54 protein-coding genes and 1 riboswitch (1 of these 55 running past the window's edge) are annotated in these 57,671 nt (G+C 74.3%); of the genes, 35 read left to right on the forward strand and 19 right to left on the reverse strand.

Annotation, left to right across the window (positions count from 1 at the left end; genetic code table 11):
• Window positions 1–97: 97 nt before the first annotated feature.
• The gene (locus tag ACI789_RS19130) at window positions 98–973 is read left to right on the forward strand and encodes a DeoR/GlpR family DNA-binding transcription regulator (protein ID WP_457010954.1); all 876 of its coding nucleotides are present in this window, start codon (window positions 98–100) and stop codon (window positions 971–973) included.
• Between the two features lie 126 nt (window positions 974–1,099).
• Here ACI789_RS19130 and ACI789_RS19135 read toward each other — a convergent pair whose 3' ends face one another.
• A complete protein-coding gene (locus ACI789_RS19135; protein WP_457010955.1) occupies window positions 1,100–1,768 on the reverse strand; it encodes an MBL fold metallo-hydrolase in 669 nt (222 codons plus the stop codon).
• 48 nt (window positions 1,769–1,816) lie between these two features.
• Here ACI789_RS19135 and ACI789_RS19140 point away from each other — a divergent pair, with 48 nt between their 5' ends.
• From ACI789_RS19140 to ACI789_RS19180, 9 genes are all read left to right on the forward strand, one after another.
• Window positions 1,817–3,313 carry an amidase gene (locus ACI789_RS19140; RefSeq protein WP_457010956.1) on the forward strand — a complete coding sequence of 499 codons (1,497 nt, stop codon included), beginning with the start codon at window positions 1,817–1,819 and terminating at the stop codon, window positions 3,311–3,313.
• Window positions 3,314–3,448: 135 nt separating this feature from the next.
• On the forward strand, window positions 3,449–6,340 hold the full coding sequence (gene uvrA, locus ACI789_RS19145) for an excinuclease ABC subunit UvrA (protein ID WP_456917254.1): 2,892 nt from the start codon (window positions 3,449–3,451) through the stop codon (window positions 6,338–6,340).
• A 133-nt stretch (window positions 6,341–6,473) separates the two neighbouring features.
• Window positions 6,474–7,310, forward strand: a complete 837-nt coding sequence (locus tag ACI789_RS19150) for a VOC family protein (RefSeq protein WP_457010957.1) — start codon at window positions 6,474–6,476, stop codon at window positions 7,308–7,310.
• 170 nt (window positions 7,311–7,480) lie between these two features.
• On the forward strand, window positions 7,481–7,801 hold the full coding sequence (locus ACI789_RS19155; RefSeq protein ID WP_456917255.1) for a hypothetical protein: 321 nt from the start codon (window positions 7,481–7,483) through the stop codon (window positions 7,799–7,801).
• A 175-nt stretch (window positions 7,802–7,976) separates the two neighbouring features.
• A complete protein-coding gene (locus ACI789_RS19160) occupies window positions 7,977–8,966 on the forward strand; it encodes a Bug family tripartite tricarboxylate transporter substrate binding protein (protein WP_457010958.1) in 990 nt (329 codons plus the stop codon).
• The gene (locus ACI789_RS19165; protein WP_457010959.1) at window positions 8,963–9,508 is read left to right on the forward strand and encodes a tripartite tricarboxylate transporter TctB family protein; all 546 of its coding nucleotides are present in this window, start codon (window positions 8,963–8,965) and stop codon (window positions 9,506–9,508) included. The genes ACI789_RS19160 and ACI789_RS19165 overlap by 4 nt, the downstream gene beginning before the upstream one ends.
• The gene (locus ACI789_RS19170; RefSeq protein ID WP_456917258.1) at window positions 9,509–11,074 is read left to right on the forward strand and encodes a tripartite tricarboxylate transporter permease; all 1,566 of its coding nucleotides are present in this window, start codon (window positions 9,509–9,511) and stop codon (window positions 11,072–11,074) included.
• Window positions 11,075–11,485, forward strand: a complete 411-nt coding sequence (locus tag ACI789_RS19175) for a universal stress protein (protein ID WP_457010960.1) — start codon at window positions 11,075–11,077, stop codon at window positions 11,483–11,485. It begins immediately after the preceding gene.
• Between the two features lie 13 nt (window positions 11,486–11,498).
• Window positions 11,499–12,419, forward strand: coding sequence for an alpha/beta fold hydrolase (locus ACI789_RS19180; RefSeq protein ID WP_457010961.1), 921 nt, complete (start codon window positions 11,499–11,501; stop codon window positions 12,417–12,419).
• A gap of 3 nt (window positions 12,420–12,422) precedes the next feature.
• Here ACI789_RS19180 and ACI789_RS19185 read toward each other — a convergent pair whose 3' ends face one another.
• Window positions 12,423–13,328 carry an alpha/beta fold hydrolase gene (locus tag ACI789_RS19185; protein ID WP_457010962.1) on the reverse strand — a complete coding sequence of 302 codons (906 nt, stop codon included), beginning with the start codon at window positions 13,326–13,328 and terminating at the stop codon, window positions 12,423–12,425.
• Between the two features lie 26 nt (window positions 13,329–13,354).
• Complete coding sequence (locus ACI789_RS19190; RefSeq protein WP_457010963.1) at window positions 13,355–14,230, reverse strand: alpha/beta fold hydrolase; 876 nt, start codon at window positions 14,228–14,230, stop codon at window positions 13,355–13,357.
• A 277-nt stretch (window positions 14,231–14,507) separates the two neighbouring features.
• On the opposite strand from ACI789_RS19190, the gene uvrC reads away from it, so the two are divergent.
• From uvrC to ACI789_RS19240, 10 genes are all read left to right on the forward strand, one after another.
• Window positions 14,508–16,541, forward strand: coding sequence for an excinuclease ABC subunit UvrC (gene uvrC, locus ACI789_RS19195; RefSeq protein WP_457010964.1), 2,034 nt, complete (start codon window positions 14,508–14,510; stop codon window positions 16,539–16,541).
• Entirely contained in the window at window positions 16,538–17,533 is a 996-nt protein-coding gene (gene rapZ / locus ACI789_RS19200) for an RNase adapter RapZ (RefSeq protein ID WP_457010965.1), read from the forward strand. The genes uvrC and rapZ overlap by 4 nt, the downstream gene beginning before the upstream one ends.
• 8 nt (window positions 17,534–17,541) lie before the next feature.
• Entirely contained in the window at window positions 17,542–18,519 is a 978-nt protein-coding gene (locus ACI789_RS19205; RefSeq protein WP_457010966.1) for a gluconeogenesis factor YvcK family protein, read from the forward strand.
• A 128-nt stretch (window positions 18,520–18,647) separates the two neighbouring features.
• A complete protein-coding gene (gene whiA, locus ACI789_RS19210; RefSeq protein ID WP_457010967.1) occupies window positions 18,648–19,628 on the forward strand; it encodes a DNA-binding protein WhiA in 981 nt (326 codons plus the stop codon).
• Between the two features lie 279 nt (window positions 19,629–19,907).
• Entirely contained in the window at window positions 19,908–20,915 is a 1,008-nt protein-coding gene (gap, locus tag ACI789_RS19215; protein ID WP_456917266.1) for a type I glyceraldehyde-3-phosphate dehydrogenase, read from the forward strand.
• A gap of 8 nt (window positions 20,916–20,923) precedes the next feature.
• Complete coding sequence (locus ACI789_RS19220; protein ID WP_457010968.1) at window positions 20,924–22,129, forward strand: phosphoglycerate kinase; 1,206 nt, start codon at window positions 20,924–20,926, stop codon at window positions 22,127–22,129.
• Window positions 22,129–22,938: a triose-phosphate isomerase gene (gene tpiA / locus ACI789_RS19225; RefSeq protein WP_457010969.1), complete on the forward strand. Its 810-nt coding sequence runs from the start codon at window positions 22,129–22,131 to the stop codon at window positions 22,936–22,938. Before ACI789_RS19220 ends, tpiA begins: the two co-directional genes overlap by 1 nt.
• A gap of 30 nt (window positions 22,939–22,968) precedes the next feature.
• Entirely contained in the window at window positions 22,969–24,765 is a 1,797-nt protein-coding gene (locus ACI789_RS19230; RefSeq protein ID WP_457010970.1) for an ABC transporter substrate-binding protein, read from the forward strand.
• 84 nt (window positions 24,766–24,849) lie between these two features.
• Window positions 24,850–25,083, forward strand: coding sequence for a preprotein translocase subunit SecG (secG, locus tag ACI789_RS19235; protein WP_457010971.1), 234 nt, complete (start codon window positions 24,850–24,852; stop codon window positions 25,081–25,083).
• A gap of 115 nt (window positions 25,084–25,198) precedes the next feature.
• On the forward strand, window positions 25,199–25,540 hold the full coding sequence (locus ACI789_RS19240) for an RNA polymerase-binding protein RbpA (protein ID WP_456917271.1): 342 nt from the start codon (window positions 25,199–25,201) through the stop codon (window positions 25,538–25,540).
• Window positions 25,541–25,652: 112 nt separating this feature from the next.
• Here the strand turns inward: ACI789_RS19240 and ACI789_RS19245 are convergent, their stop codons facing one another.
• From ACI789_RS19245 to tkt, 7 genes are all read right to left on the reverse strand, one after another.
• Window positions 25,653–25,832, reverse strand: coding sequence for a hypothetical protein (locus tag ACI789_RS19245; protein WP_457010972.1), 180 nt, complete (start codon window positions 25,830–25,832; stop codon window positions 25,653–25,655).
• A gap of 262 nt (window positions 25,833–26,094) precedes the next feature.
• A complete protein-coding gene (gene pgl / locus ACI789_RS19250) occupies window positions 26,095–26,913 on the reverse strand; it encodes a 6-phosphogluconolactonase (protein WP_457010973.1) in 819 nt (272 codons plus the stop codon).
• Between the two features lie 49 nt (window positions 26,914–26,962).
• Complete coding sequence (locus tag ACI789_RS19255; RefSeq protein ID WP_457010974.1) at window positions 26,963–28,060, reverse strand: glucose-6-phosphate dehydrogenase assembly protein OpcA; 1,098 nt, start codon at window positions 28,058–28,060, stop codon at window positions 26,963–26,965.
• A 31-nt stretch (window positions 28,061–28,091) separates the two neighbouring features.
• Window positions 28,092–29,609 (reverse strand): glucose-6-phosphate dehydrogenase, encoded by a 1,518-nt coding sequence (zwf, locus tag ACI789_RS19260; protein WP_457010975.1) that lies wholly within the window; start codon window positions 29,607–29,609, stop codon window positions 28,092–28,094.
• A 73-nt stretch (window positions 29,610–29,682) separates the two neighbouring features.
• Entirely contained in the window at window positions 29,683–29,817 is a 135-nt protein-coding gene (locus tag ACI789_RS19265) for a hypothetical protein (RefSeq protein ID WP_457010976.1), read from the reverse strand.
• Window positions 29,814–30,914, reverse strand: coding sequence for a transaldolase (gene tal / locus ACI789_RS19270; RefSeq protein ID WP_457010977.1), 1,101 nt, complete (start codon window positions 30,912–30,914; stop codon window positions 29,814–29,816). Before tal ends, ACI789_RS19265 begins: the two co-directional genes overlap by 4 nt.
• 34 nt (window positions 30,915–30,948) lie before the next feature.
• The gene (gene tkt / locus ACI789_RS19275) at window positions 30,949–33,162 is read right to left on the reverse strand and encodes a transketolase (protein ID WP_457010978.1); all 2,214 of its coding nucleotides are present in this window, start codon (window positions 33,160–33,162) and stop codon (window positions 30,949–30,951) included.
• A gap of 362 nt (window positions 33,163–33,524) precedes the next feature.
• On the opposite strand from tkt, the gene ACI789_RS19280 reads away from it, so the two are divergent.
• On the forward strand, window positions 33,525–34,445 hold the full coding sequence (locus ACI789_RS19280; protein WP_457010979.1) for a heme o synthase: 921 nt from the start codon (window positions 33,525–33,527) through the stop codon (window positions 34,443–34,445).
• A 129-nt stretch (window positions 34,446–34,574) separates the two neighbouring features.
• Here the strand turns inward: ACI789_RS19280 and ACI789_RS19285 are convergent, their stop codons facing one another.
• Window positions 34,575–35,486 carry a COX15/CtaA family protein gene (locus ACI789_RS19285; RefSeq protein ID WP_457010980.1) on the reverse strand — a complete coding sequence of 304 codons (912 nt, stop codon included), beginning with the start codon at window positions 35,484–35,486 and terminating at the stop codon, window positions 34,575–34,577.
• A gap of 247 nt (window positions 35,487–35,733) precedes the next feature.
• Here ACI789_RS19285 and ACI789_RS19290 point away from each other — a divergent pair, with 247 nt between their 5' ends.
• The 8 genes from ACI789_RS19290 to ACI789_RS19325 are packed head-to-tail and all read left to right on the forward strand — an operon-like array spanning window position 35,734 to window position 42,672.
• A complete protein-coding gene (locus ACI789_RS19290; protein ID WP_457010981.1) occupies window positions 35,734–36,585 on the forward strand; it encodes a helix-turn-helix transcriptional regulator in 852 nt (283 codons plus the stop codon).
• Window positions 36,582–38,024 (forward strand): Fe-S cluster assembly protein SufB, encoded by a 1,443-nt coding sequence (sufB, locus tag ACI789_RS19295; RefSeq protein ID WP_457010982.1) that lies wholly within the window; start codon window positions 36,582–36,584, stop codon window positions 38,022–38,024. The genes ACI789_RS19290 and sufB overlap by 4 nt, the downstream gene beginning before the upstream one ends.
• The gene (sufD, locus tag ACI789_RS19300) at window positions 38,024–39,349 is read left to right on the forward strand and encodes a Fe-S cluster assembly protein SufD (protein ID WP_457010983.1); all 1,326 of its coding nucleotides are present in this window, start codon (window positions 38,024–38,026) and stop codon (window positions 39,347–39,349) included. The genes sufB and sufD overlap by 1 nt, the downstream gene beginning before the upstream one ends.
• The gene (locus ACI789_RS19305; protein ID WP_456917283.1) at window positions 39,346–39,690 is read left to right on the forward strand and encodes a non-heme iron oxygenase ferredoxin subunit; all 345 of its coding nucleotides are present in this window, start codon (window positions 39,346–39,348) and stop codon (window positions 39,688–39,690) included. The genes sufD and ACI789_RS19305 overlap by 4 nt, the downstream gene beginning before the upstream one ends.
• Before the next feature lie 15 nt (window positions 39,691–39,705).
• Window positions 39,706–40,479, forward strand: coding sequence for a Fe-S cluster assembly ATPase SufC (gene sufC / locus ACI789_RS19310; RefSeq protein ID WP_456917284.1), 774 nt, complete (start codon window positions 39,706–39,708; stop codon window positions 40,477–40,479).
• A complete protein-coding gene (locus ACI789_RS19315) occupies window positions 40,476–41,804 on the forward strand; it encodes a cysteine desulfurase (RefSeq protein WP_457010984.1) in 1,329 nt (442 codons plus the stop codon). The genes sufC and ACI789_RS19315 overlap by 4 nt, the downstream gene beginning before the upstream one ends.
• 2 nt (window positions 41,805–41,806) lie before the next feature.
• Window positions 41,807–42,286: a Fe-S cluster assembly sulfur transfer protein SufU gene (sufU, locus tag ACI789_RS19320; RefSeq protein ID WP_457010985.1), complete on the forward strand. Its 480-nt coding sequence runs from the start codon at window positions 41,807–41,809 to the stop codon at window positions 42,284–42,286.
• Complete coding sequence (locus tag ACI789_RS19325) at window positions 42,283–42,672, forward strand: metal-sulfur cluster assembly factor (RefSeq protein WP_457010986.1); 390 nt, start codon at window positions 42,283–42,285, stop codon at window positions 42,670–42,672. The genes sufU and ACI789_RS19325 overlap by 4 nt, the downstream gene beginning before the upstream one ends.
• Window positions 42,673–42,832: 160 nt before the next feature.
• Here the strand turns inward: ACI789_RS19325 and ACI789_RS19330 are convergent, their stop codons facing one another.
• Entirely contained in the window at window positions 42,833–44,632 is a 1,800-nt protein-coding gene (locus ACI789_RS19330) for an SCO7613 C-terminal domain-containing membrane protein (protein WP_457010987.1), read from the reverse strand.
• 72 nt (window positions 44,633–44,704) lie between these two features.
• Window positions 44,705–46,828, reverse strand: coding sequence for a DUF2157 domain-containing protein (locus ACI789_RS19335; protein WP_457010988.1), 2,124 nt, complete (start codon window positions 46,826–46,828; stop codon window positions 44,705–44,707).
• 115 nt (window positions 46,829–46,943) lie between these two features.
• Between ACI789_RS19335 and ACI789_RS19340 the strand changes: the two genes are divergently transcribed.
• From ACI789_RS19340 to ACI789_RS19365, 6 genes are all read left to right on the forward strand, one after another.
• Window positions 46,944–48,545 (forward strand): ABC-F family ATP-binding cassette domain-containing protein, encoded by a 1,602-nt coding sequence (locus ACI789_RS19340; protein ID WP_457010989.1) that lies wholly within the window; start codon window positions 46,944–46,946, stop codon window positions 48,543–48,545.
• Window positions 48,546–48,684: 139 nt separating this feature from the next.
• Window positions 48,685–48,912, forward strand: a complete 228-nt coding sequence (locus ACI789_RS19345; protein WP_456917291.1) for a helix-turn-helix domain-containing protein — start codon at window positions 48,685–48,687, stop codon at window positions 48,910–48,912.
• A 73-nt stretch (window positions 48,913–48,985) separates the two neighbouring features.
• Window positions 48,986–49,762 carry an enoyl-CoA hydratase/isomerase family protein gene (locus tag ACI789_RS19350; protein ID WP_457010990.1) on the forward strand — a complete coding sequence of 259 codons (777 nt, stop codon included), beginning with the start codon at window positions 48,986–48,988 and terminating at the stop codon, window positions 49,760–49,762.
• A gap of 86 nt (window positions 49,763–49,848) precedes the next feature.
• Window positions 49,849–51,741, forward strand: a complete 1,893-nt coding sequence (locus ACI789_RS19355; RefSeq protein ID WP_456917293.1) for an ABC transporter ATP-binding protein — start codon at window positions 49,849–49,851, stop codon at window positions 51,739–51,741.
• A gap of 43 nt (window positions 51,742–51,784) precedes the next feature.
• Window positions 51,785–52,249 carry an SgcJ/EcaC family oxidoreductase gene (locus ACI789_RS19360; protein WP_456917294.1) on the forward strand — a complete coding sequence of 155 codons (465 nt, stop codon included), beginning with the start codon at window positions 51,785–51,787 and terminating at the stop codon, window positions 52,247–52,249.
• The gene (locus ACI789_RS19365; protein WP_457010991.1) at window positions 52,246–53,094 is read left to right on the forward strand and encodes a sulfurtransferase; all 849 of its coding nucleotides are present in this window, start codon (window positions 52,246–52,248) and stop codon (window positions 53,092–53,094) included. Before ACI789_RS19360 ends, ACI789_RS19365 begins: the two co-directional genes overlap by 4 nt.
• Window positions 53,095–53,156: 62 nt before the next feature.
• Here the strand turns inward: ACI789_RS19365 and ACI789_RS19370 are convergent, their stop codons facing one another.
• The 6 genes from ACI789_RS19370 to ACI789_RS19395 form a co-directional block, all read right to left on the reverse strand.
• Window positions 53,157–54,779 carry a multicopper oxidase family protein gene (locus tag ACI789_RS19370; RefSeq protein WP_457010992.1) on the reverse strand — a complete coding sequence of 541 codons (1,623 nt, stop codon included), beginning with the start codon at window positions 54,777–54,779 and terminating at the stop codon, window positions 53,157–53,159.
• Window positions 54,780–54,907: 128 nt separating this feature from the next.
• Window positions 54,908–55,222, reverse strand: coding sequence for a DMT family transporter (locus ACI789_RS19375; protein ID WP_456917297.1), 315 nt, complete (start codon window positions 55,220–55,222; stop codon window positions 54,908–54,910).
• Between the two features lie 9 nt (window positions 55,223–55,231).
• Window positions 55,232–55,297: riboswitch (guanidine-III (ykkC-III) riboswitch) on the reverse strand.
• A 10-nt stretch (window positions 55,298–55,307) separates the two neighbouring features.
• A complete protein-coding gene (locus ACI789_RS19380) occupies window positions 55,308–56,024 on the reverse strand; it encodes a hypothetical protein (protein ID WP_457010993.1) in 717 nt (238 codons plus the stop codon).
• A gap of 48 nt (window positions 56,025–56,072) precedes the next feature.
• A complete protein-coding gene (locus ACI789_RS19385; RefSeq protein ID WP_457010994.1) occupies window positions 56,073–56,789 on the reverse strand; it encodes a sirohydrochlorin chelatase in 717 nt (238 codons plus the stop codon).
• Window positions 56,790–56,800: 11 nt separating this feature from the next.
• On the reverse strand, window positions 56,801–57,562 hold the full coding sequence (locus tag ACI789_RS19390; RefSeq protein ID WP_457010995.1) for an SDR family oxidoreductase: 762 nt from the start codon (window positions 57,560–57,562) through the stop codon (window positions 56,801–56,803).
• A 14-nt stretch (window positions 57,563–57,576) separates the two neighbouring features.
• Window positions 57,577–57,671, reverse strand: the end of a protein-coding gene (locus ACI789_RS19395; protein WP_457010996.1) for an aconitate hydratase. The gene runs 2,740 nt beyond the window's last position; only the last 95 of its 2,835 coding nucleotides appear in the window; the start codon falls outside the window, past its right edge — the gene reads right to left on this strand; the stop codon is at window positions 57,577–57,579.

Below are 57,671 nucleotides of genomic sequence, written 5' to 3' on the forward strand. Positions count from 1 at the left end.
GTGGTGGGGGCCTGCATCCCGGCCCCCACCACTCCCGTCTGACGCAGAGCGGTCGCTCGTGCCGACGTCCATCGCGTGGTAGGGAGTGGAGGCCCGCATGTCCAACCCTGTCCGGAGGAACTCGGTGTCAGCAGGCTCGGAGAGCAGCGATCGGAGCCGCGCCCCACATCACCTGCGCCCCAGCGAACGGCACGACGCGATCACCGAGCTGGTGCTCAGCGCGGGATCGATGCGCATCGAGGAGCTCGCCGAGCGCTTCGGTGTGAGCACCATGACCGTCCACCGCGACCTCGACACCCTCGAAGCCCGTGGCATCCTGCGCAAGTCGCGGGGTGTGGTGACCGCAGTGGCCACCAGCCTGTTCGAGTCGAGCCCGGAGTACAGGGACCGGGAGAACCGGCAGGAGAAGCAGGCGCTGGCGGGGGTGGCCTTCAGCCTCGTGGAACCCGGCCAGGCGGTCATCCTGGACGACTCGACGACCGGGTTGCACTTGGCCCACATGCTGCCGCAGCGCCAGCCGCTGACGGTCATCACGAACTTCCAGCGCGCCATCACGGAGCTCGTCGGGCACCCGGGGATCGCCCTGATCGCACTGGGCGGCCAGCACTATCAGTGGTGCGACGCGTACATGGGCAGCGTCACGCTCGACGCCCTGCGCTCGCTGCGCGCCGACATCCTCTTCATGTCCACGCCGGCGATCACCGACGACATCTGCTTCCACCAGCACCACGACGCGGCACTCGTCAAACGGGCCATGTTCGAGTCAGCTGCCAAGCGCGTCCTCATGGTGGACCACTCCAAGTTCACCAAGCGGGCTCTGCACGCGCACATCGCCGTCCCCGACTTCGACGTGGTCGTCGTCGACGCGGCCACGTCACCCGATGACGTCTCACGACTGCGGGACAAGGGCGTCACGGTCCTGGTCGCGGAGGCCGATGCCGCCGAGCAGATGCCCCCCGCCGTCGCGTTCTGACCGGTCGCCGAACGGGGGCATCCGAGCGGGACGGGGTTTGGCCACCTCACGCCCGAACGCCACGAGCCGGCCGGCGACGGATCCCGGCCGAGGGAAGCCGGCGCCCTCGGAGTCGACCCCGACCGGCTACCAGCCGCGCGCCCGCCACTCGCCCAGGTGCGGGCGCTCGGCGCCGATCGTGGTGTCCTTGCCATGGCCGGGGTAGACCCAGGCGTCGTCGGGCAGGACGGCGAACAGCCGCTGCTCGACGTCGTCGATCAGGCTGGCGAAGCGCTGCGGGTCCTGCTGGGTGTTGCCGACCCCACCCGGGAAGAGGCTGTCGCCGGTGAACACGTGCGTGCCGGCGTCCCCCGGGCCGCGCCAGACCAGCGCGATGCTGCCCGGCGTGTGCCCGCGCAGGTGGACGACCTCCAGCGTCTGGCTGCCCACGGTCACGGTGTCGCCGTGCTCCACCGGCCGGTCGACGGGGACCGGCAGGTCGTCGGCGTCGGCGGGGTGGGCGACCGTGGTCGCGCCGGTGGCCTCGACGACCTGCGGCAGGGCGCGGTGGTGGTCCCAGTGCCCGTGGGTGGTGACGACGGTGCGCACGTCGGCGTCGCCGATGAACGCGCGCAGCGTCTCCGGCTCGGCGGCGGCGTCCACGAGCAGGGCCTCGCCGGTCTCCTGGTCGCGCAGCAGGTAGGCGTTGTTCGCCATCTCGCTCACGGCGATCTTGCTGATGGTCAGCCCCGGCAGCTCCCGGACGTCGGCGGGCCCGCCGACCTCGACGTCGCCGGTGTAGGTCCCCGAGCTCATCCCAGACTCCGTTCGAGAAGTGTCGGCGACCGTGGATACGGTCCTGCCATGGACGCTAGCGGAGGTCTCGAGGTCGGTGCCCGGCATCGCGTCGCTGGTCGGAGCGGCGTCGTCGGCCTCCCGGCCACCGAGCTCGCCGCGCGCGTCCGGGCGGGGGAGCTGACGGCGGTCGACGTCGTCCGGGCCCACCTCGCCCACCTCGACGAGGTGGAGCCCCGGGTGGGCGCCTTCCGCGTGGTCCGCCGCGAGGCCGCGCTGGCCGAGGCCGCCGCCGTCGACGCCGCGCCCGGCCGCGCGGCGCTCCCCCTGGCCGGGGTGCCGATCGCGGTCAAGGACAACGTCGCGGTGGCGGGGGAGGCCTGCACCGACGGCTCCCCGGCCTGCCCGCGCCGCACGGCCGCCGCGGACCACCCGGTGGTCGCCCGCCTGCGGGCAGCCGGCGCGGTCGTCGTCGGCATCACCCGCGCCCCCGAACTGTGCCTCTACGCCTCCACCGACGGCCCCGGTGCGGTCACCCGCAACCCCTGGGACACCGCCCGCTCCCCGGCGGGCAGTTCGGGAGGCAGCGCGGCGGCGGTCGCGTCGGGCGCCGTGCCGCTCGCCCACGGCAACGACGGGATGGGCTCGCTGCGCCTCCCCGCCGCCGCGTGCGGGCTGGTCGCGCTCAAACCCGGCCGCGGGGTCGTGCCGGCCGGCATCGGCGCCGACGACTGGTCGGGCATGGCCGAGAACGGCGCGCTGGCGACCACCGTGGCCGACCTGGCCGTGGCGCACGCGGTGATGGCGGGGGAGGAGCCGGCGCCCCTCGAGCCGCCCGGCCGGCCGCTGCGGGTCGCGGTGACCACCCGGTCACCGGTGCCCGGTGTCCGGGCCGACGCCGAAGCCCTCGCCGCGGTGGAGCGGGTCGTCGCCGCGCTGGTCGCGGCCGGGCACACGGTGGTCCGCCGCGACCCTCCGGTGCCGGCCTCGGCCGCCGTCGGCACGATCGCGCGCTGGCTGGCCGGCGCCGCCGACGACGCCGCGCACCTCGGCATCCCCCTGGCCGACCTGCAGCGACGCAGCCGCACCCACGCCCGCATCGGCCGGCTCGTCCGCGCCGCCGGCCTGGTCCGGCCGGGCACGGCCGAGCGGTTCCGGGAGGTGATGGTGGGGTTCTTCGGCCTGGAGGCCTCAGCGCAGGGGCCCGGCTCGAGCCTGCGAGGGCCGGGGGGCGGGGAGGTCCTCGATGTCGTGGTCACCCCGGTGACCACCGGCCCGCCGCTGCCGGCCCGGCCGTGGCACGAGCGCTCGTTCATGGCCAACGTCACAGCCAACGCCCGCTGGGCGCCGTGGACGGCGGCCTGGAACCTGGCCGGGCTGCCCGCACTGGTGCTGCCGGCCGGGACGCGGTCGGGCGGGCTCCCGCTGTCGGTCCAGATCGCCGGCCCCCCGGGAGCGGAGAGCCGACTACTCTGGCTGGCCGGAGAGCTGGAACGGCGGCAGCCGTGGCGCCGGCACGCGCCGGTCTTCGACCCCGCCGGCGCCTCTTCCCCGGCTCCCGTCTGAGCACCCGGCGAGGAGCAACGTCGCCGTCGTCACGGATTGCGCGCGGGCGGTGACGGCGTTGTGCACATCGACATCTCGACATCTCCACCGAGGGCCTGCGTGACCGGCCGGCCCGGCTGACCGACAGGGATCACATTGGACCGTCTCGTCGTCCGCGGCGCCCGTGAGCACAACCTCAAGGACGTCCACCTCGACCTGCCCCGCGACGCGCTGATCGTCTTCACGGGGCTGTCCGGCTCGGGGAAGTCCAGCCTCGCCTTCGACACCATCTTCGCCGAGGGCCAGCGCCGGTACGTCGAGTCGCTGTCGGCCTACGCCCGGCAGTTCCTCGGCCAGATGGACAAGCCCGACGTCGACTTCATCGAGGGCCTCTCGCCGGCCGTCTCGATCGACCAGAAGTCGACCAACCGCAACCCGCGGTCGACCGTCGGCACGATCACCGAGGTCTACGACTACCTGCGGCTGCTGTACGCCCGCGCCGGGCAGCCGCACTGCCCGAACTGCGGCAAGCCGATCTCCCGGCAGACGCCCCAGCAGATCGTCGACCAGGTGCTCGCCATGGAGGAGGGCACGCGGTTCCAGGTGCTCGCGCCCGTCGTCCGGGCCCGCAAGGGCGAGTACGTCGACCTGTTCAGCTCCCTGCAGACCCAGGGCTTCTCCCGGGTGCGCGTCGACGGCGTCGTCCACCAGCTCACCGAGCCGCCGAAGCTGAAGAAGCAGGAGAAGCACTCGATCGAGGTGATCGTCGACCGGCTCACCGTCAAGGAGAGCGCCAAGCGCCGGCTCACCGACTCGGTCGAGACCGCGCTGGGCCTGGCCGGCGGTCTCGTCGTCCTCGACTTCGTCGACCTGCCCGACGGCGACCCGCACCGCGAGCGGACCTTCTCCGAGCACCTCGCCTGCGTCGACGACGGCCTGTCGTTCGAGGCCCTGGAGCCGCGGTCGTTCTCGTTCAACTCGCCGTTCGGCGCCTGTCCCGAGTGCACCGGCATCGGCACCCGCAAGGAGGTCGACCCGGAGCTCGTCGTCCCCGACCCGGAGAAGAGCCTGGCCCAGGGCGCGATCGCCCCGTGGTCGACCTCGATGAGCAACGAGTACTTCACCCGGCTGCTCACCGGCCTGTCCCAGCAGCTGGGCTTCTCCATGGACGACCCGTGGGAGCGGCTGCCCGCCAAGGTGCAGAAGGCGATCCTGCACGGCTCGCCGGACCAGGTGCACGTCCGCTACAAGAACCGCTACGGCCGCGAGCGCAGCTACTACGCCGCGTTCGAGGGCGTGCTGCCCTTCCTCGAGCGGCGGCACGAGGACACCGACAGCGACTACATGCGGGACAAGTACGAGGGCTACATGCGCGACGTGCCCTGTCCCGTCTGCCACGGCACCCGGCTCAAGCCGGAGATCCTCGCCGTCAAGCTGGGCGGCCGCTCGATCGCCGAGGTCACCAGCCTCTCCATCGGCGAGGCCGCGCAGTGGCTGGGCGCGCTGGAGCTGGGGGAGCGGGAGAAGGCGATCGCCGACCGCGTGCTGCGGGAGATCCAGGCGCGGCTGTCCTTCCTCGTCGACGTCGGCCTGGACTACCTGTCCCTCGACCGGCCGGCGGCCACCCTCGCCGGCGGTGAGGCGCAGCGGATCCGGCTGGCCACGCAGATCGGCTCCGGGCTGGTCGGCGTCCTCTACGTCCTCGACGAGCCGTCGATCGGGCTGCACCAGCGGGACAACACCCGGCTGATCGAGACGCTCGTGCGGCTGCGCGACATGGGCAACACGCTCATCGTCGTCGAGCACGACGAGGACACGATCAAGACCGCCGACTGGGTGGTCGACATCGGGCCCGGCGCCGGTGAGCACGGCGGCGAGGTGATCGTCAGCGGCACCGTCGCCGACCTGCTGGCCAGCGAGCGGTCCCTCACGGGCGCGTACCTGTCCGGCCGCAAGGAGATCGCGGTGCCGCAGGTGCGCCGCCAGCCCACCCCCGGTCGCGAGCTGGTGGTGAAGGGCGCCCGCGAGAACAACCTGCGCGGGATCGACGTCGCCTTCCCGCTGGGCTGCCTGGTGGCGGTCACCGGGGTGTCCGGGTCGGGCAAGTCCACGCTGGTCAACGACATCCTGTACACGACGCTGGCCAACCAGCTCAACCGCGCGCGCCAGGTGGCCGGCCGGCACCGCACCATCACCGGGATCGACCAGCTGGACAAGGTCGTCCACGTCGACCAGTCGCCGATCGGCCGCACCCCGCGGTCGAACCCGGCGACCTACACCGGCGTCTGGGACCACGTCCGCAAGCTGTTCGCCCAGACGTCCGAGGCCAAGATCCGCGGCTACCAGCCCGGCCGGTTCTCGTTCAACGTCAAGGGCGGCCGCTGCGAGGCGTGTTCCGGCGACGGCACGCTGAAGATCGAGATGAACTTCCTGCCGGACGTCTACGTCCCGTGCGAGGTGTGCAAGGGCGCCCGGTTCAACCGGGAGACCCTCGAGGTCCACTACAAGGGCAAGACGGTCGCCGAGGTCCTCGACATGCCGATCGAGGAGGCCGCGGACTTCTTCGCCGCCATCCCGGCGATCGCCCGGTACCTGCGCACCCTGACCGACGTCGGCCTGGGGTACGTGCGGCTCGGCCAGCCGGCCACCACGCTCTCCGGTGGTGAGGCGCAGCGGGTGAAGCTCGCCAGCGAGCTGCAGAAGCGCAGCAACGGCCGCAGCATCTACGTCCTCGACGAGCCCACCACCGGGCTGCACTTCGAGGACATCCGCAAGCTGCTGCTGGTCCTGCAGGGCCTGGTCGACAAGGGCAACTCGGTGATCGTCATCGAGCACAACCTCGACGTCATCAAGAGCGCCGACTGGCTGATCGACATGGGCCCGGAGGGCGGCTTCCGCGGCGGCACGGTCGTCGCCGAGGGGCCCCCGGAGTTCGTCGCCACGATCCCCGAGAGCCACACCGGCCGGTACCTGGTGCCGATGCTCGACCCCGATGCCGTCGCGGCGGCCGCCGCCCCGAAGAAGCGGGCGCGCAAGAAGGCCAGCTGAGGCGCGCCGGCCGGGTGCCCGGCGGGAGTGGCCGGGCACCCGGCCACTCCCGCCGCGTCGCGCCGTCCCCGGGGAACCGTCACCACCCGCCGCTAGCGTCGCCGCGACGACGACCGGTGCCGGAGGTGGTGGCGTGACCGAGCAGCGGACCTATCCGCACGGGGTGACGTGCTGGATCGACACGGAGCAGCCGGACCCGGCCGCGGCCGCCCGCTTCTACGGCGGTCTCTTCGGCTGGACGTTCACCGACGCGGTCCCGGCGGGGGCACCGGGGACGTACCTGATCGCCACCCTCGGCGGTCGGGACGTCGCCGCGATCGATCCGGCGCCCGCGGGCACCGCGGCGTGGAACACCTACGTCGCCGTGGACGACGCCGACGCCGCCGCAGCCGCCGTGGTCCGGCTCGGCGGGACGGTGACCGCGGGGCCCGAGGACGCGGGCCCCGGCGGCCGCACCGCCACCTGCACCGATCCGGCCGGCGCCGGGTTCCGGCTCTGGCAGGCCCGCCGCCGGCTCGGCGCGCAGCTGACCAACACGCCGGGGACCTGGAACTCCAGCGACCTGCTCACGCCCGGCCGGGACGCCGCGGTGGCCTTCTACGCGCCGCTGTTCGGCTGGGTGGTCGTCGACATGGCGCAGGGGGCGGGCACGATGATCCAGGTCCCCGGGTACGGCGACCACCTCGCCGCCACCGTGGATCCGGGCATCCACGAGCGGCAGGCGTCGGCTCCGCCCGGGTTCGCCGACGTGATCGGCGGCCTGCGGGTGCTGCCGGCCGGGGAACCGGCCCGCTGGCACGTCACCTTCACCGTGGCCGATCGGGACGAGAGCGTGGCCACCGCGGAGCGGCTGGGCGCGGCGGTGCTGCGGTCCGGGGACGACACGTGGACGCGCCACGCGCTGCTGCGGGACCCCCAGGGTGCCGAGTTCACCGTCAGCCAGTTCACCCCGCCCGACGGCGACCGGTAGCGCCCACGAGGCCGCCGCCATCCCAGGCGGACGGCGGCCGACGTGCCTCCCCTTGAGCAATGAGTGGCCGTCGCCGTACTGTCGGTGTGACGGACATCACGCCGTCGGACACGGGGCCCCGAGGAGGAGACGCGCATGGGCGCTGTCCTGCACCAGAACGGCACCCTGCGATGAGCGGGCTCACGCCCGACTGCGACCCGGATCTGTCGAACTGCGGGTCGCCCGTGGGCACGGGGTCGTTCCCCGGCGATCGTGGCGGCTCGCGCGGCCGGTCCACGGCGGTCCTGCTCGCGCTGCTCGTCGCCGGCGCGCTCGTCGCCACCGCGGAGACGGTGCCGGGCGTGCTGAGCGTCCTCGCCGGCGGGGTCGCGCTGCTCTCCGCCCTGGCACTGGGGCGCCGCGCCGTCCGGCTCACCCGCCGGGCCGCGCCCGCGGTGGCCGCCTCCGCGCGCTGGGCCGCGGCGGGGCGGCGGTCGCGTCCGGCGGGGTGACCGGCACGCCGCGTCGACCGGCCGGCGCACCGCGCTGACCGGCTCGCCGCGCACCGGCCCGCCGCGCTGACCGGACGCCGTTCGGCGGACCCGTCGCGGCACGGTCCTGCTGCTCAGCGGCAGGGGGCCTATGGTGCACGTGACCGTCCTCACACGGTCGCGGAGGTGGGTCGCCGTGCTCACGCGCAGGTCGTTCCTCGCCGGCCTGGTGGCCGCGCCGGCGCTCGGTGCGCTCGGATCGCTGGCCGGCTGCGCGGGCACCGTCGTCCAGCCCGGTGACCTCTCCCGGCTGCGGATCATGGCGCCGGCCAGCCCGGGAGGCGGGTGGGACACCACCGCCCGCGTCATGCAACGCGCCATCCAGAGCAGCGGCCTGGCGCGCAACGTGCAGGTCTTCAACGTCGAGGGCGCCGGCGGCGTCATCGGGCTCGGCCAGCTCGCCCGCGAGGACGACGACGCGCTGCTGATGATGATGGGCCTGGTCATGGTGGGCGCCGTCGACACCAACGACTCCACCACCCGGCTCACCGACGTCACGCCGATCGCCCGGCTGATCGGCGAGACCGAGCTCATCGTCGCCCCGCCGGACGCCCCCTTCGACGACGTCGCCGGGTTCGTCGAGGTGTGGAAGGCCGACCCCGCGAACACCCCGATCGCCGGCGGGTCGGCCGGCGGGACCGACCAGATCCTCGCCGGACTGCTGGCCCAGGCCGCCGGCGTCGACCCGGGGCAGATCAACTACATCCCCTACTCGGGCGGCGGCGAGTCGCTGTCCGCCCTGCTCGGCGGCCAGGTCACCGCCGGGATCTCGGGCACCGCCGACTACGGCCCGCAGGTCGCCTCCGGGGACCTCAAGGGGCTGGCGGTCTCCACCGCCGAGCGCAGCGACCAGGTGCCCGACGTCCCGACGCTGGTGGAGTCGGGATTCGACGTCGAGCTGTCCAACTGGCGCGGGGTCATGGCGCGCCCCGGCATGACCGCCACCGCCCGTGACGACCTCACCGCCCTGGTCGTCGACATGCACGACAGCGACGAGTGGGCCGAGGCCCTGGCCAACAACGGCTGGGACGACCTGCTGCTGACCGGCGACGACTACGGCGGGTTCCTCGCCGAGGAGGAGGCCCGGGTGCGCGAGATCCTGGTGCAGATCGGACTGATCCAGTGAGCACGGCCGCCGACCGCCCGCCCGCGACGGCGCCCGTGGAGGAGCCGCGCGGGCGCAGCAACGGCGAGCTGGCCATGACCGTGCTGCTGGGCCTGCTCGGCGTCTACCTCGTCGTCGACGCCGGGACGATCGCCGTCCCCGGCTCGACGAACGCCGTCGGGCCGCGGTTCTTCCCCTACCTGGTCGGTGGCCTGGTCATCGTCACCGCGCTGGCGCTGGGGTACCGCGTGTTCCGCGGCGACCGCGGTCCCGCCGACGAGAGCGAGGACGTCGACCCGACCGCCGGCACGTCGTGGCGGGCGGTCGGCATCATCGCGGTCGCGTTCCTCGCCCACGCCCTCCTGATCAACGTCGTCGGCTGGCCGCTCGCGGTGACCCTGATGTTCGGCACGGTCGCCTGGGCGCTGGGCGCGCGGGGGATCGTCCGGCCCCTGATCGCCGGTGGGGTCACCTCCGTGGTGGTGTGGATCGTCTTCGTCAAGGCGTTGAACGTGGCGCTGCCCGGCGGGGTCCTGCTCGAGCTGGCGACGAGCTGGTTCTAGATGGACGCCCTCAGCGACCTCGCCGCCGGCTTCGCCGACGCGCTGACGCCGGTCAACCTGCTGTTCGCCTTCATCGGCGTCCTGCTGGGGACGGCGGTCGGCGTCCTGCCCGGCATCGGGCCCGCGATGACCGTCGCCCTGCTGCTGCCGATCACCTACGTGCTGGAGCCGGTCAGCGCGTTCATCATGTTCGCCGGCATCTACTACGGCGGCATGTACGGCGGGTCGACGACGTCGATCCTGCTCAACACCCCCGGCGAGGCCAGCTCGATCATGACCGCGCTCGAGGGCAACCGGATGGCCAAGGCCGGCCGGGGTGCCGCGGCCCTGGCCACGGCGGCGATCGGCTCCTTCGTCGCGGGCACGATCGCCACCCTGCTGCTCGCGCTGCTCGCGCCCACCATCGTCGACCTGGCCATCGGGATCACCGCGGCCGACTACTTCGCCCTCGCCGTCCTGGCCTTCGTCGCGGTGTCCACCGTCCTGGGCGCCTCGCCGCTGCGCGGGCTGGCGTCGCTGGGCGTCGGGCTGTACCTGGGGCTGGTCGGCACCGACGTCCTCACCGGGCAGGAGCGGTTCACCCTCGGCATCCCGCAGCTGTCCGACGGGATCGACGTCGTCGTGGTCGCGGTGGCGCTGTTCGCCGTCGGGGAGGCGCTCTACGTCGCCTCCCGGCTGCGCCGCGGGCCGGTGGAGGTCATGCCGGCGTCCGGGCGGTACCTCACCGGCGAGGACCTGCGCCGGTCGTGGAAGCCGTGGTTGCGCGGGACGGCGCTCGGCTTCCCCCTCGGGGCGATGCCGGCAGGCGGGGCGGAGATCCCGACGTTCCTGTCCTACGCCACCGAGCGGAAGCTGACCCGGCACCCCGAGGAGTTCGGCCGCGGCGCCATCGAGGGCGTCGCCGGGCCGGAGGCGGCCAACAACGCCGCGGCCGCCGGCGTCCTCGTCCCGCTGCTCACCCTCGGGCTGCCCACCTCGGCGACCGCCGCGATCCTGCTGGCCGCCTTCCAGGGGTACGGCATCCAGCCCGGCCCGACGCTGCTGACCACGGAGTCCACCCTGGTGTGGACGCTCATCGCGGCGCTGTTCATCGGCAACACGATGCTGCTGGTGCTCAACCTCCCGCTGGCCGGGCTGTGGGTGAAGCTGCTGCGCATCCCGCGGCCCTACCTGTACGCGGGGATCCTGCTGTTCGCCTCCCTCGGCTCCTACGCGGTCAACGCCGACCCGCTGGACCTCGTGCTGCTCCTCGTGCTCGGCTTCCTCGGCTTCGCCATGCGGCGCTACGGCTGGCCGGTGGCGCCGGCGGTCATCGGGCTGATCCTCGGCCCGGTCGCCGAGACCAACCTGCGCCGCGCGCTGGCGATCAGCGGCGGCGACCTGAGCGTCCTGGTCGAGACCTGGTTCAGCCGGGTCGTGCTGTTCCTCGCACTGCTGGCGCTGGTGGTGCCGATCGTGCTGCGCGTCGTCCGCGGCCGCCGATCGACGCCGGAGGAGCTGCAGCACGGCGAGGGGCTCCGGCATCGCGAGCACGCGGCGGCCAACCGCGAGGGATGGGAGGACTAGGTGGGCGGGGTCGTGGTCGTGGGGGTCGTCCCGAACCCGCGGGGACGGGCCGCGCTGGAGCACGCGGTCGTGGAGGCCGAGCGACGGGCGGCCCGGCTGGTGGTCGTCAACAGCTCCCGCGGGGACGCGCTCGTCGACGAGGAGTTCCTGTTCGGCGACCGGCTGCGGCAGCTGCACGCCGACCTGACGGTGTCCGGCGTGCCCTTCGAGGTGCGCCAGCCGGTGGGCCGGGACGTCGCCGAGGAGCTGTCCGCGGTGGTCACCGAGACCGGCGCCGAGCTGCTGGTCATCGGGCTGCGCCGGCGGTCCGCGGTGGGCAAGCTGCTCATGGGCAGCGCCGCCCAGCGGATCCTGCTGGACGTCGACTGCCCGGTCCTGGCGGTGAAGGGCCCACCCGGGGAGGCGACGTGACGGGGACGAGGCGATGACGGCGACCGACGAGGACCTGCGGCTGCTGGAGACCACGGACGGCATCCGGCTGGTGTACCGGCGCTGGCTGCCGGAGGGCGCCCTCCGGGGCACCGTCCTGGTCGTGCACGGCGCCTCCGAGCACTCCGGGCGGTACGGCCGGCTGGCCCGGGCCCTCACCGCGCGCGGTCTGGCGGTGTACGCCCTCGACCTGCGCGGCCACGGCCGGACGGCGGAGTCGACCGGCCCCGGCCGCTTCGGTGCCGCCGGCCCCGACGCCCTGCTGGCCGACGTGCGGGCGCTGGCCGCGGTCGCCGCCGGTGAGCACCCCGGCCTGCCGACCGTGCTGCTCGGCCACTCGATGGGCTCGATCGTCGCGCTGGCCGCCGCGGAGGAGGAGCGCGGGGACCTCGCCGGCCTGGTGCTCTCCGGACCGGTCGGCGTCGCGCCGCACCTGGCCGAGGCGGTCACCGCCCTGGAGGCGTCGACGGCCGCCGGCGCCGGGGACGTGCCGCTGGACGCCCTGGGCGCGTTCAACCAGCCCTTCGAGCCGGCGCGCACCCCGTTCGACTGGCTGTCGCGGGACCCCGCCGAGGTCGACGCCTACCTCGCCGACCCGCTCTGCGGGGACCGGATGCCGCTGACCACCGGCTACGCGGCCGGCGTCTTCGGTCTCGCCGTCCGCTCGGCGACCCCCGAGGCGGTCGCCCGGCTGGCCGACGGCCTGCCGGTGCTGCTGCTGGCCGGGCAGCGGGACCCGGTCGGCGGGGTCGACGCCGCCCAGGTGACCGCCCTCGCCGACCTGCTGCGCGACCGCGGCCTGCCCGTGGAGCTGCACGTCTACCCGGACGCGCGACACGAGGTGTTCAACGAGACCAACCGGGACGAGGTGACCGGCCACCTGCTGGCCTGGCTCGACGCCCGGATCGGCGACTGACCCTCATCCGGCCGGGCGGACGGCCGGTGGGCGGTCGGGGGAGAACCGCTGGTCGTCGGCGGCGCGGGGCTCGTCGTCGGCGGCCGCGCGGGGCAGCGGCGCCTCGGCGGCCGCGACCTCCCGCCAGAACGCGTCGACGCGGGCGTTCCACCGCTCCGGCACCTCCTGGAACGGCTGGTGCGACTCGGTGGCCCAGACCTCGAAGACGGCCCGGGGGACCAGGTCGGCGACGACCTGGCCCAGCTCCGGCCGCGCGGTCATGTCGATCCCGCCGGCGAGCACGAGGGTCGGGGCGCTGACCTGCGGCAGCCTCGCGGTGGTGTCGTGGGCGGCGAAGGCGTCCAGGTGCCGCTGGACCACCTCGGGCGACTGCTTGTGCGGGAAGGCGAGGACCTCGTCGATGAACGCCTCGACCGTGCCGTCGTCGTGCGCGCGGGGCGTGTAGATCACCAGGAAGAAGGCATCCAGGAACGCCCGCTCGTCGGGGACCGCCTCGACCAGCCAGCGGATGAACCGCACCCACTTCTGCAGGTAGGGGTCCATGGCCGCCCAGGTGCTCTGCAGCACCAGGCTGCGCACCACGTCGGGACGGCGCAGCGCCAGTTCCTGGGCGATCTTCGCCCCGCCGGAGAAGCCCGCCACGTGCGCCGAGCCGATGCCGAGCGCGTCCAGCACCGCGGCGGCGTCGTCGGCCATCTCGCCGACGCTCGTCGGGCCGTTGGGCATCGCCGTCCGCCCCGCACCCCGGTTGTCGAACGCGGTGAGCCGGTAGCGGTCGGCCAGCCCGTCGAGCTGGAACCGCCACGACTCGACGGTGTCCCCGAGACCGCCGATGAGCAGGACGTCGGGGCCCTCGCCGACCTGCTCCACCCAGACGTCGAGGGCGCCCGCGCGGACGTGCCCACCCATGACGCGCTCCTCTCGTGCGGACGTCGTCACCCCCGGCCGGCGGCCTCCGGTGGACGGTCGGGAGTCGCCCGGTCCGGGGCCGCTCGCGGGCTGGGGGTCGCGCCGGCCTCGACCTGCTGCCAGAACTCGTCGACGCGGGTGTTCCAGCGGTCGGGGACCTCCTGGAACGGCTGGTGGCACTCGGTGGCCCAGACCTCGAACTGGGCGCCGGGGATCGCCTCGGCGACGGCCCCGCCCAGTGTCCGGGCGGTGGAGTCGACGCCGCCGGCCAGGACGAGCGTCGGCACGGCGATCCGGGACGGGCGGTCCCGGGTGTCGTCGTCGGCGAACGCGTCCAGGTAGCGCCGCAGGTCGTCGGCCGTCTGCTTGTGGGGGAAGGCGAGCACGTCCTCGATGAACGCGGCGACGGTGCCGTCCTCGTGCGCCCGGGCGGTGTAGATGTCCAGGAAGAACCCCTCCAGGAAGGCCCGCTCGCTCGGGGCGACCTCGACCAGCCACTGGACGAACCGCATCCACGACCGGAGGTACACGTCGGGCACGGCCCAGGTGCTCTGCAGCACCAGGCTGCGGACCAGGTCGGGACGGCGCACCGCCAGGTCCTGGGCCACGATGCTGCCCCCGGAGAACCCCGCCACGTGGGCGGACGCGATGCCGAGGCCGTCGAGGACGCCGGCCGCGTCGTCGGCCATGGTCGCCACGCTCACCGGGCCGGGCGGCATCGCCGTCCGCCCGGCCCCGCGGTTGTCGAACGCGGTCAACCGGTAGCGGTCGGCCAGCCCGTCGAGCTGGAACTGCCACGACTCGACCGTGTCGCCGGCGCCGCCGATGAGCAGGACGTCGGCGCCCCGGCCGACCTGCTCGGTCCAGACGTCCAGGTCGCCGACGCGGATGTGTGCGCCCATCGCCGCCGTCCTCTCAGCCGTGTCCCACCGCGTGTGCTCGTGCGTACCGAGGCCGAGGTGCCGGGCGCACCGCGGACTCCGCGCCGCGGACGTCCCTGCGTCGACCCGTGGGCGCACCCCCGCGGAGGACGACCGGACCGGGACCGAGGCTGGACCGCGGCCCGGCGCCCGGGCCAGAGGCGGAGGTCCCCGGGGAATCACACCGATGTCGTCCCAGTGGCCACATCCACGCCCCGCGGACGGCGGACCGTCGTCCACCCCACCTAACCTGGAGGCCATGCCCGACCCGTCCACCTACCGACCGGCGGTCGGCAGCATCCCGGAGGACCCCGGGGTCTACAAGTTCCGCGACCCCAACGGGCGGGTCGTCTACGTCGGCAAGGCCAAGAACCTCCGGCAGCGGCTGAACAGCTACTTCGCCGACGTCGCGGGCCTGCACCCGCGCACGCGGCAGATGGTGACGACGGCGGCCAGCGTCGAGTGGACCGTCGTCGGCACCGAGGTCGAGGCCCTCCAGCTCGAGTACAACTGGATCAAGGAGTTCGACCCGCGGTTCAACGTCCGCTACCGCGACGACAAGAGCTACCCGTCGCTGGCGGTCACCCTCAACGAGGAGTACCCGCGGCTGCAGGTGATGCGCGGGCCGAAGAAGAAGGGCGTCCGCTACTTCGGGCCCTACGCGCACGCCTGGGCGATCCGGGAGACCCTCGACACCCTGACCCGCGTCTTCCCGGCCCGGACCTGCTCCAACGGCGTCTTCAAGCGCGCCGGGCAGATCGGCCGGCCCTGCCTGCTCGGCTACATCGGCAAGTGCGCAGCGCCGTGCGTGGGCCGGGTGTCGGCCGAGGAGCACCGCGCCATCGTCGACGACTTCTGCGACTTCATGGCCGGCCGCACCGACTCGATGGTCAAGCGCCTCGAGCGGGAGATGGCCGAGGCCGCCGAGGCGATGGAGTACGAGAAGGCCGCCCGGCTGCGCGACGACCTGGGCGCGCTCAAGCGGGCGTTGGAGAAGCAGGCCGTCGTCCTCGGGGACGGCACCGACGCCGACGTCGTCGCCTTCGCGCAGGACGAGCTGGAGGCCTCCGTGCAGGTCTTCCACGTCCGCGGCGGGCGGGTCCGCGGCCAGCGCGGCTGGATCGTCGACAAGGTCGAGGAGGTCACCACCGGCGAGCTGGTCGAGCAGTTCCTGCTGCAGGTCTACGGCGGGGTCGACGAGCAGACCGGCGCGGTCGAGTCGGGGGAGACGGTGCCCAAGGAGGTGCTCGTCCCCGAGCTGCCCCAGGACGCCGACGTGTACGAGGAGCTGCTCAGCGAGCTGCGCGGGTCCCGGGTGTCGCTGCGGGTGCCGCAGCGCGGCGACAAGCGGGCCCTGCTGGAGACCGTCGAGCGCAACGCCAAGGAGGCGTTCGCCCGGCACCGGGTGAAGCGGTCCAGCGACCTCACCGCCCGCTCGCTGGCGCTGCAGGAGCTGCAGGAGGCCCTGGAGCTGCCCGACGCGCCGCTGCGGATCGAGTGCATGGACGTCTCGCACGTCCAGGGCACCAACGTGGTGGCGTCGATGGTGGTGTTCGAGGACGGCCTGGCCAAGAAGTCCGACTACCGCCGGTTCAGCGTCACCAACGGAACCGACGACACCGCGGCCATGGCCGAGGTGGTGCGCCGGCGGTTCGCCCGGCACCTCAAGGAGGAGCAGGACCGCAAGGACGAGCAGGGGGTCGCCGCGGAGGAGGGCCGGCCGCGCCGGTTCGCCTACCCGCCGAACCTGCTGGTCGTGGACGGCGGCGCCCCGCAGGTGGCCGCGGCCGCGAAGTCCCTCGACGAGCTCGGCGTCGTCGACGTCGCCGTGTGCGGGCTGGCCAAGCGCATGGAGGAGGTGTGGCTGCCCGGCGAGAGCGACCCGGTGATCCTGCCGCGCACCTCCGAGGCGCTGTACCTGCTCCAGCGGGTGCGCGACGAGGCACACCGGTTCGCGATCACCTACCACCGGCAGAAGCGGTCCACCAGCATGCTGGTCTCCCTGTTGGACGACGTCCCCGGTCTCGGGGAGTCGCGGCGGAAGGCGCTGATGAAGCAGTTCGGGTCCCTCAAGCGGCTGCGGGCCGCGACCGTCGAGGAGCTGATGGCCGTCCCCGGCATCGGCCGGCGCACGGCGGAGGCGGTGCAGGCGGCGGTGGCCGAACCGGCTCCGGACTCGCCACCGGCCGACGACGTCGTGGAGACGACGACCGCCCCGGCCGGCCCCGCCGAACGGGGCGCCCCGCAGTCGGGCGCCGGGGCCACCGCCGAGGTCGGGCTTGTGGCCTCGTGAGCGGGGGCACCGAACTGACCAGCTCCCGCGACGAGGTGACCCGCCCGCACGGCCCCCTCGGGACGCCCCCGGGGACCCCGGGTCACCCGCACACCGACGTCCCGCCGCCCATCGACCCGGCGTCCACCGAGACCCAGCCGCTGGACGTCGTCGTCGTCACCGGCCTGTCCGGCGCCGGCAAGAACAGCGCCGGCCGGGTGCTGGAGGACCTCGGCTTCTTCGTCGTCGACAACCTGCCGCCGGCGCTGCTCCTGCCGATGGTGGAGCTCGGCGCCCGCGGCGACCTGCGCCGCTTCGCGGCCGTGGTCGACGTCCGCAGCCGGGCCTTCTCCAGCGACCTGCAGGAGGCCATCCGGGTGCTGGCCGAGGCCGGCCACCGCCCGCGGGTGGTCTACGTGCACGCCCGCGACGAGGTGCTGGTGCGCCGGTACGAGTCGGTGCGCCGCGAGCACCCGCTGCAGGGCGACGGCACGCTGATCGACGGCATCTCCGCCGAGCGCGCGCTGCTCACCGGGATCGCCGGCGAGGCCGACCTGTGGGTCGACACCAGCGACCTCAACGTCCACCAGCTGCGCGCCACGCTGGAGAAGGCGTTCGCGCACGAGGGGCAGCTCCCGCCGCTGACCGCCACGGTGCTCAGCTTCGGCTTCAAGTACGGACTGCCGCTGGACGCCGACCTCGTCGTGGACGCCCGGTTCCTGCCCAACCCGCACTGGCTGCCCGAGCTGCGCGCGCACACCGGGCAGGACGCCGACGTCCGCGACTACGTCCTCGGCCAGGACGACGCCCGCCCGTTCCTCGACCGCTACTCCGACGTGCTGCGGCTGCTCATCCCCGGCTACCGGCGCGAGGGCAAGCGCTACCTGACCCTCGCCGTCGGCTGCACCGGCGGCAAGCACCGCAGCGTGGCGATCGCCGAGGAGTTCGCCCGCCGGCTGACCGCGGAGGGGATCGCCACCACCGTCCAGCACCGCGACCTGGGCCGCGAGTAGTGGGGGCCGTGGAGACCGAGCCGCGGGTCCCCGCGCTCGACCGCCCGCTGCGGGTGGTCGCCTTCGGCGGCGGCCACGGCCTGGCCGCGGCCCTCGGCGCGTGGCGGCAGCTCACCACCGAGCTGACCGCGGTGGTGACGGTGGCCGACGACGGCGGGTCCTCGGGCCGGATCCGCCGGGAGATGCCGGTCCTGCCGCCCGGCGACCTGCGCATGGCCCTCGCGGCCCTGGCCGGCGACGCCGCGGACACCCGCCGCATGGCCGCGCTGCTGCAGCACCGGTTCGGCGGCACCGGCGTGCTCGCCGGGCACCCCGTCGGCAACCTGGTGCTCACCGGGCTCACCGAGCTGCACAGCGGCGACGCCGTGGCGGCCCTGGACGACCTGTGCCGCCTGCTGGGCGCCCGCGGGCGGGTGCTGCCGATGGCCGACGTCCCGCTCGACCTCGTCGCCCGGGTGGAGAGCACCGACCCGGACGACCCGTCGCGCACCCGCACCATCCGCGGCCAGGTCGCGATCGCGTCCACGCCGGGCCGGGTGCGCGACATCATCGTCTCGCCGCCGGACCCGCCGGTGAACGGCGCCGTCCTCGAGGCCATCGCGGCGGCCGACGTGGTGTCGCTGGGGCCCGGGTCCTGGTACACCTCCGTGCTGCCGCACCTGCTGGTGCCGCGGCTGCGGGCCGCCCTCGAGGCGAGCAGGGCTCGGGTGGTGGTCGTGCTGAACCTGGAACCGCAACCGGGGGAGACCGACGGCTTCTCGCCGGAGGAGCACCTCACGGTGCTGCGCAGCCATCTGGGCGGGGTGGCGCTGCACACGGTGATCGCGGATGTCGACTCGGTTGTTGACCGCTGTGGTCTCCTTTCTGCAGTCCGCGAGTGCGGTGCGGAGCTCGTCCTGGCTCCCGTCGCCGCACCCGACGGGTCACCGCGCCACGACCCGGGCCGCCTCGCGGCGGCGTTGAGGCCGGCGGTGGCGGTGCGCTAGGGCCCAACGGGCATGGAAATCCGGCGCCGGGTACCGGACCCTTCGGTACCGGCACCGGTACGAGGGGGAGAAGAGGGGACGTCGCACATGGGGCCTGGTAACCCCGGGGGAACGTGGGGGTGGACGGCATGGCGATGACGGCCATGGTCAAGGACGAGCTGTCTCGGGTGGAGTGCACCAAGACCTCCGAGCGCAAGGCGGAGGTCACCGCCCTGCTGCGCTTCAGCGGTGGGCTGCACATCGTCGGTGGCCGGGTGGTCATCGAGGCCGAGCTCGACACCGGATCCGTCGCCCGCCGGCTCCGACGCGACATCAGCGAGGTCTACGGCTACACCAGCGGCGTCAGCGTGCTCGCCGGCGGCAACATCCGCCGCGGGGTGCGCTACCTGGTCCGCATCGCCAAGCACGGCGAGGGCCTGGCCCGCCAGACCGGGCTGGTCGACCAGCGCGGGCGTCCGGTGCGCGGCCTGCCGCCGGCGGTGGTCTCCGGCAGCATCAACGACGCCGAGGCCGCCTGGCGCGGTGCCTTCCTCGCCCACGGGTCGCTGACCGAGCCGGGGCGCTCGTCGTCACTGGAGGTCACCTGCCCCGGCCCGGAGGCCGCGATGGCGCTGGTGGGCGCGGCACGGCGGCTCGGCATCGCCGCCAAGGCCCGGGAGGTGCGCGGCGCCGACCGCGTGGTGGTCCGGGACGGCGACGCGATCAGCGCGCTGCTGACCCGCATGGGCGCCCACGACGCCGTCCTGGCCTGGGAGGAGCGGCGGATGCGCCGCGAGGTCCGGGCCACGGCCAACCGGCTGGCCAACTTCGACGACGCCAACCTTCGCCGCTCGGCGCGGGCCGCCGTCGCCGCCAGTGCCCGGGTGGAGCGCGCCCTGGAGATCCTCAACGGCGACGCCCCCGAGCACCTGCTCATCGCCGGTCGGCTGCGGCTGGAGCACGGGCAGGCGTCGCTGGAGGAGCTCGGTCAGCGGGCCGACCCGCCGATGACCAAGGACGCCGTCGCCGGCCGGATCCGTCGCCTGCTCGCGATGGCCGACAAGCGGGCCAAGGACCTCGGCATCCCCGACACCGAGTCCGTCGTCACCGAGGACATGCTCACCCAGTAGTAGGACCTCCCTGCCCCCCACGCCTCGCAGGCGCAGGCGCGGGTCCCTGCAGGGAGGCCGTTCCAGCGCGTCACCAGGCTCGCGACGAGCCTCTGGACGGGGCCGCGGCGGGGCCCTGCAGGGAGGCCGTTCCGGTGCGCCCAGGCTCGCGGCGTGGCCCGGGCCGGCTCCCTGTGGCCCGGGTCACGGTCGGTCGGGGACCGCTAGGGTCTGCACGGGGCGAGGCCGCGACGACGCGGCCCCCGAGTGACAGTCGTCGACCGACAGCGGAGGTCTGCAGTGACCGTACGGGTGGGCATCAACGGATTCGGCCGGATCGGCCGCAACTTCTACCGGGCCGCCGCGGCCAGCGGCAAGGACGTCGAGATCGTGGCGGTCAACGACCTCACCAGCCCCGAGGTCCTGGCGCACCTGCTCAAGTACGACAGCATCCTCGGCACGTTCCCCGAGGACGTCGCCGCCGACGGCGAGGGCATCAAGGTCGGTGGGGCCACCGTCAAGGTGCTCTCCGAGCGCGACCCGGCCAACCTGCCGTGGGGCGACCTCGGCGTCGACGTGGTCGTGGAGTCCACCGGCTTCTTCACCAAGGCCGACGACGCGCGCAAGCACGTCGACAAGGGCGGGGCGAAGAAGGTCGTCATCTCCGCGCCGGCCACCGGCGACGACCTCACGATCGTCATGGGCGTCAACCACGACAAGTACGACGGCTCGCAGACGATCATCAGCAACGCCTCCTGCACCACGAACTGCCTGGCGCCGCTGGCGAAGGTCCTCAACGACGCGTTCGGCATCGAGCGCGGCCTGATGACCACCATCCACGCCTACACCGCCGACCAGAACCTGCAGGACGGCCCGCACAAGGACCTCCGCCGCGCCCGCGCCGCCGCGCTGAACATGGTGCCGACCTCGACCGGCGCCGCGAAGGCGATCGGCCTGGTCCTGCCCGAGCTCCAGGGCAAGCTCGACGGGTACGCCGTCCGTGTCCCGGTGCCCACCGGCTCGGCCACCGACCTCACCGTCCAGCTCTCCCGCGAGGCCTCGGCCGAGGAGATCGACGCCGCCTACCGCGAGGCCGCCGCCTCCGGCCCGCTGGCCGGCTACCTGCGCTACACCGACGCGCCGATCGTCTCCTCCGACATCGTCACCGACCCGTCGTCGTGCATCTACGACGCGAAGCTGACCAAGGTGTTCGGCCCGATGGCCAAGGTGCTCGGCTGGTACGACAACGAGTGGGGCTACTCCAACCGCCTCGTCGACTCCGTCGAGCTCGTCGGCCGTTCCCTCTGACGGCGACGATGCGCAGCCTCGACGACCTGCTCGCCGAGGGGGTCTCAGGTCGGCGCGTGCTCGTGCGCGCCGACCTGAACGTCCCCCTGGACAAGGGCACCCGCGCGATCACCGACGACGGCCGGATCCGCGCCAGCCTGCCCACCCTGCAGGCGCTGCGGGACGGTGGCGCCCGGGTGGTCGTCGCCGCGCACCTCGGCCGGCCCAAGGGCGCGCCGGACCCGCAGTACTCCCTGGCCCCGGTCGCCGAGCGGCTGGGGGAGCTGCTGGGCGCCGACGTCCCGCTGGCCGCCGACGTGGCCGGCGAGGACGCGCAGGCCCGGGCCGCGGCGCTCGGCGACGGCGACGTCCTGCTGCTGGAGAACGTCCGGTTCGAGGCGGCCGAGACGTCGAAGGACGACGCCGAGCGAGGTGCGCTGGCCGACCGGCTGGCCGCCCTCGCCGACGTCTACGTCGACGACGCCTTCGGCGCGGTGCACCGCAAGCACGCCTCGGTGTACGACGTCGCCCAGCGGCTGCCGCACGTCGCCGGCCGGCTGGTCGCCCAGGAGCTCGACGTCCTGACCCGCCTGACGCAGGACCCGGAGCGGCCCTACGTGGTCGTGCTGGGCGGCTCGAAGGTCAGCGACAAGCTCGCCGTCATCGAGGCGCTGCTGCCCAAGGTCGACCGACTGCTGGTCGGCGGCGGGATGTGCTTCACCTTCCTGGCCGCCCAGGGGCACGGCGTGGGCAAGTCCCTGCTGGAGACCGACCAGGTCGACACCTGCCGCCGGCTGCTGGCCGAGGCCGGGGACCGGATCGTGCTGCCGCTCGACGTGGTGTGCGCGCCGGAGTTCAGCGCCGACGCCCCCACCACCACGGTCGGCGTCGACGCGATCCCCGACGACCAGATGGGCCTGGACGTCGGCCCGCGGACGGTCGAGGCGTTCGGCCGGGAGCTGGGCGGGGCGCGCACCGTGTTCTGGAACGGTCCGATGGGCGTCTTCGAGCTCGCGCCGTTCCAGGCGGGCACCCGCGGCGTGGCCGAGGCGGTCGCCGCCGTGGCCGGGCTGTCCGTGGTCGGGGGCGGCGACTCCGCGGCCGCGGTGCGCCAGCTGGGCCTCGACGAGACCGCCTACGGGCACATCAGCACCGGCGGCGGCGCGTCGCTGGAGTACCTCGAGGGCCGGGAGCTGCCGGGCCTCGCGGTGCTGGCCGACCGAGAGGGCGAGTGATGGCACGGAAGGGCACGCCGGTCCGGCGGGAGGGACGACGTCCCCTCATCGCCGGCAACTGGAAGATGAACCTCACCCACCTCGAGGCCATCGGCCTGGTGCAGAAGCTCGTCTTCTCGCTCAAGGAGCCCGAGCTCGAGGCGGCCGAGGTCGTCGTCCTGCCGCCGTTCACCGCGCTACGCAGCGTCCAGACGCTGGTCGCCGGCGACAAGCTGGAGGTCGGTTACGGGGCGCAGGACCTCTCGGTCCACGACTCCGGCGCGTACACCGGCGAGGTCAGCGGCGCGATGCTGGCCTCCCTGGCCTGCACCTACGTCGTGGTCGGGCACTCCGAACGGCGCGCGCTGCACGGTGAGGACGACGCGCTGGTGGCCGCCAAGGTGCAGGCCGCCCTGCGGCACGGCCTGGTGCCGATCCTCTGCGTGGGGGAGGGGCTCGACGTCCGCAAGGCCGGGCAGCACGTGCCGCACTGCACCACGCAGCTGGACGCCGCGCTCGAGGGCCTGCCCGACGAGCAGGTGCGCTCCATCGTGATCGCCTACGAGCCGGTGTGGGCGATCGGAACCGGCGAGGTGGCCACCCCCGAGGACGCTCAGGAGGTGTGCGGTGCCCTTCGGTCACGGCTCGCCGAGCGTTTCGGTCCGGAGACGGCCGCGGTGGTCCGTATCCTCTATGGCGGGTCGGTGAAGGCCGCGAACACGGCCGGGATCCTGGCCGGGCCGGACGTCGACGGCGCGCTCGTCGGTGGCGCCAGCCTGGACGCCGACGAGTTCGCGCAGATCTGTCGGACAGCAGCCGACGGCAGCTGACCGCCGCCGCCGGCGAGGCGGGGAGCGGTAGTGGAAAGCACGCAGCAGGGACCGGCGGGGCGGGGCCCGGCCTGGGCCCGCGGCACCCGCGGCCGGGTGGCGGCCATCGCCGGCGCCGTCGCCCTGGTCGTCGGCGCCGCCGTGAGCTGCAGCAGTGGCTCGGGGGACACCTCGGGGGTCCCCGTGCAGGGCGACGGACCGGACGCCGGTCTCACCGGCGTCCGGTCCGCCTCCGACGCCACCGGCGGCACGCTGCGGGTGGTCGCCGGCGAGATCGACAACCTCGACCCGCAGCGCTCCTACCTGCCGGGCGTGTGGAACCTCATGCGGCTCTACACCCGCACGCTGGTGACGTACTCCACCGAGCCCGGGCGCACCGACGAGCTGGTGCCCGACCTCGCCACCGACCTCGGCACCACCCCCGACGGCGGCACCACCTGGACGTTCACCCTCCGCGACGGGACCCGGTTCGAGAACGGCCGGGCCATCACCTCGCGGGACGTCAAGTACGGCATCGAGCGCTCGTTCGCCTCGGACGTGGTGGTGGGCGGGCCCACCCACGTCGTCGAGCTGCTGGACGACCCGGGCAACCCCTACGCCGGCCCGTACCAGGACGAGTCGCCCGAGAAGCTGGGCCTGGCCGCGATCGAGACGCCCGACGACCGGACGATCACCTTCCGCCTGCGCAGCCAGCAGCCGGACTTCCCGTACGTCATGGCCCTGCCGTCGAGCAGCCCCGTGCCGATCGAGAACGACCGCGGCGCCGACTACGGCGGGGATCCGGTCTCCTCCGGCCCGTACGCGATCACCAGTGTCGACGCGGTCACCGGCATCGTGCTCGACCGGAACCCCGAGTGGGACCCGGCGACCGACGACGTCCGCACCGCGCTGCCCGACCAGGTCGTCGTCCGCACCGGGCTGAGCGGCGTCGAGCGCGACCAGGCCCTGCTGGCCGGGTCGGCGGACGTCGACGTCTCCGGGACCGGCGTGCAGGCCGCCACCCAGGCACGACTGGCGGAGGGGACCGGCGGCGAGGTGCCGGTGACCGACCGGGTGGACGAGGTGACCAGCGGCGTGGTGCGGCTGCTGGCGCTGCCGACGAACGTCGCGCCGCTCGACGACCCGGACTGCCGCGCCGCGGTGGCCGCGGCCGTGGACCGCCGCGCGGTGCAGGAGGTCCTCGGCGGGTCGGTCAACGCGGTGCGGACCTCCCAGCTGTGGCCCCGCGGGCTCGACGGCGGCCCCGAGGACGGCGACCCCGCGCCCGACCCGGCTGCCGCGCGCGAGCACCTCCAGGCCTGCGGGCAGCCCGACGGGTTCAGCACCGTGCTGGCCGTCCCGGACGCCGCCAGCAGCGTGGCCGTGGCCGACGAGGTCGCCGGCCAGCTGGCCGAGGTCGGCATCGAGGCCGAGGTCCGGCCGCTGGCCGCCCCCAGCTTCTACGCCACCGACGTCGGCAACCCCGACAACGTCGCGGCCCAGGGCTTCGGGATCGTCCTGGCCACCTGGACGGCGGACTTCCCGACCCCCGGCTCCTTCCTCGTGCCGCTCGTCGACGGGCGCTCGGTGAGCCCGGTCGGGAACACCAACTTCGCGCGGCTCGCCGACCCGGAGCTGAACGGGCTGATCGACACCGCCCGCGCGACCGGCGACGCGCAGGAGGCCCGTGCCGCCTGGCGGGACGTCGCCGCCGCGGCCACGGCCACGAGCGCGTACGTGCCGCTGGCCGAGGGCCGGGTGCAGCTGCTCGCCGGTCAGCGGCTGCGCAACGGCGTGGTGATGACCGCCTACAGCGGCTACGACGTCGCGACCGCCGGCGTCCGCTGACAGAGACGGTCCGCTGACCGCGGTCGGGGACCCGTCCGGGTCGTGTCGGCCGGGACCCGCTGCGCGGTCGGTTACCCTCGACGCATGATCGAGCTGGTCCTCAACGTGCTGCTGGTGCTCACCAGCGCGCTCCTCGTGGTGCTGATCCTGCTGCACCGGGGCAAGGGCGGGGGCCTGTCCTCGATGTTCGGTGGCGCGGTGTCCTCGCAGCTGTCCGGGTCCTCCGTGGTGGAGAAGAACCTCAACCGCCTGACGGTCTTCACCGGCCTCGTCTGGGCCGTCTGCATCGTCGGCCTCGGGATCCTGCTCAAGGTCTGACCAGCGCGACGCGTGTTCCTCGTGGGAAAGGTGAGCGGAATCTCGCTGTCCAGGCCCTAGACTGCCCGCGCGGCCGGTCGACGCCGCAGACCTCTCGAAGACACAGGGAGCGCTCGTGGCTGGTGGTAACGCGATCCGGGGCACGCGAGTCGGCGCGGGGCCGATGGGGGAGGCCGAGCGCGGTGAGACCGCGCCTCGCCGCCGCATCGCCTTCTGGTGCACCCAGGGGCACGAGACCCGGGTCGCCTTCGCCAGTGACGCCGAGGTGCCGGACCTGTGGGACTGCCCGCGTTGCGGGCTGCCCGCCGGCCAGGACCAGGCCGCCCCGCCGCCGGCACCCCGCACCGAGCCGTACAAGACCCACCTGGCCTACGTGCGCGAGCGGCGCACCGACGCTGACGGCGACGCGCTCCTCGAGGAGGCCCTCGCCAAGCTGCGGGCCCGCCGCGGCGCCTGAGAGAGGACCTCGCCCCCTGCTCGCAGGCTCGCGGCGGGACCCGGCAGGGGGCCGGCGAGCCTCGCACGGGTGCCGCGGGCTCCGAGCCGGGGCCCGCGGCACCTGACGCTGCTCAGTCCATCGGCGGACGGGGGACCGGGACCGGGGTGTGTGGCACCCACGCCGCCTGCTCCAGGTCCCAGTAGCACCCGACGTGGTGCCGGCCGCGCCCGGTGCCCTCCTGGGTCGCGACGTCCCCGAGGACGTCCTCGGCACGGGCGGGCTGGGGGATCGTCGTGGCGGGGAGCGTCATGGGGGTCTCCGGAGGTGTGGCCGACGGAGCTCGGTCACCGTGCCGTCGGATTCTGGCGTCCCGCCTGCGATCTGCTTGCAGCGGCCGCGACCGGCAGTGTGCTCCGCCGGGTCCGGCCGGACCAGGGACCAGGGACACGGAGCGCCGGGCACAGCGCGTCGCTCGCCCCGGCGGACGGGCACGCCTGCGGACGGTGGTCGCCGACCACACCGAAGTCGCCGACCGCACTGACGTCGCCGGCCGCGCCGACCGTCTCGGCGGGTCAGCCGGCGGGCGGCTCCAGCTCGCTCGCGGCAGCGGCGTCCAGCAGCCAGCGGGTGGCCCGCCGGCCGTGCACGCCGGCTGCGGGGAGCTGCAGGGGGCCGACGTCCCCGCGCAGCGCCGCGGCGACCGCAGCGGCCTTCGCCTCCCCGGACACCAGCAACCAGATCTCCTCGGCGGAGTTGATCGCGGCGAAGCCGAGGCTGGTCCGCGTCGGCGGCGGCTTCGGGCAGTCCCGCACGGCGACCACCAGCCGCTCGTCGGACGCGGCCGGCGACTCCGGGAAGATCGACGCCACGTGCCCCTCGGGGCCCATGCCCAGCAGCAGCACGTCGATGCGGGGCAGCTGGGCACCCGGGGGTGCCGCGGAGGCGAGCTGCTCGGCGTACCAGGCGGCGGCGTCCTCGGGCTCGGCGAACCCGGCGTCCGACGCGGGCATGGCGTGCACGCGCTCGGGCGGCACGCCGACGGGGTCGAGCAGGGCCCGCCGCGCGCCGGTCTCGTTGCGCTCGTCGTGGCCCGCGGGGACGAACCGCTCGTCGCCCCACCAGACGTCCACCGCCGTCCAGTCGACCCGCTCCCGCTCCGGCTCGGCCGCCAGGGCGGCCACCCGCTCGAGGACGGCGGTGCCGATCCCGCCGCCGGTGAGCACCACCGAGGCGGTGTCGTGCACCGCCTGCGCGGCCGCCAGCCGGGCGACCAGCGCGGAGGCGACCGCCCGGGCGAGCCGGTAGGCGTCGGGCTCGATCACGATGTCGGGAACCGGCCGGCCCTCCGCCGCCAGCTCGGCGGCGACCCGCTCACCGGGCGGCAGGCTCACGAGTCGACCTCGTTGACGCTCGGGCCCCTGAGCGACCTCGCCGGCTCGGTCACGGGACGACCTCCTCGGCGTTGCGCTCGCCGTGCTCGGCGACCTCCTCGGCGCCCTGGGAGTCCTCCGGCACGGTGGGCAGCGGCTCGCCGTCCCCGCCCTGCGTCCGCGCGGGGTCGAACCACACGTGCTCCCGCACGGGCGAGCGCTCGGAGAGCCCGGGAACGCCGGTGGTGGCCTCCAGGGCCTCCGCGAACGGCTCGTCGGGGTCCAGGCGGCGCAGCTCCTCACCGACCAGGTCACCGAGCTGCCGGTCGGGCAGGGCCACCATCGCCTCGGGACGGTAGGGCTGGGCGATGACCGCACCTCCCCGGCGGTCGGCGGTGACCTGGACCTCCTCGTCCTGGTCGAGCTGCAGGACGACGGAGGAGACCCCGCTCGGCCCCGGCCGCCGCTCGCCCTCGACGACGTCGACGGCGCAGCCGCAGCGGGCGCTGAGCCACCCGGCCAGCAGCCGGGCGGTCGCGGAGCCGGGGGCGCCCTCGACCCGGCCGCCCAGCACCCGCACCGCGTCGCCGCGACGCCCGGCGACCGAGTCGAGCGTCGAGGTGAGGGTGGACCGCCAGGGCGTGCTGCGCGTCCAGGCCAGGTCGGTGTCGCCGGGGGCGTAGTCGTCGGCGCGGGTGCGCAGCGCGGCCAGCTGGTCGTCGGCGAGGGAGGAGTCGGTGATCCGGCGATCGGCGATGACCGCCAGCGCGTCGGTGCACAGCCGGTCGGGCGGGGTGCCGTGCCACCAGGTGACGACGGGGGCGTCGGCGGCCAGCAGCGGCAGCACCACCGACTCGGCGTGCAGCGCCAGCCGGCCGTACATCCGCATGACCACGGCCTCGCCGGGCCCGAGCCGGCCGCCGATCAGCACCTCGGCGTCCAGCCGGGGCGTCGGCGCCTCGATCTGACGGCGGACGACGATCAGCAGTCGGCAGGGGTGCTGCTCGGCGGCGGCGGTGGCGGCCTCCTCGGCCTCGGCCACCCGCCCCTCGTCGGCCACGACCACCAGGGTCAGCGCCACCCCGGAGAGCACCGCGCCGCCGGTGCGCCGCTGGGCGGCCAGCTCCTTGACCACGGCGGAGCCGGTGGTGTCCCACAGGGTCGTCATCGGGTCTCCTCGGATCGCACGGACGGGACGGTCACGGTCGCCGCCACCGGCGTCCCTCGGCGGCGAGCATCTCGTCGGCCGCCCGCGGACCCCACTCGCCGGCCCGGTACGGGTGCGGCGTGGTGCCGGCCCAGAACTCCTCCAGCGGGTCGATCACCGACCAGGAGGCCTCCACCTCGGCGTTGCGCGGGAACAGCGTCGCGTCGCCCAGCAGGACGTCGAGCAGGAGCCGCTCGTAGGCCTCCGGGCTGGCCTCGGTGAACTGCTCGCCGTAGAGGAAGTCCATCGACACGTCGCGGACCTCCATGACGCTGCCGGGCACCTTGGACCCGAACTTGAGGGTGACCCCCTCGTCGGGCTGGACGCGCACGACGAGCTGGTTGTTGCCCAGCTCCTCGGTGTCGGTGTCGGCGAAGGGCAGGTGCGGCGCCCGCTTGAACACCAGCGCGATCTCGGTGACCCGCCGCGGCAGCCGCTTGCCGGTGCGCAGGTAGAACGGCACGCCGGCCCATCGCCGGGTCTCCACGCCCAGCCGGACGGCGGCGTAGGTCTCGGTCGTCGAGTGCGCGTCGACGCCCTCCTCCTGCCGGTAGCCGTTGGCCCGCTGCCCGGCCAGCCAGCCCTGCTCGTACTGCCCGCGGACGGCGAAGGTGCCCAGGTCGTCGGGGAGCGAGACGGCGCGCAGCACCTTGAGCTTCTCGGTGCGGATCTCCTCCGCGGAGAACTCGACCGGCTCCTCCATCGCGGTGAGCGCCAGCAGCTGCAGCAGGTGGTTCTGCAGCACGTCCCGGGCGGCGCCGGTCTGCTCGTAGAACTGCGCCCGCCCGCCGATGCCGACGTCCTCGGCCATCGTGATCTGCACCGAGTCGACGTGGTGGCCGTTCCAGACGGGCTCGAACAGGGTGTTGGCGAACCGCAGCGCCAGCAGGTTCTGGACGGTCTCCTTGCCCAGGTAGTGGTCGATGCGGAAGACGTCGTCGGCGGTGAACACCGAGTCGACCAGCGCGTTGAGCTGGCGGCTGGAGGCCAGGTCGGTGCCGAACGGCTTCTCCACGACCACCCGCCGCCAGCGGTCGGGCGTGCTGTCGGCCATGCCCGTGCGCTGCATCTGCTTGAGCACCACCGGGAACATCGCCGGGGGGATGGAGAGGTAGAACGCCGCGTTCCCGCCGATGCCGTGGCTGCCCTCCAGCTCCCCGAGGGTGGCGGCGAGCTGGTCGAAGGCGTTGTCGTCGTCGAACGAGCCCTGGACGAACCGGACGCTGCCGGCCAGCCGCTCCCAGACCTCCTCGCGCCACGGCGTGCGGGCGGCCTTGCGGGCCGCGTCGCGGGCGAGCTCGGCGAAGTCCGTGTCACCCCAGTCGCGGCGGGCGAAGCCGAGCAGGGCGAAGTTGGTCGGCAGCAGCCCGCGGTTGGCCAGGTCGTAGACCGCCGGCAGCAGCTTCTTGCGGGCCAGGTCGCCGGTGATGCCGAAGACCACCAGTGCGCACGGCTCGGGCACACGGGGCAGCCGCCGGTCCCGCGGATCACGCAGCGGGTTGGGGATCATCGTCCGTCCTCGGGGTGGGAGAGGGAGCCGACGTCCGGCGCGGCGGTGGACCGGACGGTGGGGCGGTACAGGTCTACTCCACCGGCCCCGCGGCGCGGGGCAGCGCGCCCGGCAGCCGGACCGGCCGGCCGGGGACGGCGTCCCCGGCCGGCCGGGACCGGATGGGATGGGGGACGTCGCCCCCGGCGAGGGAGGGCCCGGACGTCACGCCTTGTCCTGGAGCTGGGTGCGCACCGACTCGGTGAGCTCGTCCCAGGAGTCGACGAACTTCTGCACACCCTCGTCCTCGAGCACCCGGAAGACGTCGTCGAGGTCGACGCCGGCGTCGGCGATCGCCGTCATCGTCGCCGCGGCGTCCTCGTAGGTCTTCTGCACGGGCGTGCCGGCGCTGCCGTGGTCGGCGTAGGCCATGAGGGTCTTCTCCGGCATCGTGTTGACCGTGCCGGGGGCGACCAGCTCGCTCACGTACATGGTGTCCGGGTACTCGGGGTTCTTCACCCCGGTCGAGGCCCACAGCGGCCGCTGGGGGCGGGCGCCCTGGGCCTCCAGCGCCTTCCAGCGGTCGGAGGAGAAGACCTCCTCGTAGGCCTGGTAGGCCAGCTGCGCGTTGGCCAGCGCCGCCTTGCCCTTGAGCGAGGCGTCCGCCCCTGCCTTGTCCAGCCGCTTGTCGATCTCGGAGTCCACGCGGGAGACGAAGAACGACGCCACCGACGCGATGCCGTCGAGCGACCCGCCCTCGGCCACCCGCTTCTCCAGCCCGGAGAGGTAGGCGTCCATGACCGCCCGGTACCGCTCGAGGCTGAAGATCAGGGTGACGTTGACGCTGATGCCCCGGCTGATGGACGTCGTGATGGCCGGCAGGCCGGCCTCGGTCGCCGGGATCTTGATGTACAGGTTCGGCCGGTCGACCAGCCACCACAGGTGCGCGGCCTCGGCCGCGGTCGCGTCGGTGTCGTGCGCCAGGCCGGGCGCGACCTCCAGGGAGACGCGGCCGTCACCGGGCTGCCGCTGGGCCACCGGCGCCAGCAGGTCGCAGGCGTCCCGCACGTCGGCGGCGGTGATGGTGCGCAGCGCCTCCTCGACGCTCACCCGCCGGACGGCGAGGGCGTGCAACTGGTCGTCGTAGGACTCCGACCCGCTGATCGCCGCGGCGAAGATCGTCGGGTTGGTCGTCACGCCGACGACGCTGTGCTCGTCGACCAGCGACTGGAGGTTGCCGCTGCGGATGCGGTCGCGGGACAGGTCGTCGAGCCACACGGCAACCCCGGCCGCCGACAGCTCGGCCAGCTTCTCGTTCTGTGCCATCTTCAGGCCCCTTCCGGGCGTTTCGGTGGGTGGTTCAGCGGTCGCCGGTGGGGTGGGGGAGCCCGCCCGTGGCCGGCACGGGACCGGCCGGGACGGCGGCGCCCGACCTGGCTGCCTCGATGCTCTCGCGCGCGGCGGTGACCACCGCCTCGTCGGTCAGGCCGAACTGCTCGTAGAGCACGGAGTAGGCGGCGCTGGCCCCGTAGTGGGTGAGGCCGACGATCCGGCCGGCGTCCCCGACGAACTCGCGCCAGCCCATCGGCACGCCCGCCTCGACGCTGACCCGGGCGCGGACCGACGGCGGGAGCACCTCGTCCTTGTACGCCTGGTCCTGGTCGGCGAACCACTCGACGCAGGGCACCGAGACCACCCGGGTCGGCACGCCCTCGGCCTCGAGCCGCTCGCGGGCGGCCACGGCGATCTGCACCTCCGAGCCGGTGCCGAGCAGGATCACCTGCGGCTCGCCGTCCGAGGCGTCGGCCAGGACGTAGGCGCCGCGGGCCACGCCCTCGGCGGAGGCGAACGCCGTCCGGTCGAAGACGGGCAGGTTCTGCCGGGACAGCAGCAGGCCGGCCGGCCGGTCGTTGTGCTCCAGGATCGTCCGCCAGGCGACGGCGACCTCGTTGGCGTCCGCGGGCCGGACGACGTCCAGCCCCGGCATGGCGCGCAGCGCGGCGAAGTGCTCGATCGGCTGGTGGGTCGGGCCGTCCTCGCCCAGGCCGATCGAGTCGTGGGTCCACACGTAGATGACCGGCAGCTGCATGAGCGCGGCCAGCCGGACCGCGCCGCGCATGTAGTCGGAGAAGGTGAGGAACGTGCCGCCGTACACGCGGGTCCCGCCGTGCAGGGCGATGCCGTTCATGACGGCGCCCATCGCGTGCTCCCGGACGCCGAAGTGCAGCGTGCGGCCGTAGGGGCCGCCGGACCACATCTTCGTCTGCCGGTCGGCCGGGAGGAACGACGGTTCGCCCTTGACCGCGGTGTTGTTGCTCTCCGCCAGGTCGGCCGAGCCGCCCCACAGCTCCGGCAGCACCGGGTAGAGCTTGGCCAGCACCTCGCCGGAGGCCTTGCGGGTGGCCACGCCCTTGGGGTCGGCGTCCCAGCTCGGCAGGTCGGCGGCGAAGCCCTCGGGCAGGGTGCGCGTGGTCATCCGCTCCAGCAACGCGGCCCGCTCCGGGTTCTGCTCCCGCCAGGCGTCGAAGCGCTCCTGCCACGCGGCGTGCTCCTTGCGGCCCTCCTCGACGACCGACCGGGCGTGCTCGAGGACCTGCGGGTCGACCTCGAAGGTCTCGTCCGGGTCGAACCCGAGGATCCGCTTGGTCGCGGCGACCTCGTCGGCGCCGAGCGCCGAGCCGTGGGAGGCGCCGGTGTTCTGCTTGTTCGGCGCGGGCCAGGCGATGATGGTCCGGAGCACGACGAGCGACGGCCGGCCGGTCTCGGCCTTGGCCGCGGCGAAGGCGGCGTCGATCGCGGCGAGGTCCTCGCCGTCGTCGACGTGCTGGACGTGCCAGCCGTAGGCCTCGTAGCGCTTGCCGACGTCCTCGGTGAAGGCGACGTTCGTGTCGTCCTCGATGGAGATGCGGTTGTCGTCGTAGACCAACACGAGGTTGCCGAGCTGCTGGGTGCCGGCCAGCGACGAGGCCTCGCCGCTGACGCCCTCCTCCATGTCGCCGTCGGAGGCGAAGCACCAGATGGTGTGGTCGAAGAGGCTCTCGCCCTCGGGGGCGTCGGGGTCGAGCAGGCCGCGCTCGCGCCGGGCGGCCATCGCCATGCCCACCGCGTTGCCGACGCCCTGACCCAGCGGGCCGGTGGTTGTCTCCACGCCGGGGGTGTGGTTGACCTCGGGGTGGCCCGGGGTCTTCGAGCCCCAGGTGCGCAGCGCCTCCAGGTCGGCCAGCTCCAGGCCGTAGCCCGAGAGGAACAGCTGGATGTACAGCGTCAGGCTGGAGTGGCCCATCGACAGCACGAAGCGGTCGCGGGCGACCCAGTTCGGGTCGCTGGGGTCGTGCCGCAGCCACTTGTGGAACAGCAGGTAGGCGGTCGGGGCCATGCTCATCGCCGTCCCCGGGTGGCCGTTGCCGACCTTCTGCACGGCGTCCATCGCCAGGACCCGCACGGTGTCGATCGCGCGCCGGTCGAGGTCCCCGAAGCCCTCCGGCAGGGTCGGGTTCGGCTGGGACGGGTTGCCGGTCGGGGTGTCGGTCGCGGCCTCGGCCGGGGCCTCGGACTCGGTGCTCTGGGTTCCCATGTCTCGCGTGCTCCTCGGGGGTCGACCGGTTGCGGGACCGCCCGGGACGGTGTGGACCGACCGGCCGCGGGCGGACGACGGTGCGCGGCTCCAGCGACCGGCCACCCGCGCATCGGATCGACGCGCTGGACCTGGACGCACCGTCGTCGTCGACGTCCGCCCTACCCGCTGCGTGCGCAGCACCAACGTGATCGACCCTAGTCGGCTCGCCGGGGAACGAGACCCTGGTCATGCCCACCGGCCGGCGGAGGGGGCGCGGGCTACAGTTGACCCGTTCTGCTGTCCCCGCTCGGAAGGGACCCCGTGCTGTCCTGGTGCCCGGTGGTGCCCTCCCCACGCCTCCGCACGACCGGAGCCTCGCGGTGACCGCGCTCTCCGAGCGGCCGGCCGTCCAGGCCCGCCGCCTCTCCACCACGGTCAAGGCCTACGTCGCCCTGACCAAGCCGCGGATCATCGAGCTGCTGCTGGTGACGACGGTGCCGGCGATGATGCTCGCCGCGCACGGCTGGCCGACCTGGCGGCTGCTGCTGGCCACGATGGTCGGCGGCACCCTCGCCGCCGGCGCGGCCAACGTCTTCAACTGCTGGTACGACCGCGACATCGACCGGCTCATGCACCGCACCGAGCGCCGGCCGCTGCCGATGGGTGAGGTGAGCCCGCGCGGGGCGCTGGTCTTCGGGCTGGTCCTGACCGTGCTGTCGGTCGCGCTGCTGGCGGCCACGACCACGCCGCTGGCCGCCGTGCTGGCGCTGGGCGCGATCGTCTACTACGCGGTCGTCTACACGATGGTGCTCAAGCGGCACACCCGGCACTCGACGCTGTTCGGCGGCGTGCCCGGTGCAGCACCGGTGCTCATCGGGTGGGCCGCGGTGACCGGGTCGCTGGCCTGGCCGGCGGTGGTCTTCTTCGGCGTCGTCTTCTGCTGGCAGCTGCCGCACTTCTGGGCGCTGGCGATGCGGTTCCGGTCCGACTACGCCCGCGCCGAGGTCCCGATGCTGCCGGTGGTGGCCACCCCGCTGTCGGTGGGCCGGCAGACCGTCGTCTGGACCTGGCTGACCGTCGCCGTCTCGCTGCTGCTGTGGCCGGCGGGCGCGGCGACCGGCATCGGCTGGGTCTACACCGCGGCCGCCGCGGGCCTGGGCCTGTGGTTCGCCTTCGAGGCGCACCGGCTGCTCCGGCGCATCACGTCCGGCGCCGCGACCCGGCCGATGCAGCTGTTCCACATCTCGATCTCGTACATGACGCTGCTGTCGGTCGCGATCATCATCGACGTCCTGGTCTGACCGGCCGCTCGGCCGTCCCGCCCCCTCGAGTGGCGGGTCGCCGTGGTCTCCCTGCGGTTGAGAGCACGGCAACTCGCCACTCGGCGCCTCGGGGGAGGTGCTCGCCCGGCTGCCCGGCCGGGTCGGCCCTCAGCGGGCGGCGGGCGCGGGGACGGAGGTGGTCTCCAGCGGCAGCTCGGACGCCGGGCCGCGCACCGACCAGACCAGCCGGGCGGTGAACGCCGTGACCAGCACCGCGCCCAGCATGTGCAGCAGCACCAGGACCACCGGCAGGTGGGTGAAGTACTGCACGTAGCCGACGACGCCCTGCAGCAGCTGCACCACCAGCAGGTCGCGGGCGGCCCGCTTCACGCGGCCGGGGGAGTCGGTGGCGTAGAGGGCGACCAGCAGCGCCACGGTCAGGCCGAGCAGCAGGAAGACGACGTCGGCGTGCAGCTGGCTGACCAGCTCGGGGTCGAAGCCGGTGCGGCCGGCCCCGGGGTCGCCGCTGTGCGGGCCGCTGCCGGTCACCACGGTGCCGAGCACCAGGACGGCGGCCGTGGCCACGCCGATGCCGGTCACCAGCAGCGCGAACGGGCGGCGCACCAGTGGCTGGCCGACCCCCGGCTCGCGGGAGCGCAGCCACAGCACCGTCGTCAGGGCCACCAGGACCGACGAGAGCAGAAAGTGGGCCGCCACCGTCCACGGGTTCAGTCCCGTGAGCACGGTGACGCCGCCGAGCAGCGCCTGCGCCGGGATGCCGAGGAAGGAGAGGACGGCGAGGCGGCGCAGGTCCCGCCGCGCCGAGCGGAACACCGCGACCACGGTGGCGATCGCGACCGCGGCCAGGACGAAGGTCAGCAGCCGGTTGCCGAACTCGATGACGCCGTGCCCGGCCAGCTCCGGGGTGGCCACGAAGCTCGCGTCGGTGCAGCGCGGCCAGGTCGGGCAGCCCAGACCCGAGCCGGTCAGCCGGACCGCTCCGCCGGTGAGCACGATGGCGCCGTTGGCGACGGCGTTGGCGAGGGCGATCCGCGAGACGACGGCAGGGGAGACCGGCACGTCCCGATGCTAGGCGGTGCCGCGGCGGCTGCTCCCGGGCCGACGGGGGACTCGGTGGGCAGGGGCGGGTGAGGTCCTGGTCACAGACCGGCCCGCGGTCCCGCGTCCGGCCATCGCCGCAGGTCCCGCGCCCGACGTGGCCCCGCCCGGAGGCTCGCCCCCGAGCCTGCGAGGGGTGAGGGGGGCGGGGTCCTTCAGTTAGGTCAGCCTTGCTTGCAGGCTCGCGGAAATAGGCAACACTTGTGTTGTGGAAACCGACCGGGTGCAGGCGGACAGGGGTTCGTCCCGGTCGTCGGCGGCCGTCGACGACCGGCGCACGCGCCACCGCGTCACCGCGCTGCTGCTCGAGCACGGCCCCCAGACGGCGACGGAGCTCGCCGGCCGGCTGGGGGTCTCGCCGACCGCCGTCCGCCGGCACCTCGACGCCCTGGTGGCCGCCGGCCGGGCCGAGGAGCGGCACGCCACGGGCGCTCCGCGCGGCCGCGGCCGTCCGGCCCGGCTGTTCCACCTGACCGACGCCGGCCGCGCGGACTTCCCGCACGCCTACGACGACCTCGCGCTCACCGCGCTGCGGTTCGTCGCCGCGCAGGGCGGACCCGAGGCGGTCCGGGCGGTGGCCGAGCAGCAGCTGTCCGGCCTCGAACGGCGCTGCTCGACCGCGGTCGAGCAGGCCGCCGGGTCCGGCGCCCCCGTCGACCGCGCCCAGGTGCTCGCCGAGGCGCTGACGGCCGAGGGCTACGCTGCCTCGGCCTCGGCGATCTCCAGCGGCGGGCAGCTCTGCCAGCACCACTGCCCGGTGGCGCACGTGGCGGCGGAGTTCCCGCAACTGTGCGAGGCCGAGACGGCGGTGATCGGCCGCCTGGTGGGTACGCACGTACAGCGCCTGGCGACGATCGCCCACGGCGACGGCGTCTGCACCACCCACATCCCCGGCCCGGTCCGGATCGGGGGCGTTGCTCACACGCGCGGGGGGAACAGATCGACCCCCGTGCGCCCTGTACCAGGTGAGCGGGGAGCGCGGCCGGATCCGGCCACCCAGCGCACCGCACCGTCCACCAGCTCCACCCTGACGAAGACCCGGGAGAGGACGCCCGCATGACCAGCACCCAGCAGCCGGTGAGCAGCACGCCGCTGACGCAGGACGAGCAGATCGAGCAGCTCGGCCGCTACCAGTACGGCTGGGCTGACGCCGACGTCGCCGGGGCGTCGGCCCGTCGAGGCCTGGACGAGGACGTCGTCCGGGACATCTCGCGCCGCAAGAACGAGCCCGAGTGGATGCTCGAGCGGCGGCTCAAGGCCCTCAAGCTGTTCGACCGCAAGCCCATGCCCGACTGGGGGTCGGACCTGTCCGGCATCGACTTCCAGAACATCAAGTACTTCGTCCGCTCGACCGAGCAGCAGGCCACGTCGTGGGACGAGCTGCCCGAGGACATCAAGAACACCTACGACAAGCTGGGCATCCCGGAGGCCGAGAAGCAGCGGCTGATCGCCGGTGTCGCCGCCCAGTACGAGTCCGAGGTCGTCTACCACAAGATCCGTGAGGACCTCGAGGAGCAGGGCGTCGTCTTCCTCGACACCGACACCGCGCTCAAGGAGCACGAGGACCTCTTCAAGGAGTACTTCGGCTCGGTCATCCCGTCCGGCGACAACAAGTTCGCCGCGCTGAACACCGCGGTGTGGTCGGGTGGCTCCTTCATCTACGTGCCCAAGGGCGTGCAGGTGGAGATCCCGCTGCAGGCCTACTTCCGGATCAACACCGAGAACATGGGCCAGTTCGAGCGGACGCTGATCATCGTCGACGAGGGCGCCTACGTGCACTACGTCGAGGGCTGCACGGCGCCGATCTACAAGTCGGACTCGCTGCACTCCGCGGTCGTCGAGATCATCGTGAAGAAGAACGCGCGCTGCCGGTACACGACCATCCAGAACTGGTCGAACAACGTCTACAACCTGGTCACCAAGCGGGCGATCGCCCACGAGGGCGCGACCATGGAGTGGATCGACGGCAACCTCGGCTCCAAGGTCACCATGAAGTACCCCGCGGTCTGGATGACCGGCGAGCACGCCAAGGGCGAGGTGCTCTCCATCGCCTTCGCCGGCGAGGGCCAGCACCAGGACGCCGGCGCCAAGATGGTGCACGCCGCGCCCAACACCTCCTCGACGATCGTGTCGAAGTCGGTGGCCCGCGGCGGCGGCCGCACCTCCTACCGCGGCCTGGTCCAGATCGACGAGGGCGCGCACGGCTCGAAGTCGACGGTGAAGTGCGACGCGCTGCTGGTCGACACGATCAGCCGGTCGGACACCTACCCCTACGTCGACGTCCGCGAGGACGACGTCGCGATGGGCCACGAGGCGACCGTCTCCCGGGTCAGCGACGACCAGCTCTTCTACCTGATGAGCCGCGGCCTGTCCGAGGACGAGGCGATGGCGATGGTGGTCCGCGGCTTCGTGGAGCCGATCGCCCGCGAGCTGCCCATGGAGTACGCCCTCGAGCTGAACCGCCTGATCGAGCTGCAGATGGAAGGTGCCGTCGGCTGATGCCGGACCAGAACACCCCCAGCACCACCGAGGACGTCGCGGTCGCGCCTGCCACCCTCGCCGGCGAGCTGTTCGCCCCCGGCGTGGGTGCGCAGGCCGGCCCGCCGACCACCCCGGCCTCGGAGACGGCCACCGCCGGCCGCGCCACCCCGGGGGCGCACTCGCACGGTGGCCCCGCCCCGACCGGCTCCCCGGCTGAGCGGTTCACCTCGACCGACCCCGAGGCCTTCGGCGAGCCGACCGGCCGCGAGGAGGACTGGCGCTTCACCCCGATGCGCCGGATCCGCCCGCTGCTGCAGGGCGGCCCGTCCGACGCGCACCTGCAGTGGGACACCGACCTGCCGGAGGGTGTCGAGCTCACCCCCGTCGAGGCCGACGACCCGCTGATCAAGGGCCTGCCCGAGCCGGTCGACCGGCTGGCCGCCCTCACCCGGCAGCGCAGCGGCGGCGCCGCCGTCGTCCGCGTGCCGGCCGAGGCCCAGCTCGACCGCCCGGTCACCCTGCGGCTGTCGGGCACCGGTGCCGACGAGGTCGTGTGGGGCCAGCTGGTCGTCGAGGTCGGCGCGTTCGCGAAGGCGACCGTCGTCCTCGACCACGCCGGCCTCGCCCGGTACTCCGGCGGCGTCGCCGTCCTCGTCGGGGACGGCGCGCAGGTCACCGTGGTCTCGGTGCAGGACTGGGCGCCCGGCACGGTGCACGGCGGCCAGTTCGACGCCGTCGTCGGCCGCGACGCCACGTTCAAGCAGGTCGTGATCACCCTCGGCGGGGACCTGGTCCGGCTGGTGAGCAACGTGCAGTACGCCGGCCCCGGCGGGACGGCGGAGCTGTTCGGCGTGTACTTCGCCGACGAGACCCAGCACCAGGAGCACCGGCTCTGGGTCGACCACGCCGTCCCGAACTGCACCAGCAACGTGCTCTACAAGGGCGCGCTGCAGGGTGAGAAGGCGCGCACGGTGTGGATCGGCGACGTCCGGATCCGCCCGGCGGCGACCGGCACCGACACCTACGAGCTCAACCGCAACCTGGTGCTGACCGACGGCGCCCGCGCCGACTCGGTGCCGAACCTGGAGATCGAGACCGGCGAGATCGTCGGCGCCGGGCACGCCAGCGCCACCGGCCGGTTCGACGACGAGCAGCTGTTCTACCTCTGCTCGCGCGGGATCGACGCCGAGACCGCGCGTCGCCTGGTCGTCCGCGGCTTCTTCGCCGACGTCGTCCAGCACATCGGCCTGCCCGAGCTGCAGGACCGCCTGATGGGCTCCATCGAGGCCCGCCTCGGCGCCCTCCCCGGGCTGGACGACCAGCCGGTGGAGGTCCAGGCGTGAGTTTCGAGCGGGTCTGCGCGCTGTCGGAGGTCCCCGAGAACGGCTCGCTGCGGGTCGAGCTCGCGGACGTCGACGTCGCCGTCGTCCGGTTCGAGGGCGAGGTCTACGCGATCGAGGACCTCTGCTCGCACGCCGAGGTCCCGCTGTCCGACGGCGACGTCGAGGAGTTCGACGGCGCCCCCACCATCGAGTGCTACCTGCACGGGTCGTGCTTCGACCTGCGCACCGGTGAGCCCACCAACCTGCCGGCCACCGAGCCGGTGCCCGTCTACCCGGTCCGGGTCGACGGCGACGACGTCCTCGTGGACGTCGACGCCGAGGTCCCCGCGGCCCGCAACTGAGGAGCGAGAAGAAGAGTGTCCGTGCTGGAGATCCGCGACCTGCACGTCACCGTGGGCGAGGGCGACGACGCCAAGGAGATCCTCCGCGGCGTCGACCTGACCGTCCGCTCCGGTGAGACCCACGCGATCATGGGGCCGAACGGGTCGGGCAAGTCGACCCTGGCGTACTCGATCGCGGGGCACCCCAAGTACACGATCACCGGTGGTTCGGTGACCCTCGACGGCGAGGACGTCCTCGCGATGAGCGTCGACGAGCGCGCCCGGGCCGGCCTGTTCCTGGCCATGCAGTACCCGGTCGAGGTCCCCGGCGTCTCGGTGTCGAACTTCCTGCGCACCGCCGCCACCGCGGTCAAGGGCGAGGCTCCCAAGCTGCGCACCTGGGTCAAGGACGTCAAGACCGAGATGGCGGCCCTGGAGATGGACCCGGCGTTCGCCGAGCGCAACGTCAACGAGGGCTTCTCCGGCGGCGAGAAGAAGCGCCACGAGATCCTGCAGATGCGGCTGCTCAAGCCCGCGATCGCGATCCTCGACGAGACCGACTCCGGCCTCGACGTCGACGCGCTGCGGATCGTCTCCGAGGGCGTCAACCGCACCCGCGAGGAGGGCGAGGTCGGCGTCCTGCTGATCACCCACTACACGCGGATCCTGCGCTACATCAAGCCCGACTTCGTGCACGTCTTCGTCAACGGCAAGATCGTCGAGGAGGGCGGTCCGGAGCTGGCGGAGAAGCTGGAGAACGAGGGCTACGCCGCGTACGTCAAGGGTTCGACGGAGGTCGCGACCGCATGACCCAGACCGTCTCGCGTCCCGGTACCGGGGCGCAGAAGGCGCCCCTGCCTCTGGACGTCGAGGCGATCCGGGCGGACTTCCCGATCCTGTCGCGCACCGTCCGCGACGGGAAGCGGCTGGTCTACCTGGACTCGGGGGCCACGTCGCAGAAGCCGCGCAGCGTCCTGGACGCCGAGCGGGACTTCTACGAGACCTGCAACGCCGCGCCCCACCGGGGCGCGCACCAGCTGGCGGAGGAGGCGACCGGCCGCTACGAGGCGGCGCGGGCCACGATCGGCGCGTTCATCGGCGCGCCGGCCGAGGAGGTCGTCTTCACCCGCAACAGCACCGAGGCGATCAACCTGGTCGCCTACGCGCTGTCCAACGCGGCCACGGCCAAGGAGCCCGAGTTCCGCCGGTACGCCGTCGGCCAGGGCGACGAGATCGTCGTGACCGAGATGGAGCACCACGCCAACCTGGTGCCCTGGCAGCAGCTGTGCGAGCGCACCGGCGCCACGCTGCGCTGGCTCGGGCTGACCGACGACGGGCGGCTGGACCTCGCCGACCTCGCCACCGTGGTCAACGAGCGCACCAAGCTGGTCGCGGTCACCCAGCAGTCGAACATCCTCGGCACGATCAACCCGCTGGAGGAGATCGTCGCCCGGGCGCACGAGGTCGGTGCCCTGGTGCTGGTCGACGGCGCCCAGTCGGTGCCGCACCAGCCGGTCGACGTCGCCGCCCTCGGCGCGGACTTCCTCGTCTTCTCCGGGCACAAGATGCTCGGGCCCACGGGCGTCGGCGTCCTGTGGGGTCGCTACGAGGTGCTCGACGCGCTGCCGCCCTTCCTCACCGGCGGCTCGATGATCGAGGTCGTGCGGATGGAGGGCAGCACGTTCATGCCCCCGCCGCAGCGCTTCGAGGCCGGTGTCCCGATGACCGCCCAGGTCATCGGCCTCGCCGCGGCCGTCGAGTACCTGCAGCGCCTGGGCATGGAGAACGTGCACGCGCACGAGGAGGCGCTCACCGCCTACGCGCTGGCGGCGTTGGCCGAGATCCCCGGCGTCACGGTCGTCGGCCCGCCCGACACCGTGGCCCGCGGCGGCGCCATCTCCTTCACCGTCGACGGCATCCACCCGCACGACGTCGGCCAGGTCCTCGACGACCTCGGCGTCGAGGTGCGGGTCGGCCACCACTGCGCGTGGCCGGTGGTGCGGCGCTACGGCGTCCCGGCCACGACCCGCGCGACGTTCTACGTGCACACCGGCTACGACGACATCGACGCGCTGGCCGACGGGATCCGGAAGGCGCAGCAGTTCTTCGGTGTTGCCCCGGTAGAGGAGGGCTGAGCATGCAGCTCCAGTCGATGTACCAGGAGATCATCCTGGACCACTACCGGAACCCGCACGGCCGCGGACTGCGCGAGCCGTTCGAGGCCGAGGTGCACCACGTCAACCCGACCTGCGGGGACGAGGTGACCCTGCGGGTGCACCTGGACGGCGACCGGCTCGCCGACGTCTCCTACGAGGGGATGGGGTGCTCGATCAGCCAGGCGTCGGTGTCGGCCATGTACGACCTGGTCATCGGCAAGACGGTGCCCGAGGCGCTGGAGACCGGCGAGCACTTCATGACGCTGATGCAGAGCAAGGGCGACACGGCGGTCGCCGAGAAGCTCGAGGACGAGCTCGAGGACGCCGTCGCGTTCGCCGGGGTGTCCAAGTACCCGGCGCGCATCAAGTGCGCGCTGATGAGCTGGATGGCCCTCAAGGACGCATCCGCACGGGCGCTGTCCGTCGCCCAGCCCGCCGCCCCGACTGGAGGTCAATCGTGAGCGAGACGACCGAGAACCCGACGCCCGCGACCGCCGAGACGCCGGCCGACCTGCCGCCGTACAAGTCGGCGCTGCTCGAGGACGTCGAGGAGGCCATGCGCGACGTCGTCGACCCCGAGCTCGGCGTCAACGTCGTCGACCTCGGCCTGGTCTACGGCATCGACGTGGTGGACGACGTCGCCGTCATCGACATGACGCTGACCTCGGCGGCCTGTCCGCTGACCGACGTCATCGAGGACCAGGCGCGCTCGGCGCTCACCGGCGGGCCCGGTCCCGGCCTGGTGGACGACGTCCGGATCAACTGGGTCTGGATGCCGCCGTGGGGCCCCGACAAGATCACCGACGACGGCCGCGAGCAGCTGCGCGCCCTCGGCTTCCGGGTGTAAGGCCCCTTCCTCGCTGCCCTTCGAAGAACACCCCCTGCTCCCCGCCGCTCGCGAGTTCCCGACGGGACCCTGCAGGGGGCGGGCCCTGGAAGGGGGCCGTTCCAGCACGTCGCCTCGGCCCGCGTCCCTGTCCGGGACGCGGGCCGTCGTCGTCTCCGGCTCAGCGCATCTCGGCCAGTCGGCGGGTCCACCCGTCCACCGGCAGCCACTCGCGCCAGGCGCCGAGCGCGGCGAGTGCCGCACCCACCACGAGGGCGGTGCTCACCGGCCACGGCAGGGCGATGAGCCCCAGCAGTCCGGCCATCGCCAGCTCGGTGGTGGCTCCGGCCACGAGCGGTGCCCGTGCCCCGAGGTGCACACCCCCGACCATGACCAGGGCAGCGACGACGATCACGGCCACCGGCCGCGGGCTGTTCGGGACGACCGCCGACCACACCACCGACGGGACGGCGGCCGTCAGCAGCGCCGGGCCCCACACCGGCCAGGAGGGTCCGGAGGCCAGCCGCGGCCCGGCGGCGAGCAGCAGACCCGCGGCCAGGGGCAGGGTGTAGGCCTCGACCACCGACACGTCCGCCAGCGACACCGCCGTCCACGCCGCGACCACCAGTTGCGCGGCTCCGGCCCGCCAGGCGCGCGAGGACTCGGGCGGGTCGACGCGGGGCACCGCCGTCCGCCACGCGTGCCAGGCCCAGGCGCAGGTGAGCACGCCCTGCACGGCCAGCAGCACGGCGAGCACGACCCGGTCGCGCGATCCGACGAGCAGCACGACCGCACCCGCCGCGCAGACCGCGCCGGCGACGAGGGTCGCCTGTCGGGAGTCCGTGTCCAGGAAGTACCCGGCCACGAGGGAGATGGCGTAGAGCCCGCTCAGCAGCACCGCCGCGGCCACCGGGCTCAGCGCTCCGGCGGCGATCGCGAAGACCGCGGCGCCGGCCAGGCAGCCGACCGTCGTCGGGGCCGCGGCAGCCCGCTCGTCCCGCCGCCGCACCGCGACCAGGGCGCTGGGCACCGCGGTGAGCAGGAGCAGCAGGGACAGCTCCGTCCACCGGGCTCCGGCGACTAGTTGCACCACGCTGAACAGCACCAGGGTGCCGCCGGTCGCGACCGCCAGCGGCAACAGCACGCCCCGCGGCCAGCCGGTCAGGAGCGCCGCGGCCACCGAGGCCACCAGCACACCGGTGTAGCCGGCCAGCATCACCCCGGCGGGACCGGGGAAGGCCAGCGGGCCGCCGACCGCGGCGCCCACCACCACCCCGGACAGCACCGGGACGGTGACCGGCCGGCGAAGGAGGGGTTCGAGGTCCCGTTCCAGACGGGCGACCAGCAGCGCCGCCGCGGCGGCCGCCGTCAGCCCGGCGGCGCCCCAGCGTTCCGCCGCCGACCCGCTCCAGGCGGTCACGATCCCGCCGAAGACGCCGGCGACCCACCACGGCGCCGTGGTGACCAGCGCGATCCTGGCCACCAGCCGCCGTCCGCCGAGGACGACGAGGAGGCCTCCCAGGGCCACTCCCAGCGCCGCGGCGGTGCGGGCCCACTCCGACTCCGTGTCCTGCAGCGCCCGCAGCACGGCGAGCTGGACGGCCGCCCAGGAGGCCAGGGGCCAGGTCGCCGGACGTCGCAGCAGCCAGGTGAGCGCGAGGAAGACCCCGGCCAGCACCAGGAGCGGGACGACGGAGCCGCTGAACACCGGAGCGCCCGCGGCACTCGCCCCCAGGACCGCCAGCACGACGGCGGCGACGGCGAGCACCTCCTCGGTGCTGCGCAGCAGGTGGACCGAGCCCCAGGCCGACGCGGCGGCCGCCGCCCCGGCCAACCCGAGCAGCAGCACGCGAGCCGGCCCGGGACCGAACACCGCGGCCGCCGTGCCCCCGCCGCTGACCAGCAGGGCCGCTCCGACCACGAGGAAGACCAACGGCGGTCGTGCGCGGTAGGGGAGCGGTGGCACCGGCGCGGAGCCCATGGCCGTCCCCCTCCCGTGCACCTGCGGCGGGGTCCACGCTAGGGCCGGGAGCGCGGTCCCACCCGCCGGCGGTCAGCGCATCTGCGCCACCCAGGCCACCGCCTCGCGGGCCTGCTGCCGGCGCCGTTCGTAGGTCGCGCCGACCACCAGCAGGACCAGCCCCACGGTGGCCAGCGTCAGCCAGCGCGGCGCGAGCGGGGCGTAGGGCGCCAGCCGGCCCAGCACGACGAAGCCCAGGGACGCCGCGCCCAGGACGAACGGCGCCTGGCGGTGGGCGAGCGTGCCCAGCACGGTCAGTGCCGCCGCGGCTACCACGACGAGCAGCAGCCGCACCACCGACGGCTCGGCGACCGCGACGAGCGCCGAGGGCACCAGCGCGGTCGCGAGCGCCGGCCCCTCCACCGCCCACGACCGACCCCGGGCCCGCAGCTGCGGCAGGGCGACCACCAGCAGCCCGAGCGCCGCGGGCAGCGTGTAGGCCTCCGGGGTCTCGACCCGGGCCCCGGCCGCGGCGACCCAGCCGGCGACGACCAGGTCGGCGACCGCGAGCACCGCCACGTCCCGCCGGCGGCTGACGAGGGCGTAGACGCCGCCCGCGGCGCCGCCGAGACCCAGGTGCAGGGCGGTCTGCCCCCACGCGCCCACCTCGGCCGTCGACAGCGCGGCGACCAGCGCGACCAGGGCCGCCGTCCCCGCGGCCGCCGGCTCCTCCGCGGTGCCCGCCCGGGTGGTCGCGACGGCGAACCCGGCGACGGCCACCACCACGGCCAGCAGCCCGGCCACGGCCGGGGTCAGCCAGCCGTCCTCGCGCGCGAGCAGGACTCCTCCCACCGGGCACAGCAGCGCGGTGACCAGGGCGGCCCGGCGCACCTCGGGCACCCGCACCGCGGCGAGCGCCGCCGGCAGGGCAGCCGCGGCCACCACGAGGCCGAGCAAACCGAGTCGGCCGTCGAGCGCGAGCAGCGCGCTCCCGAGGACGGCGAGGACCCCGCCGCCCGCGAGCAGCGCGGCCAGGGGCACCGGTCGCCGCGCCGCGGGCACGGAGGCGGTGAGCAGCGCGACGCCGAGCCCTGCGGCGGCGACCGCCCCGGGGACGCCGTTGCGCGCGAGCGACCCGGCCAGCGCCACCGCGGTCACCCCCGCCCCGGCCCCCGCCACGAGCACGGCGCGCGGCAGACGTGCCGCCAGCCGCGGGTCCTGCCTCAGCTGCAGGCCGACCGGCCCGGCCCCGGCCAGCAGCGCGGTCGCGAGCCACCCGTCGAGCGCGGACCCCGTCCAGGCGACGGCCGTGCCGACGAGCCCCGCGGCGACCGTGGCCAGCGCCGCCAGCACCTGCGCGACCGGCGCCAGCGCCGGCCGGAGCCGCAGGAGCACCCCCACGTCGAGCAGCGCGGTGCCGAGCAGAGCGGCCGGCGTCGCCGCGGTGGCGCCCTCGGGGACGAGCAGCGCCGGCACCGGCTGGGCGGCGAGCAGGGCGACCAGCGGCCACGTCGCGGTGCTGCTGGTCAGCCGGCCCAGGAGGAGCGCGACGGCGACGACGGTGCCGCACGAGATCGCCGTCCACAGCCGCAGCGGGACGTCGTCGAGGCCCCACAGCCCGAGGGCGTGCGCCGCGCCCAGGTCGACGGCCAGCAGCGCGGCCGCCGCCGCGGCCAGCGTCTCCTCGGTGGCCCGCAGCCCGCGCCGCGCCGTCCACGCCGAGACGCCGCAGGCGGTCGCCGTGACGGTGCCCATCACCGCCGCCTGGAAGACCAGGCCGAGGCGGGTCCAGGCCACGGCGACGAAGGCGATCGCGGCGGCGACGACCAGCAGCGCACCGAGGCCGAGCAGCACCTGCTGCGGGCTGACCCGGCGGGCCGGGGTGCGCGCTGGGACCGGGGGGACCCGCTCGGCGACCTCCGGCGGCGCGGGTGCGACCGGCCACGGCGGCGCGGGTGCGACCGGCCATGGCGGCGGCTGGACGAGGGAGGCAGCCGGGAGTGTCGCCGGGGCGGTGGCGGCCCGCAGCGTGGCCAGCAGCCGCTCCCGGTCGCGGGCCAGCTCGTCGATCGTCGCGCCGATGCGGGCGACCACGCGGGCCGCCTCGCCGACGGCCGGGAGGCCGCAGGACGGGCAGGGCGCCGGGCCCGGGCCGGCACTGGGCAGGCCGCACACCGGGCACGGCGGCCCCGTGAACGGGCCGTACGTCGAGCTCATGCCGGGGATGGTGGCCTCTCCGGGGCCGGCGTGGGTCCCTCGCCGGCCCGCCTGTGGACGGACGTCACCCGCAATGCGGTCGGAAGCGGGCGCGTGAGCGCCTACCCTGGGATCAGTGATCACGACGACCGGTCTCGAGCTGCGCGCCGGCGCCCGCATCCTCATCAGCGAGGCCACCCTCCGCGTGCAGCCCGGCGACCGCATCGGCCTCGTCGGCCGCAACGGCGCCGGCAAGACCACCACCCTGACCACCCTCGCCGGTGAGCGGCTGCCGCACGCCGGCAAGGTGGAGGTGAGCGGCGCGATCGGCTACCTGCCGCAGGACCCGCGCAGCGGCGACCTCGACACCACCGCCAGTGACCGCGTCCTCTCCGGCCGCGGGCTCGACGTCCTCCGCGCGCAGATGACCAAGGCGCAGATCGCGATGGCCGAGCCCGCCGACGACGCCGAGCGCGACCGGGCGGTGCGCCGGTACGGCCGCCTCGAGGACCAGTTCGCCGCGCTCGGCGGGTACGCCGCCGAGAGCGAGGCGGCCCGCATCTGCACCGCCCTCGGCCTGCCCGACCGGGTGCTGGGACAGCCGCTGCGCACCCTCTCCGGTGGGCAGCGCCGCCGCGTCGAGCTGGCCCGCATCCTGTTCTCCGACGCCGAGACGCTGCTGCTCGACGAGCCCACCAACCACCTCGACGCCGACTCGATCACCTGGCTCAAGGGCTTCCTGTCCGCGCACAAGGGCGGGCTGATCGTCATCAGCCACGACGTGGAACTGCTCGACGCCGTCGTCAACAAGGTGTGGCACCTCGACGCCAACCGGGCGACCGTCGACGTCTACAACCTGGGCTGGAAGCCCTACCTGGCGCAGCGGGAGACCGACGAGCGCCGCCGCAAGCAGGAGCGGGCGAACACCGAGCGCAAGATCGACGCGCTGACCGCACAGGCCGACAAGATGCGCGCCAAGGCCACCAAGGCCAAGGCCGCGCAGAGCATGGACAAGCGCGCCCAGCGGCTGGCCGCAGGCCTGGAGGCCGTGCGGGTCTCCGACCGGGTGGCCAAGCTGCGCTTCCCGACGCCGGCGGCCTGCGGCAAGACGCCGCTGACCGCGGAGGGCCTGTCGAAGAGCTACGGCTCGCTGGAGGTCTTCACCGACGTGGACCTCGCCGTCGACCGGGGCACGCGGGTCGTCGTCCTCGGCCTCAACGGGGCCGGGAAGACGACGCTGCTGCGGATGCTGGCCGGCACGGAGGTGCCCGACACCGGCGCGGTGCGCCCCGGGCACGGCCTGCGGATCGGCTACTACGCCCAGGAGCACGAGACCCTCGACCACGACCGCTCGCTGCTGGAGAACATGCGGGCGGCGGCTCCCGAGACCACCGACACCGAGCTGCGGCGGATCCTGGGCGCGTTCCTGTTCTCGGGCGACACCGTCGACCAGCGGGCTGGGACGCTCTCCGGTGGCGAGAAGACCCGGCTGGCGATGGCCACGCTGGTCGTGTCCGGCGCCAACGTGCTGCTGCTCGACGAGCCGACGAACAACCTCGACCCGGCGAGCCGGGAGCAGGTGCTGGACGCGCTGCGCACGTACACCGGCGCGATCGTGCTGGTCACCCACGACGAGGGCGCGGTGCGGGCGCTGGACCCGGACAAGGTGATCCTCCTGCCCGACGGCACCGAGGACGCCTGGAGCGAGGACCTCGTCGATCTCGTCGAGCTGGCCTGACCTCTCGCGTCGCGCGCCGGGGAGTGCTGGGTGATCATGGGTCGCGGGACGCCGCGGTCATGGGGACCCCGGCGCCAAGGGGACGAGCAGCCCGGTGGGCCGTGCGGGTCCGCCGGCCGGCTGCTGACGGAGGGGAGTCATGGCCGACTCGAACACTGCAGACCTCGGCAAGGGCAAGCGGATCACCGGTGACGACCGGTCGTCGCTCGCCGACGACCTCCGCAAGCGGTACGACGGCGGCGAGAGCATCCGCTCCCTGGCGACGTCCACCAACCGCTCGTACGGCTTCGTCCACCGCCTGCTCTCGGAGTCCGGGGCCACCCTGCGCAGTCGCGGTGGGGCCAATCGGAACAGCAAGAAGAGTTGAGCGAGCTCGCGAGCTCGGCCAACGACGCAGCATCTCCGGGCACGCGCTCGACGAGCACCAACGAGGCGAGCGCGTGATCGACGGGGACTCCGGCGGCTGGGTGAGGACGGCGCGCACCGGCGCCGTCCTCACCGTCACGCTGGACCGCCCCGACCAGCTGAACGCGCAGACCCCCGCCACCTGGGCCGCCCTGGCCGCCGTGGGGGAGTCGCTGGACGACGACGTCCGCGTCGTCGTCGTGCGCGGAGCCGGCCGGTCGTTCTCGGCGGGCCTGGACCGCAGCCTGTTCAGCACCGACCCGGGGACCGCGGGCGGCCTGGCCGAGCTGGGGCGGCTGCCGGCCGAGGAGACCCAGGAGCGGATCCGCCGCTACCAGGCCGGCTTCCGCTGGCTGCGGTCACCCGGGATCGTCTCGGTGGCCGCGGTGCAGGGGCACGCCATCGGCGCTGGCGCCCAGCTGGCCCTCGCCTGTGACCTGCGGGTGCTCACCGAGGACGCCCTGCTGCGGCTGCCCGAGGCGACGCTGGGGCTGGTCCCCGACCTCACCGGCACCAGCACGCTGGTGGAGCTGGTCGGCTACTCGCGGGCGCTGGAGATCTGCCTGACCGGCCGCGCCGTGGGGGCCGAGGAGGCGCGGGCCGTCGGGCTGGCCAACGCCGTCGTGCCGGCGGCCGACCTGGACACCGCGGTGGCGGCGCTGGTCGCCGCCCTCACCGCGACGCCGGTGGGGGCCGCCCGGGAGACCGCGGCCCTGGTCCGGTCCGCCGTCCGCAGCGACCCCGCCGCCCAGGACGCCGCGGAGCGGGCGGCGCAGACCCGACGGCTGCGGGAGCTGGCCGCGGGCGGCTGAACCGTCGCAGGGTGCTGGGAGACTCCTCCCTGGAACAGGCCGTCCGACGGGGGTGTTGGCCGGTCGAGAAGGGGGGTGGCGTGGACGTGAGCGGTCCCATGACCTCGATGGCGGCGATGCGCTCGTTCCGCCGCGACCCGTCGGTCACCGCGCGCGAGCTGCCGAAGGGCACCGTGCGCCGCATCCTCGGCGTGGCCCGGCCGTACCGGCGGGACCTGACGTTCTTCGTGCTGCTGGTGATCGGCTCGTCGGTGATCGGGGTGCTCACCCCGCTGCTGGCCGGGCGGATCATCAACCGGATCGCGGGCCTGGAGGGCACGGCGGCCGACATCGTCCGCATCGCGCTGCTCATCGCCGCCCTGGCGGTCCTCGACGCCGGCATCTCGCTGGCCACCCGCTGGTACTCCGCCCGCATCGGCGAGGGCGTCATCTACGACCTGCGCAGCCGGGTCTTCGAGCACGTGCAGCGGATGCCGGTCGCCTTCTTCACCCGGACGCAGACCGGCGCGCTGGTCAGCCGGCTCAACAACGACGTCATCGGCGCGCAGCAGGCGTTCACCTCGACCCTGTCGGGGGTGCTGTCCAACGCCATCGGCCTGGTGCTCACCGCGGGCGTGATGTTCAGCCTCTCCTGGCAGATCACCGCGCTGTCGCTCGCGCTGGTCCCGGTGTTCGTCCTGCCCGCCCGCCGGATCGGGCGCCGGCTGCAGGAGATCACCCGGGAGTCCTACGGCCTCAACGCGTCGATGAACGCGATCATGACCGAGCGGTTCAACGTGGCGGGCGCACTGCTGGTCAAGCTCTTCGGCCGGCCCGGCGCCGAGGCCGAGGGGTTCCGCGGCCGCGCGGCGCGGGTCCGCGACATCGGCGTCCTGTCGGCCATGTACGGGCGCACCTTCTTCACCGCGCTGACCCTCGTCGCGGCCCTGGCGACCGCGCTGGTCTACGGCCTCGGCGGCTGGCTGGCGTTCACCGGGTCGCTGAGCCCGGGCGACGTCGTCGCCCTCGCCCTGCTGCTGTCCCGGCTCTACGGGCCGCTGACCGCGCTGTCCAACGTCCGCGTCGACGTGATGAGCGCGATGGTCAGCTTCGACCGGGTCTTCGAGGTGCTCGACCTGCAGCCGATGATCCGCGAGGAGCCCGACGCCGTCCCGGTGCCCGCGGGGGACCGGTCGATCGAGTTCGACCACGTGTCGTTCAGCTACCCGTCGGCGGCGGAGGTCTCGCTGCCGTCACTGGAGGACGTGTCCCTTCCCGAGCACGGCGGGCCGACCGCCGTCCTGCACGACGTCAGCTTCCGCGTGGAGCCGGGGCAGCTGGTGGCCCTGGTCGGCCACTCCGGCGCGGGGAAGTCGACGATCGCCAACCTGGTGCCGCGGCTGTACGACGCGACCGGCGGGACCGTCCGGGTCGGCGGCGTCGACGTCCGCTCGGTGACGCTGGCCTCGCTGCGCGACGCGATCGGGGTGGTCAGCCAGGACGCGCACCTGTTCCACGACACGATCCGGGCCAACCTGCTCTACGCCCGGCCCGAGGCCACCGAGGAGGAGCTGGAGGCGGCGCTCGCCGGGGCGCGGATCGCCGGGCTGGTCCGCTCGCTGCCCGACGGGCTCGACACCGTCGTCGGCGACCGCGGCTACCGGCTCTCCGGCGGGGAGAAGCAGCGGCTGGCAATCGCTCGGGTGCTGCTCAAGGCGCCCGGCATCGTGATCCTCGACGAGGCGACCGCGCACCTGGACAGCGAGTCGGAGGTGGCGGTGCAGCACGCGCTCGACACCGCGCTGACCGGCCGCACGTCGCTGGTGATCGCCCACCGGCTGTCGACCATCCGCAGCGCCGACCAGATCCTCGTCATCGACGACGGTCGCATCGTGGAGTCGGGCACGCACGCGGAGTTGCTGGCGCTCGGCGGCCGGTACGCCGACCTCTACCGCACCCAGTTCGCGGTCGGCGAGGGGCGGACGGTGGGCGCGGCGTGACCACTACCGTTCCTCCTGTCCCAGCAACGCAGGAGGAGCCAGCGTGACGTCCGCGCACCCGAACGACGCCCAGATCCGTGCGCTCTACGCCCAGTTCCTCGACGGCTGGAACCGGCGCAGCGGCGCCGCGGTCGCGGCCGCCTTCGCCGACGACGGCGACATCATCGGGTACGACGGCACGCACCACCACGGGCGGCTGGCCATCGCCGCCGACTTCCGGCAGATCTTCGGCAGCCACCAGACGGCCACCTACGTCGCGGTGATCCGCACCGTGCGGCCCGTGGCGGCGGGCGTCGCGGTGCTCCTGGCCCACGCCGGGATGATCCCGCCCGGGCACAACGACGTCGATCCGCGCTTCCACACCATCCACACGCTGGTCGCGGTCGACGAGGGCAGCGGCCGCTGGCGGATCTCCCTGCTGCAGGCGACGCCCGCCGCGTGGCAGCAGCACCCCGAGGCCCGCGAGGCGCTGACCCAGGAGCTGCGCGGGCTGCTGGCCCCGCAGTGACCCGGACGCCGGTGCTGGTCGCGGCCGAGGAGCTGCTGCGCCGGCAGGGGAGGGTCATCCTGCTCGACGTCCGCTGGGCGCTCGGGTACGACGCCGCGCGGTCCCGGGCGGAGTACCTGACCGGCCACCTCCCCGGGGCGGTGCTGGTCGACCTCGACGCCGAGCTGGCCGGCCCGCCGTCGGCCGCGGCCGGCCGCCACCCGCTGCCGTCGGTACAGCGACTGCAGTCCGCGGCCCGCCGGTGGGGGATCCGGGACGGCGACCCGGTCGTGGCCTACGACGACAGCGGCGGCCTCGCCGCGGCGCGGGCCTGGTGGCTGCTGCGCTGGGGCGGGCTGGCCGACGTCCGGCTGCTCGACGGCGGCCTGGCGGCGTGGCGGCGCGCCGGCGGCCCGCTGGAGACCGGCGAGGTCGTCCCCGCGCCCGGCGACGTGACCCTCACCCCCGGCGGGATGCCGGTGCTGACCATCGACGAGGCGGCGGCCCTGCCCGGCGCGGGCGGTGTGCTCCTCGACGCCCGCGCCGGCGAGCGCTACCGCGGCGAGACCGAGCCGGTCGACCCCCGCGCCGGCCACGTGCCCGGAGCGGTGAGCGCCCCCACCAGCGGCAACCTCGCCGACGACGGCACGTTCCTTCCAGCCGCTGTACTGGGCGAGCGGTTCGCCGGCCTGGGCGCCGTCCCCGGGCGCGCGGTGGGCGCCTACTGCGGATCCGGGGTCACCGCCGCGCACGAGGTCGCCGCCCTGGCGGTGGCCGGCCTCGACGCGGCACTGTGGCCCGGGTCGTGGTCCCAGTGGTCGGCCGACCCGGACCGCCCCGCGGCCACCGGCTCCGACGCCGGCTGAGCCCCGGCCGTCACGACGCCGGCTGAGCCCCGGCCGTCACGACGCCGGCAGAACCCCGGCCGTCACGACGCCGGCAGGTCCTGCGCCGGGGCGGAGAAGGGGTTGTTCTCGGGGGTGTCCTGCCCCACCCGGAACTGGTGCATCATGTCGTGGTCCTCGTGGCTGGTGTTGTGGCAGTGGAGCATGTACCGGCCGGTGCGGCGGATGGGCTGACCGGCCGGATCGGTGCCGAGGACCCCGCCGAAGCGGGCGATGATCCGGATGACGTCGTTCTCGCCCTGGTAGACGACGTCCTTCGGTCCGCGCTCGTAGGGCTGGGGCGGCTTGCCGTTGCGGCTGAGGATCTTGAAGTCGACCAGGTGCACGTGGATCGGGTGGAACCAGCCCCCGGCGTTGTTCTGCAGCTCCCAGACCTCGACGTCGCCTGGTTGCGGATTGGCGAGGACGTCCTGGAACTCGGAGGCCTCGACGTCGGCCCAGGTCTTCTGGTCGATCGTCCAGTTGCTGTTGTGCCGCCGGAACCGGAGTGCGCGCTTGCGGACCGCATCCGCCTCGGTCAGCTCCATCAGCGGCTTCTCGCCGGGGGCGGCCGGGGGGACCGGTGGCATGGTCAGCGCGGTGTCCGGCACGGTGACCCGGTCGGTCACCTGGAAGGCCATCACCTTGTCGGTGTTGTCGTAGTCGATGGCGTTGTCGATCCCGAGGTTGCGCAGCTCCACCCGCTGACCCGCGCGGAAGGCGCTGAAGTCGATGACCACCTCGTACCGCTCCGCCATGGCGGCCGTCAGCGTGGTCACGGTGACGGGAGCCGGCATCAGACCCCCGTCGGTGGCCACCACCGTGATCGGCGCCTCGGGGGACAGTCTCAGCCGGTAGCCGCGACCGAGTGAGGCGACCAGGATGCGGAACCGGTAGCGGCGCCGCTCCACCGGCATGACCGGCCACGGGACGCCGTTGACCAGGATGACGTCGCCGTTGATCCCGGACTGGCTGTTGTCGTCGAAGAGCAGCTGGCCCTTCTCGGTGAAGGCCGCGTCGTTGATGACCAGCGGGACGTCGTACGGGCCGCTCGGGAGCTGTCCGTCGACCGGGTTGCGGACGACGTACATGCCGGCCAGGCCCATGTAGACGTTCTCCGTCGTCCGCATGACCGCGTGGTCGTGGTACCAGATCGTGCGCTCCTCCTCGATGTTGTCGTAAAGGTAGTCCTTGAACTGGCCCGGCATGGTGAGGTCGTTGGCGTAGCCGTCGTACTGCGGCCGCGACGGCGCCCCGTGCAGGTGCGTCGAGGTCGCCGGCACGTAGCCCAGGGTGGGGTGCTTCTCCGGGAGCCGGTTGGCCTGGCGGACGGCGATCGGCACGCCGCGGGTCGCGCGGATGGTCGGCCCGGGGAACTGGCCGTTGTAGCCCCACATCGTGGTCGTGACGCCGGGCAGGATCCGTGCCTGGAAGGGGCGCTGCGTGATCTCGTAGAGCGGGCGTTGCGCCCCCGCGACCGTGATCGTCCCCGTCGGCAGCAGGTCCTCCGGCTGCCGGAACGGGAGGGTGTAGGGCCGGGGCAGGTTCTTGAACTCCGAGGCGCGCTTGGCTCTGAGCGGACCGGGCAGGAACGGGAAGGTCACGGCTGCGGTGCCCAGCACGCCGACCTTCAGGGCGTCGCGGCGGGTGAGGGTGGGCTGGTCCATGGCGGTGCTCCTGGTATCGGTGCCCCCGTGCGGCATCGGTCCCCGTGACCGCCACCCTCGCCCGGTTCCGGAACGGTCCCGAGCCGCCGCTGGGGGGTACTAGGACCCCCGCCCTTGGGGGACCGGACTCAGTGCAGGACCTTGAGCCCGATCACGCAGCCGACGATCCCGGCCACCAGGAGCAGCCGTACCGCCGACGCCGGCTCCTGGCCGGTGACCATCGCGATCCCGACGGTGAGGGCGGCACCGATGCCCACCCAGACGGCGTAGGCGGTGCCGACCGGGAGCTCCCGCATGGCGAAGGCGAGTCCGCCCATGCTGAGCAGCAGGCTCACGGCGAAGACGATCGAGGGGACCAGCCGGGTGAAGCCCTCGGAGCGGCCGAGCGCGGTGGCCCAGACGGCCTCCAACACGCCGGACAGGACGAGCACGAGCCAGGACACGATGCCTCCCGGGCGCCGTCTTGTCGCTGTCCGGGTACGGCACCGCTCGTCCGGGGGCTCGGGAGGAGGCCCGGACCCCAGGCTCTCACACCGGGCCGGCGTCGTCTCCCAGAGCGCGGGCGATCCCGGTCACCACGACGTCGTGGTCGAGCGCGGCGTCCTCCCGCCGGTGCAGGCCGAGTTCGACGACCCGGCCGTCGCACGGCTCCTCGGGGCTGTCGTCAGCGGCCGCGCCGAGCAACTGCGCCAGCCCGTCGAGCGTGGGTTGCCACAGGCCCGGCCAGTTGCAGCCGGGCGGCACCGCGAAGGCCAGCTGCAGCGCGATCGGACCGACCGGCAGCGCCGGCTCCCCGGCGAGCTGCTCACGCACCTGCTCGGTGAACTGCGGCGACCCCACCGACGTGGTGGTCCGGACGGTGAACCGGCGGTCGCCCTCGGGCTCGGGCACCGGCCGGGCCTCGGCCACGCGCAGCACGGTGTCCTCGCCGGGCGCCTTGGCCGCCCAGACGCTGGCCAGCTCCCATCCGCCCTGGGACTCCAGCCACTCGGCCAGCGGGCAGACGTAGTGCCCCAGGCCGTACTGGTCGAGCAGCCGGACGTCCTCGGGCAGCCCGACGTCGAGCCGCAGCCCCGTGGGCCCGGACGGCGGCGCTCCGAGGACCGACTGGGCGTGGGTGACGAAGGCGCGCACGTGCACCTGGTCGGGGTGGCCGGTCGCCATCCAGCCGGCCAGGCGGGGGGCGATGCCCAGCCGGCGGGGTTCCCCGTCCGGCCGGGCGTAGAAGACGACGTCGGAGCCCATGACGGCAGCCTCGCCCGCCGCGGGCCGGCGGACAACCGAACGCCCTCCTCAGGCCGGCAGGGCCGCGTCGTAGCGGTCGAGCAGAACGGCGGCGATCCGCTCGTCGGGCAGCAGCGGAGCGGTGACGGCGTCCGCGCCGGCCGCGGTCAGCTTGTCGTGGAAGTGCCCGGGGGCGAGCAGGTAGGCGGCGAGCACCACCCGGACGGCGCCGGCGGCCCGTGCCGCGGCGACCGCCTCGGGTACCGGCGGTGTCGCTGCAGACCCGTAGCCGGTGGTCACTGGCCCGCCCCACCGCTGCTGGAGCAGGCCGGCGGTGTGCTCGACGTCGGCCCGCGACCGGGGGTCGCTGGACCCGGCGGCGGCGAGGACGACGGCGGTGCGGGGGTCCTGCGGGTGGGCGCCGGCGGCCGCCAGCCGGTCGGCCAGCACCGCGACCAGGCGCGGGTCGGGCCCCAGCGGCCGGGCGGCGCGGGCGGAGTCGTGCGCCTGCACGGCGCGGGCGATGTCGACGTGCACGTGGTAGCCGCCCGACAGCAGCAGGGGGACGACGACCGCCGCGCGGCCCTGCCCGGAGAGGCCGCTGACCACGTCGGCCACGGTGGGGGGCTGGACGTCGACGAAGGCCGCCGTGGTCTCCAGGCCGGGCCGCAGCCGGCGGGCGGCGAGGGCGAGCTCGGCGACCAGCCGGCGGCCGGTCGGGTTGCGCGTCCCGTGCGCGCAGGCGACCAGGACCGGCGCCGCGGCGGGGTCTCCGGGGGAGGGCACGCGTCGGCCCGCTAGAGCGCCCGAAGGACGCCGCCGTCCACCGGGATCATCGCGCCGGTCACGAAGGAGGCGGCGGGGGAGAGGAGGAAGGCCGCCACCCGGCCGAACTCCTCGGGCTTGCCGACCCGCCGCAGCGGGATGCCGGCCTCGGTGCGGGCCCGCATCGCGGCGGCGTCGCCCGAGGCCTCCTCGATGTCGGTGATCCGGTCGGTGGCGATGGTGCCCGGCATCAACCCGACCACCCGGATGCCGCGGGGCCCCAGCTCGTCGGCCAACGCCTTGGCCGTCATCGCCAGGCCCGGCCGCAGCCCGTTGGAGATGGCCAGGTGACCGATCGGCTGGCGCACCGAGGTGGAGAGCACGAAGGCGATCACGGCACCGGCGTCCAGGTGCGGCACCAGCGCCTTGACCAGCCGCAGCGGGCCGAGCAGCACGCTCTCCACGCCGTCGCGCCAGTTCTCCTCGGCGGACTCCAGCACCGTCCCCGGCGTCGGTCCGCCGACCGAGACGAGGACGCCGTCGACGCCGCCCAGCCCGGTCAGCGCCGCCTCGACCAGCCGCTCGGCGGCGCCGGGGTCGGCCAGGTCGGCCGCGACCCCGGCCGCCGCCGGCGCCCCGCCCAGCGAGGCGACGGCGGCGTCCACGGAGTCGGGGGAGCGGGAGCTCAGCAGCACCCGCGCCCCGTCGTCGACCAGGGCCCGGGCGGCCGCGAGCCCCAGCCCGCGGCTCGCACCGGTCAGCAGGTAGCGGCGGCCACCCAGGCCCAGGTCCACGTCGACCGGCCGGATCAGGCCGACGCGGCGCGCAGCGAGCGCAGCACGTACTGCATGATCCCGCCGTTGCGGTAGTAGGCCGCCTCACCAGGGGTGTCGATCCGGACGG

The organism is Geodermatophilus sp. SYSU D00965 (genome assembly GCF_054050075.1).

Coding starts and splice junctions, on each gene's coding strand:
- ACI789_RS19130 (WP_457010954.1), top strand. CDS start 98: ATGTCCAACCCTGTCCGGAGGAACTCGGTGTCAGCAGGCTCGGAGAGC.
- ACI789_RS19135 (WP_457010955.1), bottom strand. CDS start 1,768: ATGAGCTCGGGGACCTACACCGGCGACGTCGAGGTCGGCGGGCCCGCC.
- ACI789_RS19140 (WP_457010956.1), top strand. CDS start 1,817: ATGGACGCTAGCGGAGGTCTCGAGGTCGGTGCCCGGCATCGCGTCGCT.
- ACI789_RS19155 (WP_456917255.1), top strand. CDS start 7,481: ATGAGCGGGCTCACGCCCGACTGCGACCCGGATCTGTCGAACTGCGGG.
- ACI789_RS19170 (WP_456917258.1), top strand. CDS start 9,509: ATGGACGCCCTCAGCGACCTCGCCGCCGGCTTCGCCGACGCGCTGACG.
- ACI789_RS19180 (WP_457010961.1), top strand. CDS start 11,499: ATGACGGCGACCGACGAGGACCTGCGGCTGCTGGAGACCACGGACGGC.
- ACI789_RS19185 (WP_457010962.1), bottom strand. CDS start 13,328: ATGGGTGGGCACGTCCGCGCGGGCGCCCTCGACGTCTGGGTGGAGCAG.
- ACI789_RS19190 (WP_457010963.1), bottom strand. CDS start 14,230: ATGGGCGCACACATCCGCGTCGGCGACCTGGACGTCTGGACCGAGCAG.
- uvrC (WP_457010964.1), top strand. CDS start 14,508: ATGCCCGACCCGTCCACCTACCGACCGGCGGTCGGCAGCATCCCGGAG.
- whiA (WP_457010967.1), top strand. CDS start 18,648: ATGGCGATGACGGCCATGGTCAAGGACGAGCTGTCTCGGGTGGAGTGC.
- ACI789_RS19220 (WP_457010968.1), top strand. CDS start 20,924: ATGCGCAGCCTCGACGACCTGCTCGCCGAGGGGGTCTCAGGTCGGCGC.
- tpiA (WP_457010969.1), top strand. CDS start 22,129: ATGGCACGGAAGGGCACGCCGGTCCGGCGGGAGGGACGACGTCCCCTC.
- secG (WP_457010971.1), top strand. CDS start 24,850: ATGATCGAGCTGGTCCTCAACGTGCTGCTGGTGCTCACCAGCGCGCTC.
- ACI789_RS19245 (WP_457010972.1), bottom strand. CDS start 25,832: ATGACGCTCCCCGCCACGACGATCCCCCAGCCCGCCCGTGCCGAGGAC.
- ACI789_RS19255 (WP_457010974.1), bottom strand. CDS start 28,060: ATGACGACCCTGTGGGACACCACCGGCTCCGCCGTGGTCAAGGAGCTG.
- zwf (WP_457010975.1), bottom strand. CDS start 29,609: ATGATCCCCAACCCGCTGCGTGATCCGCGGGACCGGCGGCTGCCCCGT.
- tal (WP_457010977.1), bottom strand. CDS start 30,914: ATGGCACAGAACGAGAAGCTGGCCGAGCTGTCGGCGGCCGGGGTTGCC.
- tkt (WP_457010978.1), bottom strand. CDS start 33,162: ATGGGAACCCAGAGCACCGAGTCCGAGGCCCCGGCCGAGGCCGCGACC.
- sufB (WP_457010982.1), top strand. CDS start 36,582: ATGACCAGCACCCAGCAGCCGGTGAGCAGCACGCCGCTGACGCAGGAC.
- sufD (WP_457010983.1), top strand. CDS start 38,024: ATGCCGGACCAGAACACCCCCAGCACCACCGAGGACGTCGCGGTCGCG.
- ACI789_RS19315 (WP_457010984.1), top strand. CDS start 40,476: ATGACCCAGACCGTCTCGCGTCCCGGTACCGGGGCGCAGAAGGCGCCC.
- sufU (WP_457010985.1), top strand. CDS start 41,807: ATGCAGCTCCAGTCGATGTACCAGGAGATCATCCTGGACCACTACCGG.
- ACI789_RS19330 (WP_457010987.1), bottom strand. CDS start 44,632: ATGGGCTCCGCGCCGGTGCCACCGCTCCCCTACCGCGCACGACCGCCG.
- ACI789_RS19335 (WP_457010988.1), bottom strand. CDS start 46,828: ATGAGCTCGACGTACGGCCCGTTCACGGGGCCGCCGTGCCCGGTGTGC.
- ACI789_RS19345 (WP_456917291.1), top strand. CDS start 48,685: ATGGCCGACTCGAACACTGCAGACCTCGGCAAGGGCAAGCGGATCACC.
- ACI789_RS19370 (WP_457010992.1), bottom strand. CDS start 54,779: ATGGACCAGCCCACCCTCACCCGCCGCGACGCCCTGAAGGTCGGCGTG.
- ACI789_RS19380 (WP_457010993.1), bottom strand. CDS start 56,024: ATGGGCTCCGACGTCGTCTTCTACGCCCGGCCGGACGGGGAACCCCGC.